The organism is Aliivibrio sp. S4MY1 (assembly GCF_028765545.1).
Lineage (GTDB): Bacteria > Pseudomonadota > Gammaproteobacteria > Enterobacterales > Vibrionaceae > Aliivibrio.
Genome location: NZ_JARACP010000001.1, coordinates 113,132 through 170,802 on the forward strand (window position 1 = coordinate 113,132; position 57,671 = coordinate 170,802).

General features: G+C 39.8%; 60 protein-coding genes and 1 other RNA gene (2 of these 61 running past the window's edge). 40 read left to right on the plus strand and 21 right to left on the minus strand.

What is annotated here, in order from left to right:
• Together PVK71_RS00575 and PVK71_RS00580 are read left to right on the plus strand one after the other, a co-directional pair.
• Positions 1-88, plus strand: partial view of a hypothetical protein gene (locus tag PVK71_RS00575; RefSeq protein ID WP_047863515.1) — the 3' portion only. 71 nt of this gene lie to the left of the window's left edge; the window shows 88 of its 159 coding nt (coding positions 72-159); its start codon lies beyond the left edge, outside the window; the stop codon is at positions 86-88.
• 1 nt (position 89) lies between these two features.
• Positions 90-440, plus strand: coding sequence for a hypothetical protein (locus PVK71_RS00580; protein WP_274417453.1), 351 nt, complete (start codon positions 90-92; stop codon positions 438-440).
• 146 nt (positions 441-586) lie between these two features.
• On the opposite strand, the gene PVK71_RS00585 is transcribed toward PVK71_RS00580, so the two are convergent.
• Positions 587-1,528 carry a phage portal protein gene (locus PVK71_RS00585; RefSeq protein ID WP_274417561.1) on the minus strand — a complete coding sequence of 314 codons (942 nt, stop codon included), beginning with the start codon at positions 1,526-1,528 and terminating at the stop codon, positions 587-589.
• Positions 1,529-1,569: 41 nt separating this feature from the next.
• A complete protein-coding gene (locus tag PVK71_RS00590) occupies positions 1,570-3,333 on the minus strand; it encodes a terminase large subunit domain-containing protein (RefSeq protein WP_443111700.1) in 1,764 nt (587 codons plus the stop codon).
• 134 nt (positions 3,334-3,467) lie between these two features.
• Here PVK71_RS00590 and PVK71_RS00595 point away from each other — a divergent pair, with 134 nt between their 5' ends.
• The 14 genes from PVK71_RS00595 to PVK71_RS00660 all read left to right on the plus strand — a co-directional run bounded on the left by PVK71_RS00595 (position 3,468) and on the right by PVK71_RS00660 (position 12,415).
• Positions 3,468-4,280 carry a GPO family capsid scaffolding protein gene (locus PVK71_RS00595; RefSeq protein WP_274417451.1) on the plus strand — a complete coding sequence of 271 codons (813 nt, stop codon included), beginning with the start codon at positions 3,468-3,470 and terminating at the stop codon, positions 4,278-4,280.
• Between the two features lie 61 nt (positions 4,281-4,341).
• Positions 4,342-5,376: a phage major capsid protein, P2 family gene (locus PVK71_RS00600; protein ID WP_274417450.1), complete on the plus strand. Its 1,035-nt coding sequence runs from the start codon at positions 4,342-4,344 to the stop codon at positions 5,374-5,376.
• Positions 5,377-5,487: 111 nt separating this feature from the next.
• A complete protein-coding gene (locus PVK71_RS00605) occupies positions 5,488-5,937 on the plus strand; it encodes a head completion/stabilization protein (protein ID WP_274417449.1) in 450 nt (149 codons plus the stop codon).
• Positions 5,937-6,410 carry a phage tail protein gene (locus tag PVK71_RS00610; RefSeq protein WP_274417448.1) on the plus strand — a complete coding sequence of 158 codons (474 nt, stop codon included), beginning with the start codon at positions 5,937-5,939 and terminating at the stop codon, positions 6,408-6,410. Before PVK71_RS00605 ends, PVK71_RS00610 begins: the two co-directional genes overlap by 1 nt.
• Positions 6,401-6,922 carry a phage virion morphogenesis protein gene (locus tag PVK71_RS00615; protein ID WP_274417447.1) on the plus strand — a complete coding sequence of 174 codons (522 nt, stop codon included), beginning with the start codon at positions 6,401-6,403 and terminating at the stop codon, positions 6,920-6,922. The genes PVK71_RS00610 and PVK71_RS00615 overlap by 10 nt, the downstream gene beginning before the upstream one ends.
• The gene (locus PVK71_RS00620) at positions 6,923-7,090 is read left to right on the plus strand and encodes a DUF2635 domain-containing protein (protein ID WP_274417446.1); all 168 of its coding nucleotides are present in this window, start codon (positions 6,923-6,925) and stop codon (positions 7,088-7,090) included.
• A complete protein-coding gene (locus PVK71_RS00625; protein ID WP_274417445.1) occupies positions 7,090-8,223 on the plus strand; it encodes a phage tail sheath subtilisin-like domain-containing protein in 1,134 nt (377 codons plus the stop codon). Before PVK71_RS00620 ends, PVK71_RS00625 begins: the two co-directional genes overlap by 1 nt.
• 25 nt (positions 8,224-8,248) lie before the next feature.
• Positions 8,249-8,614 carry a phage tail tube protein gene (locus PVK71_RS00630; protein WP_274417444.1) on the plus strand — a complete coding sequence of 122 codons (366 nt, stop codon included), beginning with the start codon at positions 8,249-8,251 and terminating at the stop codon, positions 8,612-8,614.
• A gap of 15 nt (positions 8,615-8,629) precedes the next feature.
• Complete coding sequence (gene gpM, locus PVK71_RS00635) at positions 8,630-9,337, plus strand: phage terminase small subunit (protein ID WP_274417443.1); 708 nt, start codon at positions 8,630-8,632, stop codon at positions 9,335-9,337.
• Positions 9,330-9,599, plus strand: coding sequence for a phage tail assembly protein (locus tag PVK71_RS00640; protein WP_274417442.1), 270 nt, complete (start codon positions 9,330-9,332; stop codon positions 9,597-9,599). Before gpM ends, PVK71_RS00640 begins: the two co-directional genes overlap by 8 nt.
• A gap of 35 nt (positions 9,600-9,634) precedes the next feature.
• Entirely contained in the window at positions 9,635-9,739 is a 105-nt protein-coding gene (locus tag PVK71_RS00645; RefSeq protein ID WP_269082211.1) for a GpE family phage tail protein, read from the plus strand.
• A 35-nt stretch (positions 9,740-9,774) separates the two neighbouring features.
• Entirely contained in the window at positions 9,775-11,661 is a 1,887-nt protein-coding gene (locus PVK71_RS00650; protein ID WP_274417441.1) for a hypothetical protein, read from the plus strand.
• A gap of 144 nt (positions 11,662-11,805) precedes the next feature.
• Positions 11,806-12,012 carry a hypothetical protein gene (locus PVK71_RS00655; RefSeq protein ID WP_274417440.1) on the plus strand — a complete coding sequence of 69 codons (207 nt, stop codon included), beginning with the start codon at positions 11,806-11,808 and terminating at the stop codon, positions 12,010-12,012.
• 43 nt (positions 12,013-12,055) lie between these two features.
• Entirely contained in the window at positions 12,056-12,415 is a 360-nt protein-coding gene (locus PVK71_RS00660; RefSeq protein ID WP_274417439.1) for an Aca2/YdiL-like domain-containing protein, read from the plus strand.
• Positions 12,416-12,549: 134 nt separating this feature from the next.
• Here PVK71_RS00660 and ssrA read toward each other — a convergent pair.
• Together ssrA and smpB are read right to left on the minus strand one after the other, a co-directional pair.
• Positions 12,550-12,916: a transfer-messenger RNA gene (gene ssrA / locus PVK71_RS00665) on the minus strand.
• 73 nt (positions 12,917-12,989) lie between these two features.
• Complete coding sequence (gene smpB / locus PVK71_RS00670) at positions 12,990-13,475, minus strand: SsrA-binding protein SmpB (protein ID WP_130047804.1); 486 nt, start codon at positions 13,473-13,475, stop codon at positions 12,990-12,992.
• 101 nt (positions 13,476-13,576) lie between these two features.
• Here smpB and PVK71_RS00675 point away from each other — a divergent pair, with 101 nt between their 5' ends.
• Entirely contained in the window at positions 13,577-14,014 is a 438-nt protein-coding gene (locus PVK71_RS00675) for an SRPBCC family protein (protein WP_274417438.1), read from the plus strand.
• Positions 14,001-14,312 (plus strand): RnfH family protein, encoded by a 312-nt coding sequence (locus PVK71_RS00680; protein ID WP_130045015.1) that lies wholly within the window; start codon positions 14,001-14,003, stop codon positions 14,310-14,312. The genes PVK71_RS00675 and PVK71_RS00680 overlap by 14 nt, the downstream gene beginning before the upstream one ends.
• A gap of 81 nt (positions 14,313-14,393) precedes the next feature.
• Here PVK71_RS00680 and bamE read toward each other — a convergent pair whose 3' ends face one another.
• The 3 genes from bamE to nadK all read right to left on the minus strand — a co-directional run bounded on the left by bamE (position 14,394) and on the right by nadK (position 17,658).
• Positions 14,394-14,750 carry an outer membrane protein assembly factor BamE gene (gene bamE / locus PVK71_RS00685; RefSeq protein ID WP_130087813.1) on the minus strand — a complete coding sequence of 119 codons (357 nt, stop codon included), beginning with the start codon at positions 14,748-14,750 and terminating at the stop codon, positions 14,394-14,396.
• Between the two features lie 229 nt (positions 14,751-14,979).
• Entirely contained in the window at positions 14,980-16,647 is a 1,668-nt protein-coding gene (gene recN / locus PVK71_RS00690) for a DNA repair protein RecN (RefSeq protein ID WP_274417436.1), read from the minus strand.
• Between the two features lie 126 nt (positions 16,648-16,773).
• The gene (nadK, locus tag PVK71_RS00695; protein WP_274417435.1) at positions 16,774-17,658 is read right to left on the minus strand and encodes an NAD(+) kinase; all 885 of its coding nucleotides are present in this window, start codon (positions 17,656-17,658) and stop codon (positions 16,774-16,776) included.
• Positions 17,659-17,834: 176 nt separating this feature from the next.
• Here nadK and grpE point away from each other — a divergent pair, with 176 nt between their 5' ends.
• The 4 genes from grpE to PVK71_RS00715 all read left to right on the plus strand — a co-directional run bounded on the left by grpE (position 17,835) and on the right by PVK71_RS00715 (position 23,308).
• Entirely contained in the window at positions 17,835-18,419 is a 585-nt protein-coding gene (gene grpE / locus PVK71_RS00700; RefSeq protein WP_130047809.1) for a nucleotide exchange factor GrpE, read from the plus strand.
• Positions 18,420-18,643: 224 nt separating this feature from the next.
• Positions 18,644-20,548, plus strand: coding sequence for a molecular chaperone DnaK (gene dnaK, locus PVK71_RS00705; protein WP_274417433.1), 1,905 nt, complete (start codon positions 18,644-18,646; stop codon positions 20,546-20,548).
• Positions 20,549-20,888: 340 nt separating this feature from the next.
• Positions 20,889-22,031, plus strand: a complete 1,143-nt coding sequence (gene dnaJ / locus PVK71_RS00710; RefSeq protein WP_274417432.1) for a molecular chaperone DnaJ — start codon at positions 20,889-20,891, stop codon at positions 22,029-22,031.
• A 182-nt stretch (positions 22,032-22,213) separates the two neighbouring features.
• Positions 22,214-23,308, plus strand: coding sequence for a DUF3541 domain-containing protein (locus PVK71_RS00715; protein ID WP_274417431.1), 1,095 nt, complete (start codon positions 22,214-22,216; stop codon positions 23,306-23,308).
• Positions 23,309-23,376: 68 nt separating this feature from the next.
• Here PVK71_RS00715 and PVK71_RS00720 read toward each other — a convergent pair whose 3' ends face one another.
• The 3 genes from PVK71_RS00720 to rdgC all read right to left on the minus strand — a co-directional run bounded on the left by PVK71_RS00720 (position 23,377) and on the right by rdgC (position 26,177).
• Positions 23,377-23,631 (minus strand): YfhL family 4Fe-4S dicluster ferredoxin, encoded by a 255-nt coding sequence (locus PVK71_RS00720; protein ID WP_063667569.1) that lies wholly within the window; start codon positions 23,629-23,631, stop codon positions 23,377-23,379.
• 3 nt (positions 23,632-23,634) lie between these two features.
• On the minus strand, positions 23,635-25,023 hold the full coding sequence (gene trhP / locus PVK71_RS00725; RefSeq protein ID WP_274417430.1) for a prephenate-dependent tRNA uridine(34) hydroxylase TrhP: 1,389 nt from the start codon (positions 25,021-25,023) through the stop codon (positions 23,635-23,637).
• Positions 25,024-25,265: 242 nt separating this feature from the next.
• Complete coding sequence (rdgC, locus tag PVK71_RS00730) at positions 25,266-26,177, minus strand: recombination-associated protein RdgC (protein WP_274417560.1); 912 nt, start codon at positions 26,175-26,177, stop codon at positions 25,266-25,268.
• 213 nt (positions 26,178-26,390) lie between these two features.
• Here rdgC and phoB point away from each other — a divergent pair, with 213 nt between their 5' ends.
• From phoB to PVK71_RS00770, 8 genes are all read left to right on the plus strand, one after another.
• Positions 26,391-27,083, plus strand: a complete 693-nt coding sequence (gene phoB, locus PVK71_RS00735) for a phosphate regulon transcriptional regulator PhoB (protein WP_130044007.1) — start codon at positions 26,391-26,393, stop codon at positions 27,081-27,083.
• Positions 27,084-27,118: 35 nt separating this feature from the next.
• Complete coding sequence (gene phoR / locus PVK71_RS00740; protein WP_274417429.1) at positions 27,119-28,417, plus strand: phosphate regulon sensor histidine kinase PhoR; 1,299 nt, start codon at positions 27,119-27,121, stop codon at positions 28,415-28,417.
• A gap of 7 nt (positions 28,418-28,424) precedes the next feature.
• Positions 28,425-29,414, plus strand: a complete 990-nt coding sequence (locus tag PVK71_RS00745) for a PstS family phosphate ABC transporter substrate-binding protein (protein WP_274417428.1) — start codon at positions 28,425-28,427, stop codon at positions 29,412-29,414.
• A 75-nt stretch (positions 29,415-29,489) separates the two neighbouring features.
• Positions 29,490-31,703 carry an ABC transporter permease subunit gene (locus PVK71_RS00750; protein ID WP_274417427.1) on the plus strand — a complete coding sequence of 738 codons (2,214 nt, stop codon included), beginning with the start codon at positions 29,490-29,492 and terminating at the stop codon, positions 31,701-31,703.
• Positions 31,704-31,728: 25 nt separating this feature from the next.
• Positions 31,729-33,252 (plus strand): phosphate ABC transporter permease PstA, encoded by a 1,524-nt coding sequence (gene pstA / locus PVK71_RS00755; protein ID WP_274417426.1) that lies wholly within the window; start codon positions 31,729-31,731, stop codon positions 33,250-33,252.
• 4 nt (positions 33,253-33,256) lie between these two features.
• On the plus strand, positions 33,257-34,075 hold the full coding sequence (gene pstB / locus PVK71_RS00760; RefSeq protein ID WP_274417425.1) for a phosphate ABC transporter ATP-binding protein PstB: 819 nt from the start codon (positions 33,257-33,259) through the stop codon (positions 34,073-34,075).
• A 39-nt stretch (positions 34,076-34,114) separates the two neighbouring features.
• Entirely contained in the window at positions 34,115-34,813 is a 699-nt protein-coding gene (phoU, locus tag PVK71_RS00765; RefSeq protein WP_274417424.1) for a phosphate signaling complex protein PhoU, read from the plus strand.
• Between the two features lie 162 nt (positions 34,814-34,975).
• Positions 34,976-35,536, plus strand: coding sequence for a VC2662 family protein (locus PVK71_RS00770; RefSeq protein ID WP_274417423.1), 561 nt, complete (start codon positions 34,976-34,978; stop codon positions 35,534-35,536).
• Between the two features lie 97 nt (positions 35,537-35,633).
• On the opposite strand, the gene PVK71_RS00775 is transcribed toward PVK71_RS00770, so the two are convergent.
• The 6 genes from PVK71_RS00775 to PVK71_RS00800 form a co-directional block, all read right to left on the minus strand.
• Positions 35,634-36,128, minus strand: a complete 495-nt coding sequence (locus PVK71_RS00775; protein ID WP_274417421.1) for a hypothetical protein — start codon at positions 36,126-36,128, stop codon at positions 35,634-35,636.
• Positions 36,129-36,445: 317 nt separating this feature from the next.
• Entirely contained in the window at positions 36,446-37,087 is a 642-nt protein-coding gene (locus tag PVK71_RS00780; protein ID WP_274417420.1) for a hypothetical protein, read from the minus strand.
• A gap of 82 nt (positions 37,088-37,169) precedes the next feature.
• Positions 37,170-38,282: a hypothetical protein gene (locus PVK71_RS00785; protein WP_274417419.1), complete on the minus strand. Its 1,113-nt coding sequence runs from the start codon at positions 38,280-38,282 to the stop codon at positions 37,170-37,172.
• 186 nt (positions 38,283-38,468) lie between these two features.
• Positions 38,469-39,392: a LysR family transcriptional regulator gene (locus PVK71_RS00790; protein WP_274417418.1), complete on the minus strand. Its 924-nt coding sequence runs from the start codon at positions 39,390-39,392 to the stop codon at positions 38,469-38,471.
• Between the two features lie 198 nt (positions 39,393-39,590).
• Entirely contained in the window at positions 39,591-40,517 is a 927-nt protein-coding gene (locus tag PVK71_RS00795; RefSeq protein WP_274417417.1) for a YadA C-terminal domain-containing protein, read from the minus strand.
• Between the two features lie 177 nt (positions 40,518-40,694).
• A complete protein-coding gene (locus tag PVK71_RS00800) occupies positions 40,695-41,633 on the minus strand; it encodes a LysR family transcriptional regulator (protein WP_274417416.1) in 939 nt (312 codons plus the stop codon).
• A 132-nt stretch (positions 41,634-41,765) separates the two neighbouring features.
• On the opposite strand from PVK71_RS00800, the gene PVK71_RS00805 reads away from it, so the two are divergent.
• Together PVK71_RS00805 and PVK71_RS00810 are read left to right on the plus strand one after the other, a co-directional pair.
• Positions 41,766-42,407, plus strand: a complete 642-nt coding sequence (locus tag PVK71_RS00805; protein WP_274417415.1) for an AcfA family outer membrane beta-barrel protein — start codon at positions 41,766-41,768, stop codon at positions 42,405-42,407.
• A 58-nt stretch (positions 42,408-42,465) separates the two neighbouring features.
• Positions 42,466-42,828 carry a YgiW/YdeI family stress tolerance OB fold protein gene (locus tag PVK71_RS00810; RefSeq protein WP_130047717.1) on the plus strand — a complete coding sequence of 121 codons (363 nt, stop codon included), beginning with the start codon at positions 42,466-42,468 and terminating at the stop codon, positions 42,826-42,828.
• An 86-nt stretch (positions 42,829-42,914) separates the two neighbouring features.
• On the opposite strand, the gene PVK71_RS00815 is transcribed toward PVK71_RS00810, so the two are convergent.
• Together PVK71_RS00815 and PVK71_RS00820 are read right to left on the minus strand one after the other, a co-directional pair.
• Positions 42,915-43,658: a copper homeostasis protein CutC gene (locus PVK71_RS00815; protein WP_274417413.1), complete on the minus strand. Its 744-nt coding sequence runs from the start codon at positions 43,656-43,658 to the stop codon at positions 42,915-42,917.
• A gap of 249 nt (positions 43,659-43,907) precedes the next feature.
• On the minus strand, positions 43,908-44,516 hold the full coding sequence (locus PVK71_RS00820) for a peroxiredoxin C (RefSeq protein ID WP_122034387.1): 609 nt from the start codon (positions 44,514-44,516) through the stop codon (positions 43,908-43,910).
• Positions 44,517-44,646: 130 nt separating this feature from the next.
• Between PVK71_RS00820 and PVK71_RS00825 the strand changes: the two genes are divergently transcribed.
• The 3 genes from PVK71_RS00825 to aceA all read left to right on the plus strand — a co-directional run bounded on the left by PVK71_RS00825 (position 44,647) and on the right by aceA (position 49,068).
• Positions 44,647-45,546 carry a hydrogen peroxide-inducible genes activator gene (locus tag PVK71_RS00825; RefSeq protein WP_274417412.1) on the plus strand — a complete coding sequence of 300 codons (900 nt, stop codon included), beginning with the start codon at positions 44,647-44,649 and terminating at the stop codon, positions 45,544-45,546.
• 574 nt (positions 45,547-46,120) lie between these two features.
• Positions 46,121-47,725 (plus strand): malate synthase A, encoded by a 1,605-nt coding sequence (gene aceB, locus PVK71_RS00830; protein WP_274417411.1) that lies wholly within the window; start codon positions 46,121-46,123, stop codon positions 47,723-47,725.
• A gap of 14 nt (positions 47,726-47,739) precedes the next feature.
• Entirely contained in the window at positions 47,740-49,068 is a 1,329-nt protein-coding gene (gene aceA, locus PVK71_RS00835; protein ID WP_274417410.1) for an isocitrate lyase, read from the plus strand.
• A 111-nt stretch (positions 49,069-49,179) separates the two neighbouring features.
• Here the strand turns inward: aceA and PVK71_RS00840 are convergent, their stop codons facing one another.
• The gene (locus PVK71_RS00840; RefSeq protein WP_130047713.1) at positions 49,180-49,623 is read right to left on the minus strand and encodes a CBS domain-containing protein; all 444 of its coding nucleotides are present in this window, start codon (positions 49,621-49,623) and stop codon (positions 49,180-49,182) included.
• 243 nt (positions 49,624-49,866) lie between these two features.
• Between PVK71_RS00840 and queA the strand changes: the two genes are divergently transcribed.
• The 5 genes from queA to secF all read left to right on the plus strand — a co-directional run bounded on the left by queA (position 49,867) and on the right by secF (position 55,545).
• Positions 49,867-50,919 (plus strand): tRNA preQ1(34) S-adenosylmethionine ribosyltransferase-isomerase QueA, encoded by a 1,053-nt coding sequence (gene queA / locus PVK71_RS00845; protein ID WP_130085976.1) that lies wholly within the window; start codon positions 49,867-49,869, stop codon positions 50,917-50,919.
• Between the two features lie 201 nt (positions 50,920-51,120).
• Positions 51,121-52,248 (plus strand): tRNA guanosine(34) transglycosylase Tgt, encoded by a 1,128-nt coding sequence (gene tgt, locus PVK71_RS00850; protein ID WP_130047711.1) that lies wholly within the window; start codon positions 51,121-51,123, stop codon positions 52,246-52,248.
• Positions 52,249-52,339: 91 nt separating this feature from the next.
• Positions 52,340-52,672, plus strand: coding sequence for a preprotein translocase subunit YajC (gene yajC, locus PVK71_RS00855; protein ID WP_130044029.1), 333 nt, complete (start codon positions 52,340-52,342; stop codon positions 52,670-52,672).
• Positions 52,673-52,725: 53 nt separating this feature from the next.
• Complete coding sequence (gene secD / locus PVK71_RS00860; protein WP_274417409.1) at positions 52,726-54,582, plus strand: protein translocase subunit SecD; 1,857 nt, start codon at positions 52,726-52,728, stop codon at positions 54,580-54,582.
• A 12-nt stretch (positions 54,583-54,594) separates the two neighbouring features.
• Positions 54,595-55,545 carry a protein translocase subunit SecF gene (gene secF, locus PVK71_RS00865; RefSeq protein WP_130044031.1) on the plus strand — a complete coding sequence of 317 codons (951 nt, stop codon included), beginning with the start codon at positions 54,595-54,597 and terminating at the stop codon, positions 55,543-55,545.
• Between the two features lie 89 nt (positions 55,546-55,634).
• On the opposite strand, the gene PVK71_RS00870 is transcribed toward secF, so the two are convergent.
• Entirely contained in the window at positions 55,635-56,015 is a 381-nt protein-coding gene (locus PVK71_RS00870) for a DUF3461 family protein (protein WP_274417408.1), read from the minus strand.
• 27 nt (positions 56,016-56,042) lie between these two features.
• A protein-coding gene (gene glnD / locus PVK71_RS00875) for a bifunctional uridylyltransferase/uridylyl-removing protein GlnD (protein WP_274417407.1) crosses the window boundary here: on the minus strand, positions 56,043-57,671 show its 3' portion. It continues 993 nt past the right edge of the window; 1,629 of the gene's 2,622 nt are visible here — the last part of the coding sequence; the start codon falls outside the window, past its right edge; its stop codon occupies positions 56,043-56,045.

Here is a 57,671-nt window from a genome sequence, read left to right on the forward strand (position 1 = left end):
CAGTGAATTCGCATTGGTGCAGTACGCCGCAATAACAGGTGTATTTGTGGGTTTCTGTAAATTTTATATGGACGCAGGGAAGCAATAACATGCAAGTTAAGTTAATCACAATTGTTATCTGTATATCTTTGGTCATCGCTGCAGTTTGGGGGGTGTATCGACAAGGACATGATAACGGCTTTCAGCTTGCCATGTTCCAAATGCAATCAAGAGAAACAGAGCTAACACGCAAGATAGTCGATGAAACAAATAAAGACATAGCTAAAGACAAAGTAATAGTTGAGCAGTATTTAAATAAGCAATATCAATTTGATAAAGAAGTGGCGCAATATGATTTCACATTTACGCATCAAGAAAGCGGTTCTTGTCAGTGCAATAACATTGATGATAACGAGTTGCTCGAATTGCAGCATATCATCAACACAGCAAATAAATATTAATCGTTCAATTGATAGCGCTTTAACTACACTTTGTGATCCGTTACCGTTACCAGCAACAATAGAAAAAACCGCTCATGCCAAATGGACAAGAGCGGTTATTATTCAATATCAAGAATGCAGAGCAAAGCATCGTTCTCTTGTTGAACTTATGCAGCGCTCTGATCTAACGCCACGTAATCATTAATTGAAATCACATCCGCATCAATAAAATCATTGAGTTCACAAACCGATTCTAAAAGCGGTACCAATTCATTCTTATAAAAAATACGGTCCACTTTATTTAAATCACCGCTTGAGCTGAATCCCTCACGAACAATGCTCATTAAATCTAATGGAATGCGATGACTAGCAAGTACGTCATTTGTCGTCATGCCTTTCACATCTTTAAATGCATCCTTGGCTTCAACTTGTCCGATTGGTGTCAGTTCTGGCGGTTTTCCATCTTTGCCCTTACCATTAATGTATAAATTTTTAAACGCTCCAATTCCTGCTTGTTGCTTTAATTTGTGTTCAATCTCTTTTTCTTGTTCGGCGGTTAAATTCGGATCATTCATGTAAAGCAAATAACCCGCATGTGCACCGTTGATGTAATACTTTCGGCGAAATAAGGTAGCATCTTCATTTAGCCAGATTGAACTTAGAGAGCCGATGTATTGCGGCATGCCGTATATCTCTTGGCAAATATCGTACTCTTTTAAGTGAAAAACCTGTCCTTGTTTATAATCAATGCGTCCCTCGTCATTGTAAGCATTTGGTTTATAGGTATACCGTCCAATAGTGGCTTGTGCTCGCATATAAAGCGCGGGTAAATGCTTTATTTTCACAACATCATTAAATGCATTTCGCACAATCAATAAATACGCATTACCAAACACCAAGTAATCATAAATAAAGCGTTTAAAATCACGCTTACTGATGATTGGAGATAATTTTGCAGTATATGAAGCCATGCAACTTTTTACATATAATGCAGAGCCGTGCATAGCATTTGCGCGTGTTGCTTTTGCAAGTGTTTCAAGTGGGATGGGTGGTTCATATAACCCATCAACAAGTGCGGTTTCCATGTAACTGAGAATATCACTCGTCATTACACTTTCAGGTACGTCAAAAGTTATCAAAATATACTCTCTTATAAGAATGAAACGGTGGTTGAGTCATCGCGTAAAATGTCGATAGGCTCCCAATGTAAAACGTGCATTGCTGCCCAGGCTAAATCAGCATGAGAGCCTACTTTGTTACGAGCAGACACAAATGTAATTTGATTGCTCATTTTTGTTGTATGTTGACGGATCATTAAGAAAGAATGCACCAAGTCATCCCACTCATTATCAAATTGAAGTCGGCCCGCATTAATAATTTCACGAGCCTTGTATGCCATCATTCGCTTCATTTCCGGAGAATAATCTAACGTAGTTAAGCCTGGATAAAATTTTCTTACTAACTCCGCAACAGCAGAGCCGACACCGCCCACATCAATGGCCAAATAAACGACATTGTATTTTTTGCAAATAGCTTCAATTGCAGCGGATTGATCTTCATAACTAGAGCCTTTTAAGCGAACACGTTCAATAAATCGGAACGCCCCCCCTTTAATAATTGGCTTAAGAGAAACAATTAAACCAGCATCATCTGCGCCTTCACCTTGTCCGCCCCCTCGCGGATCATATCCAACAAGTACTTCACGACGGCCAACCGGGTGAAGCGATTCGAAATCAACATCTTTCCAGTTATCTGTATCAGTCTTACAAGCAAGCAGTGATTTAATGCTAAAGAAAGACGAAGCATCATCTAAGAACACACAGCGAAGTAAGTTATTAAATACGGATTTGTCAGGATATTTACGGCGTAGTTTGTCCATATTGAAGAACGTAGCGCCGCCTTCAATCGCATCATCAATCGTAATAATTTGGCGGAATATGCCATCGCTGCCAAGTGAGCCTTTTTTCAATGCTTTGTGACTAATATCAATGCCAAGTGATTTGTCACCTGTCCATTTTGGGTAAGCTTCGTGAGCTGTCGTTGATGGCGTAGATAAATAAGTAGTGCGGTATTTGGATTGAATAGACATACCGCCAGCGTAATCATCTAATTCACCAAATTTAGGGATCCAAAACACTTCATCAAAATAAACGTGGCCGTTAAAGCCTTGGCTCGTTCTTGCGTTCGTAGATAAAAAGTAAAGCGTGGCACCATTGCTTAATTGCAGCTCATCTTTGCCTTTCAGTTCAACGTCACCAATCTCAAGCGCAAATTTGCGAATGTAGTTTTTAAATATTTCAGATTGCTTACGAGATGCAGACAAAAACACCTGGTTATCACCATTCATGATCGCATCTTCAAAGGCTTCAAAAGCAAAGTAATACGTCAAACCGATTTGGCGAGATTTCAAATAAAAACGGAACTCGTTTAATTCGTCATTGCATTTTTGAGCGTGAATGTCTTTTTGATACGCAAAGAATGTTTTCTCACGAAAATCAGCAAGCATCTCAGCAGTAATACAAGAAATATCATTTTTAACTTTATTGCTCGGTCTTCCGCGTTTCTCATCAACATAACCGCCATTTTGTTTTGGCGTGTTTCGGCGACGTTCAGCTGCGTCACGTTTGTATTTTTGTTCAAGTAACGTTTCAAGCTCTTTGAGCTGAGATTCATGCTTTTGGTCTACCCAGAGCAAATACGCAATTCGTTGTCGAAGCATCAACTCAACGGGCGCATCATCACGCATTTGTTTCCAACCAAATTTAGCAATCCATTGTTGAACCGTTCTTGGCGCAATATCCAACGCTTCGGCAATTTCAGCGGTTTTGTACTGGCGTAAGTAATACCCCAGAGCGCAAGTCTGCACTTGGGTGTAAATAGGTTTTTCAGGTGGAATTGGTGAGTTCATTTTCATCATTACAGTGTGCAATAACAAAAGAAATCCCTCAGTAAATCAGGATTCTATATACCGAATATAGAAACAGGATGAATATAAAAAGACGTGTATTTTCGCTAAATTAAAATCAGAAAATTTAGGAGATAAGCAGCATGTTTGCATCAGAGCCGATTTGCATCTTAACAGCAGGGCCGACAGTAGATGGCCGTAATATTGAGCAATCTGTCATTGACGATATTGCAGAGACGTATGACCCAAAACGCTATAACGCTCGAATTAATGAAGAACATTGGTCATGGAGTGAGAAGTTTGGTTCAGTCGTTTCTGTTGAAAAACGAGATGATCAGTTATTCGCAGTGTTAAAGCCAAATTCACTTTTGCTGAGCACAATTGAAAAAGGGCAGTTGCTTCATACCTCATGTGAAATTCAATCCAATTTTCAAGGGACGGGTAAAAGCTACTTGACCGGATTAGCATTAACTGATGATCCAGCATCCGTCGGCACGACTGAAATGCACTTGTCGGCAAAAGAAAAAGACAAAGATAAATCGTACTTCAGCAGTGGGGCGACCATTAGCAAAGATGATTTATCAAACAATATTGACGTAGACGTACAAGAAGACCGTAAATTCTTGTCGAGACTTAAACAACTTCTGAGCTTAGGTGAGCCGGATAAAACTCAATCATTAGAAGAGAGTGAAGACATGAACGAAGAATTAAAAGAATTACTGCAAGCACAAACTGCAGCGGTTACCGCATTGACAGCTCAGGTAACAAGTTTAGCAGCAACGCTTAACAAAGAAGAAAGTGCCCCTGTTGAAGAAGAAAATAATGAAACAGAGTTGGCAGAAAAAGTGGATGCGTTATCGACTAAGTTGGACGACGTGGTAACCAAGCTAAGCAACATCACTGACGAACCAAACCGAAACCTAGCGGGTGTCGATGGCGACACTGAGTATTTATAAATAGTCGTTTAGTGATCTTTCTCCTTCTCTTTTTATTCTAAAAAATAGTGGATTTTAAATAATGCAAAAGAAAACAAAATTAGCAGTAGAGGGTTATAAAAAAGCCGTTGCTGCATCAAATAACGTATCGGATGTAACGGAAAAATTTAATGTTACGCCCAATGGCGCTCAAAAAATCATTGCTCAAATTCGTGAGCGAAATTGGTTGCTGGGTAAAATTAATATTGTGCCAGTAAGCAACCAAAAAGGTGAAGCGATTGGCCTTGGCGTGACAGGAATGATTGCGAGCCGAACAAACACAAAAGCAGGCAAAGAGCGCCAAACAAAAGCGGTATACAACATGAAGCCGATGCCGTATTTGTGTGAAAAAGTGGATTTTGATTCGCACATTCGTTACGAACAGTTAGATGCGTTTGCGCACCTACCTAATTTTAATCAACTCATTAACTCGCAAACGCGAGAGCAAATCGACATGAATAAAGTGACGATTGGCTGGTACGGTGAATCTTGTGCAGAAGATACTGATGCCAAGGTAAATCCAAACGGTGAAGACGTATGTAAAGGTTGGTTACAAGCCATTCGTGACAACAATCCTGATGCAATGTTGACTCAAGGTGAAACCGCAAATGAAATTCGCATTGGTGAAGGCGGTGATTTTATTAATCTTGATTTGGCCGTGATGAACGTGAAGGGATTACTTGCTGATGAATGCGCAAATGCAAATGATTTAGTCGCCCTAATTGGTTCTGATCTTCTTGCATACGATAAAGCTAAATTTTATGCAGCACACGGCAACACACCGAGTGAGAAATCATTAATTGAAGACAAACAAGTGATCGGCACTTACGGCGGTTTACCTGCGTTCTGTCCGCCATCGTTCCCGCCAACGGGGATTTTTGTCACAAGCTTTAAGAACCTTTCGCTTTACATTCAAAAAGATTCAATTCGACGCTCTGTTGCAGTGAAGAATGATAAGCGTGATCAAATTGAAAACTTTGAATCAATGAACATGGCTTATGTTGTTGAGCAGTTAGCAAAAGCGGCAGCGCTTGAGTTTGATAACGTGAAATTATGGATTGATGGCGCGTGGGTATAACCACACTGATTCAATAAAAGTACACCCCCCATGCAGGCAAACACCGCTTTATCAAAAGAGTTTATGTTTTGCTATTAGCTAAGTGTTTAGCCTGCACCTAACGAGGTTCTTATGCAGTTTGTTGGAAATAAAGACGAAGAATATGCATCGGTGCTACCAAAGACAGATATCTATCCAGAACTAGCAATATCAGAGTTTCAGCGTGTGTTTCATTTTTTGAGCGATGAAACAGAAGCGGGAATTTTACACAATGCAACCGTTGCGAGAGTGACAGTAAATCGTGAGCTAATGGAAACCATCGCACCGTTTAAAACACTGGATGCGTTATCAATGGATCGGTTTGGTGAAACACAAACAGGAACGCTGTTATACAAACAAGCGGTATTTTCATTAGCTGCGAATGCCATTGTTAACAATCAATTAAGCATGAATGCAACAAAAGAAGCAGCAGACAGACAAGAGGCCATTCAAGCAAAAGCTGATCATGCATTAGTTCAATATCGTCGTGCGATTGATTTATTGCTGAACGGTAAAGAAACCTACTTTTTTGCGGTGGTGTAATGAAAGCGCTGCAAAGTTTAAGTGAGTTATTTGCCCATCATGTTACTGAACCTCAACACTTAAACGTGTGGGCAGAAGATGGCGAGTTGATATGTACCCAAGGCTTGATTGTTGATGGGTTTGATATTGCTTATACCGTTCTGGTTGATATCTATTCAGCAGAGATTCAACCGCATATTTTAATGATGCATCTGATCGCCTGGCTTAATAAATACGATGTGGCCCGTGAAGAAAAAGGGTTAGACCCTCCATCCTTTGCGACAGAACTGTTAGATAAAGGCAAGTGCGATATTAAGTTGCGAATTGATATCCAAGAGTCCTATTCACTCATTGAAAATGAAAAGGGCAGTTGGTTGCAAAATGGCATTCGATACGAGTGTGTCAGTCAATTTGAAGAGGCGGTGGTAGAAGAGGATTTACTATCACTTCAGTTCATCAATGGGCCCAAGGATTTACCGCCATCATGCAGTTAACTAGCCCAGAGCAATTAAGCCATGCAATTAACAACTTGCTGTTAACTGATGCAGAAGCATTTGAATTAAATCGACGATTGGCCAACCGTTCTCGACAGTTTTTTAGGCAGCAGATCCGACAGCAGCGTGATATTGATGGTAAAGCCTATAAGAAAAGAGCCAGACGAAAAATTACATTAGACAGCAAGACCAAAAAAGCGAAAGACAATAAAAACATGCTGCTTGGGTTTGGTCGCGCATTAAGAACCAGAGTAAGTAAAGATGACTTTGAAGTGGGTTTGGCTGGCGTAGTTGGCAATATGGCCAAAGTACACAATGAAGGTAAAAGCGTCTCTTTTACGACGAGAGTGAAAGGTTACTACAATTCAAACACCAGTCGATGGGAAGGCGGAACAGCCGTAAAACGCAACTATAAAATGCCAAAGCGAACCATTATCGGTTGGACACCATCGTTTGAGCGAGAGTTGCTTGCCATGGTGGCCGAACATTACAAAGCAAGCGTGGAGAGTTAAATGCTAACACTAAAGCCAGTAAAAGGATTGCTTGTCCGTGATCCTGAAACACGACAGCCATTAAAAAAGACAGGGGAAGAAAAGCCAAGAAACATCTATTGGTTACGCCGTCTAAAAGAAGGGTCAGTCGAAATTGTTAAAACAAAAAAAATAAAGGAAACCGAATAATGAGCATTAGTTTTAGCGAAGTTCCAAACAATGCATTAGTACCCGGTATCTATATTGAAATTGATAATAGCCTGGCAAACAGCGCAGAAGACCAACAGCTTGTTCTTGTGATTGGTAATGCGATTGCTGATGCGAAAGTGGCAGCAAATACCGTGGTACTTTGCATGAATGAAGATTCAGCTCGTGATCAGTTTGGTGAATCAGACATCACTAAAATGCTGAAATACTTCACTAAGCAAAACGAAAGCATGCCGATTTATGCGGTTAGCGTTGAAGGTTCGGATTTAGTTAGCGCTTTAGCTGCGTTGGGTGATAAGCAATATCATCACATTATCTGTTCATTAAACGACGATGCCAGTATTCGCCAGTTGGGTGAGTTTTTGGATAAACGTTATGAAGCGTTGCAAATGATCCCTGGTATTGCGTATTTAGCCAAAAAAGCCAATCACGCCGAGCTAGTGACATTTGGTTCAAAATCTAACTGCCCATTAATTGGTTTTATGTCAATCAATGATGTAGGTGATTCAGCGAATACCGAATTAAGTGAAGCAGAAGCATTGGCAGCATGGGCCGGACAAATTGCCCCATCGTTAGCTAATGATCCTTGTCGCCCATTGCAAACATTAAAGCTAAACGGTGTTTACTCTATTGCTGCAAATGAGTTCGACTGGGCAGAACGCAACTTATTGCTGCATGAAGGTATGGGAACTTACACCGTTTCATCCGCTCGTGAAGTCATGGTTGAGCGTCCAGTAACGGCATACACAGAAAACGCAGCAGGCGTGGCTGATAACAGTTATTTAGATCTAATGACACCAGCCACAGCAATGTATTTTCGACAAAAGCAACGTTCATTAATTCAAAGCAAATATGGTCGTCATAAATTAGCGAAAGACGTAACCAACTTTGCACCTGGGCAAGTCATTGCTACCCCAAGCATGATCAAGGGCGCACTGTTAACGCTTTATAAAGAATTAGAGTATCAAGGTATTGTTCAAGATTTTGAAGGCTATAAGAAATCGTTAATTGTTGAGTTAGATACAAACAATAAAAGCCGAATTAATTATCAGGACAGCCCTCAATTTATCAATGGTTTGATTATTACCGCAGGTAAGATTCAATTTAGAAAGTAACTCAATGAGTTTCTTGGAGTAAGTTATGAGTACAGTAATCACATCGCGTGGTTTTTTAGATGCCGGTTCATTAGGACGATTACCAACCAAAGAAGGCGCAACAATTAATTTTGGTGGTTTAAAGCGAGAGCCAGTAATGGGCGACTCTGGCGTGTTGGGGCATGGTGAAGTGTTTGATGGTGCCCCATTCATTAAAGTAACAATTGCTCACGCTAAAACGACGGATGAAGAGGCCATCCGAAATTTTACAGGTGAAAACCTCACGCTAAACACAAACAGCGGAAAAAGCTACACATTAATGAATGCGTGGGTTGGTGATCCGTTGGAGTTAAGTGTTAAAGATGGTCAGTTAGAAGTAACGTTTTACGGCTATGAATTAATATCTCAATAATAAAAATGGGGTGATATGTACACGTTATTATTGAAACGAAAGGCTCGAACGGCAAAGCAAGATATTCACCAAGTCCAATTAAATGAAATGGAACGAGTAGAAGCCGAATCGACACCAGCACAAAGAGCGCCGCTAGAAGAAAAGCCGTGGGATGAGATCCAGAATATTTTAAAAATGGATTTGGAATACTCAAGAACGCTCGCTGGTTCTAACGAAAAAGTGCCATTTAAAAAAGAACTCATAAAAAAATACACCCCACTGATAAACAAGTTGCTCAAGTCACATGGCAATAATCTGGAAGGGCTTGATGTAGTTTGGTGGTTTTATCAGTGGCAAGTGGATTGTGGTTTCTTATTGCAAATTCATGATGATTTTAAAGCGGCCATTTTGAATGGGTTAAATGCCCCTGCAAATTGGAAGTCAAATGGACAAACTGCGTATTGTGATATTGTTTTTAAATATTCAGAAGAAGCATATAAAGCCAAAAAAACGTTTAACACGGCGTTGTTAAGTGGTGCGGTTAACGATGTGCTGGAAGGCAAACTTGCTACTAATGCGCCACTAAAAGTGAAAATGTTTCGCCTCGCGGGTGATCTACTGTTTGATGCTGAAATGAACGAAGAAGCATTGGCATTGTATGAAGTCGTGATGGCCATTGATCCAAATAAAGGCGGACGTAAAATCCGAGTAAAAGAATTAAAAGAGGCGTTAGGGCATGAGTAATAAAATGTTCAAAGTAAAACTGGCAACACCGATGGAAGTTGATGGTAAAGAAGTATCAGAGTTAGAGCTTCGCAAACCGACAGCCGGTGATCTGCGTGGTTTGAATTTAGTCCAGGTATGTGAAATGCATTTTGATGCGGCATATATCTTACTTCCTCGTATCTCCGAATTAAATGAGCGAGATATTTTGAATATGGAGACTGAAAACTTCGCCCCATTAATGACGGAAATAGCCTCTTTTTTCGTGGATATGAAGCGCTAATTGAGCGGGTTGAAACGTATTACGCCGACCTAGCAGTGGTGTTTCATTGGCAGCCAAGTGAAATAGATAAACTCAGCTTAAGCGATTTAATTTTATTTCGAGAAGAAGCGCGAGTTCGACACCAACAAGAGAGCACTTAGCTCTCTTTTTTTATATCTACATTTTAGACAAAAATATGAAAATGAATTTATCGGTTGTAATGGATGTTGTAAACAAAACAACAAAGCCATTAAAAACCATGAGCAGTGATTCAGATTATTATGCGAAAAAAATCAAGTCGATTCAGCAAGCGCAATCGGATGATTCGGCCGCATTAACGATGATCGCATCATATCAACAAATACAAAAAGAGCTGGATAAAAACGCATTAGAGGGAGAAGCCGCAGCCGAAGCCTTACTTAAACTTAAACAGCAAATGGCGGAAACAGACGAGCCAAGTGCAGCACTAACCAATAAGCTAGTAAAGCAACAAGAGAAAGTGGATAAGCTTGCTGATAATCATAAGGCCTATGAAAATGCCCTTCATGACACCAGTAAGCGAATGCAAAAAACAGGGGTAGATGTTAGTAAGTTAGATAATGAGTTTGACCGCTTATCTAAAAGTCAGTTACATCACGCAAAGCGAATTGATGTTGTTAGCAAGCGATATGAACGATTACAAGCCACAATGTCACCGCTAAATCGTTTAAGTAAATCTATTAAGATGCCTAGTTTTGAAAAGAGCCAAGGCATGGCAGTTGGCAGTATTGCTATGATTGGTTCGTTAGCGGGGGTTGGTGCAGCAGTCACAGAAACTGCAGATAAGATAAATGAATTATCAAGTGCAGCAAGAGACATCAGCATGCCAGTGGGTGAGTTGCAAGCACTAAGGCTTCAAGCGAAAGGGGTTAATGCCGAAGCGGGTGATATGGATGCCGCATTAAAAGAAATGACATTGCGCTGGGGTGAGATGAAATCTTTTGGCTCAGGTTCAATGAATGATTACTTCAAAGATACTGGTAATCAAAAAGCGTATGAAGATTTAAAAAACGCAAAAAACTCAATGGAAGCCTATCAAGTATTAGTTCGTGAAATATCTGCAGAGAAAGATGTCGCAAAGCAAAACTTTATGGCTGATGAGTTCTTTGGTGGAGACAGTGAGAAAATGCTCACCGTTCTTAAATCAGGAACGGATGGGTTAGATAAAGCGAGGCAACAATTACAAGAAACAGGTGGGCCAGTTAGTGAAGAATCAACAAAGAGCGCTGCAGAGTTCACTTCAACAATAAAAACCATGGGGATTATTGTTGAGTCTTTAAAAATCCATGCGCTTACTCCTATCATGAAAGAGTTGTCAGTAATGTTTGGCACGCTGGCCACGAACATGAAAAACATAAAATGGAGAGATAAAGCGGTAGCAAAGTTGAGAGATACGGTAAAGGGCACTATCAATGCGTTTAAGTTTTTGGGTAACGTTATTCTGTTTGCATCTGAAAACTTTAAAGGGATATTGGCGACACTCGCCATAGTAAAAATTGCATTGATTGGAATTAATGCCGTCATAATGGCAAACCCAATCGGGATGATGGTGGCGGCAATTGGCGGTGCAGTAGTTGGTATAATTTATTTGTTAGATAAATTAGAACTTTTGGAACCGATATTTAATGTAGTTAGATCATGTATTGGCGGGGTGCTAGATGGTATCAAGTCTCTATTTAATATGTTACCGGATTCTCTTATTCCAGATGGTTGGAAAACATCAGCGGATGCTGCAGGGGCTGAGGTTGATAAAATCAAAGATAAGATGGCAAACCTGAAAGATAAAAATGCCAAGCTTGGGATCACAACCGATGAAACCGTGAATCAAACGACCACGAGTTCAGCAACGGCCCAGCAGCAAAGTTTATCAGGCAATATTATTCCAATGTCAAAAGCGGCACCGTTAACAAATCAAACCGTAAGAAGTCAATCAGAAGTCAGTTTAACTATCAAATCAGATAAGCCAGTAAGCGTGGATAAAGTAACAAGCGAAAAGGGCACGGATTTAAATTTGAATCTCGGCAATATGAGCATGAGTTATTAATGTTTAATGGGTATTCGGATTTAAGAGTGTATCGGTTGAGTTAAAATAATTTCAAATTAACGCTTGCAAATGGTCGCTATTGCGACCATAATATATTCAACGGTTCGGAACTGGTTCGAATCAACTCAAGAAAGTGAGATATATATGAAAACTGCATACATCATCAAAGAAGTTCAAAACATCAATTCAGAACGTGAGGGCACTCAAATCGAGACAAGTTCACTATCTCAAGCTAAACGTATTGCATCAAAAAATCAGCGTTTCCACGGTACTGTAATGCGTATTGAAGCAATTAATGGTTCGTGGTTAGCTTATAAAGAGGACGGCAAGCGCTGGGTTGATTGCCAGTAATTTTCTTGGGGCCAATAAGGCCCTTTTATTTTGGAGTTTTATTATGACAAATAACGAGCTAAAACAGCTTAGACGATTGTTGTTTCTTGAAGTGAGCGAGGCTGCTGCATTGATTGGAGAATGTGAACCTCGCACATGGCAACGATGGGAAAAGGGCGATAGAGCTATCCCTAATGATGTTTCTAGGGTAATCCAAATGCTCGCCCTTACTCGATTAGATCGATTGAAAGTAGAGTTTGATGAGGCCGATCCTAATTATAGATACTTTGAATCTTTTGATGAATATAAAATCTCTGGCGGTACGGGGAATGAGTTGAAATGGCGCTTAGCTCAGTCAGTTGCAACTGCTTTGCTTTGCGAAATAGAAGCCGACAAGTGGCGCGAAGAGGAAACTATAGATTGATAATCGAGGCATTAGGTTAGCTAATGCCTATTTTTGTTAATGCACACTCTTTGTGAATACCAATAAAACAGCCGCCATTTAACCGCCATTAAAACGAAAAACCCCTGTAACCTATTGATTACAGGGGTTTAAATTGGTGGAGCTGGGGGGATTTGAACCCCCGTCCGAAAACCGTTCACCGTTGGCGCTACATGTTTAGTCGATCTTTAATTTCACCGTAAAACTGCGAACCGACACGCTATCTTATGGCTAACCTGAATTATAATTCGAACTTCATCTCTCAGGTGGGAGAATCCATTCTAGTTCGTTTGGGTTTGATCCCCTGTTATTCCCCGTCTTACAAACGGAAGCTAGGGCAGGAGAGCTCTAAGCAGGTTATTAAGCTGCTAGTGCGTAGTTTTCGTCGTTTGCGACTATTTTTTTGCGGCTTTTTACGTGGCCAACCGCCCCACGACATGCTCCTCGGGTTTCAAAATTCCCGTCGAATCCTGAATCAGCCCCAAAGTTTTGTTACCTGATGATACTAACAGAAAAACAGCGTCTGTCTAGTTAGTATCAGTCTAACTGGTTGAAATTAACGCAAACTACTCTTCATAATTCGTGCTTTATCTCGATTCCAGTCTTTTTCTTTTGAATCTGTACGTTTATCGTGCAGTTTTTTACCTTTAGCTACGCCAACTTTGATTTTCGCCCAAGAGCGAACCCAGTACATTGTTGTTGCTACTAACGTCATACCTTCACGGTTTACACGACCAATAAGGTTATCGATTTCTTTGCGGCTCATTAGTAATTTACGAATACGAGTAGGATTCGCTACAACATGAGTTGATGCCGCTTGTAGTGGAGTGATGTTCATACCACTAATAAAAATTTCACCATCACGGACATAAACGTAACTTTCCGCGATATTTACTTTACCAGAACGAAGAGATTTAACTTCCCAGCCTTGGAGTTCGATTCCAGCTTCGATTTCATCATCAATGAAATATTCGTGGCGAGCTTGCTTGTTCATAGCAATGGTATTACTGCCCGCTTTATCTTTAGATTTTTTCTTTGCCATAATGCCCACATTATACGTTATTAGTTGAGAGTTGGGGAAGTAGTTTGGCTCTTAACATCAAGATGGTATGATGCTTACCTCTATAATGTAAAGGATAATTTATGCCACAGGTTAGCCGATCTGCATTAGTGCCGTTTAGCGCAAAGCAGATGTACGATTTAGTCAACGATGTTGCGTCATACCCTCAATTTTTACCAGGATGCTCAGGATCTAAAATCATAGAACAATCAGAGCATGCGATGGTGGCTTCTGTTGATGTCGCTAAAGCTGGGATAAAGAAAACATTTACGACAAAGAATACCTTGGTTGACTCAGAAGTGATCGGCATGAGCTTAGTAGATGGTCCTTTTAAGTCATTGACTGGCGGTTGGCACTTTATGGCGTTAGATGAAACGGCATGTAAAGTTGAATTGAAATTAGATTTTGAGTTCTCAAATGCGTTAGTTGCAGTGGCGTTTGGTAAAGTATTTCAAGAGCTAACGAATAATATGGTGAATTCATTTACTCAAAGAGCGAAGCAGGTTTATGTCAGTAATTAATGAGATGATCCACGTTGAAGTGGTTTACGCACTACCAACGGAGCAAGTGGTTTTTAAGCTTGCTGTAAAAGCAGAACAAACCGTAGAAGAGATCATTAGGCAATCTGGTGTATTAGAGCGTTATTCTGAGATCGATTTAAAAGTGAATAAAGTGGGTGTCTTTAGTCGTAATGTAAAATTGGACGCAACGATTAGAGATAAAGATCGCATTGAAATTTATCGTCCATTATTGGCTGATCCAAAAGAAATTCGTCGAAAAAGAGCGGAACAAGCAAAGAAAGCGGCGGCGAAAAAATAGTTTATTGACCCAATATAGATAACAAAAAACCGGAGATCGTTAAACGATGTCCGGTTTTTTTGTTTTTAACGTCTTAAAAAATTAGATTTTCTCGAAGAAGCTATCGCTCATAGGGAAATCACCGTCGATATTTGTCAGGTTTCCGTTATCGTCAAAATAAGCGATCATGTTTTTTTGAATCGCGTTTTCATGGCCATGAGTGAAGTGATAAATGTAATACCATGTGTTTGGGTAGCCTGATTCGACAAGCATTGGCGAGCCCATAACAAACTGCACTTGTTGTTTTGTCATTCCAAATCGCAGTTTGTCGACGGCTTCCTGCTCGACGTAATTACCTTGGGCAATATCGATTCGATATACCAATGGTTCTAATAGCGAGCAACCACCCAGAAGCCCAACAGCAAGGGGTAGAGCAATGATCCATTTTTTGAATTGCATAGTTCGTACAGCTTAGCCTTTAAAATAATTAAATAGATGATAAACAAGCTAGCCTAAGAAGTAAAAAGGTTAAGCGTGTTCTGAGTGTGTTTTGACCCTAAACTTTGAATCTAGTTGCATTGAACGTATGAATTTTATCAGTTAGCACTAATGAAAAAGCCAATATCAAATCATGATATTGGCTTTATTTTTGTGAACAAGGATGATCCGTCATGTTCTGCGATTAGTATTACGCGGCACTTAGCAGATCTTTCGCATTGGCTAAGGTATGAGAGGTAATTCTGGTTCCACCTAGTAGCCTTGCTAATTCTTTAATACGTTCTTCTGTGCTTAATGCTCGCATTTGAGTTTCCGTTTTACCTGAGTTGGTGTGCTTAGCAACAAACAGTTGATTGTGACCACAACCTGCAACTTGAGGTAAATGGGTAACACATAATACTTGGGTAGATTCACCTAAAGTACGTAGCATTTTCCCAACAACTGCTGCGGTTGGTCCGCTAATACCCACATCAACTTCATCGAAAATAAGACTTGGGGTATCCACTTTTTGAGCCGTGATCACTTGAATAGCTAATGAAATACGTGATAACTCACCACCAGAGGCTACTTTGGCAATAGGGTGTAATGGCTGCCCTGGGTTGGTTGAAACTTTAAAGCATAAGGTATCAATCCCAAGCGGTGAGATTTTACTTACAGCATCACTTTCAATTTGAATATCAAATACTGCTTTTTCCATGCTTAATGTTTGCATGCTTTCGGTAATTTTATTATTCAATTCTTTAGCATAACGCTGACGGCTTTTTGTTAGTTTATGCGCGGCTTCTAAGAAGTGTTGCTTCAGTTCTTCTACTTCTTGTTCGCGTTGTTCGCGTTTCTCATCAGAGCAATCAAGGCGATCATATTCAGCCAAAAGCTGTTGATGGTGTTCATATAATTCTTCAGCAAGTACGTGGTGTTTTTTAGCCATAGACATTACTCGGCTAAAACGCTCTTCTACAAAAGAGATTTGCTCGGGATCAACATCAATATTATCTAAATAGTTTTTGATCTCATGGTTGGCTTCTTCAACTTGGATCATTGCCTCATTAAGCATCTCTGATAATGGAGCAAGTTTAGGATCAAGTTGGCCTAATTGTTGGATATAATTATTTGCATATTGCAGTAACTGAAGCGCATTAACTTCATCGCTTTCGTATAGAACTGAAACTGCTTGCTGACAACAGTCAACCAATTCGCCAGAGTTAGAGAGTCGTGTATGATCTTCTTCGAGCTGGACGAATTCTTCTTCGCCTAATGCCAGTTCGTTTAGCTCTTTGATTTGGTATTCGATCAGTTGTTTTTGCGCTTCGTTTTGCTGACTGTGCTTGATCATTTGCTTTAATGCGTTGTCAGCTTGACGCCATGCTTGATAACGGCTGCGCGTTTTGTTTAATAGAGAGACGTGACCTGCATACTGATCCAACATATTTAATTGGTATTCAGGTTTCATTAGTTCGTGATGAGCGTGTTGACCATGAATGTTGATCAATAAATGGCCCAATGTTTTTAACTGTGTAGCAGGAACAGGGCTACCATTGATAAAGCCACGAGAGCGACCTTCTTTAGTGATGACACGGCGTAAAATACATTCATTACCGTCATAAAGTTCATTATCTTCTAACCATCGCTTAGCGTTAAGGTTGTTCTCTAATGTGAAAAGGACGGTAATCTCTGCCTTTTCTTCTCCTTGACGAACCATTGACGCTTCAGCGCGATCGCCTAAGCATAATCCAAGGGCGTCAATAGCAATAGATTTACCTGCACCAGTCTCACCTGTAATAGTGGTCATGCCCTTGGTTAAATCCAATTCTAACGATTTTACGATTGCGAAATGAGTAATTTTAATATGTGCCAACATAAGCCATTCTCTGCGAAATTCAAACACTAAAAACACTGTATAAAGAAACAGTATATACTGTTTCTTTATACAGTAAAGTGAATTTAAACTTTTTGTGAGTGGCTTATCTTTTATTAGTCGATAACACTAGAACAGTTTACTAGACCAACCTAGTTTATTTCTAAGTACATGATAGTAGCTATAATCTTTCGGATGAATGAGTTTTAGCTTATTTGGACTTTGATAAATATGGACCTCGTCTCCTGGACTTACAGGTAGAGATACCTGCCCATCACAGCTGACTTCAAGTGCACTGCGATTCTCAGGGGAGATGAAAAGTTTAATATGACGTCTTCCTTCAACCACCAGTGGGCGGCTTGAAAGTGTATGTGGGAACATAGGGACAATAGAGATAGCGTTTAAGTTTGGTGACAGAATTGGACCGCCACCAGAGAGTGAATAAGCGGTTGACCCTGTTGGTGTCGAAATAATTAGACCATCTGAACGCTGAGAGAAAGCAAAGCTATCATCAATATAGACTTCAAATTCGATCATATGTGCGACTTGACCTGGGTGAAGTACCACCTCATTAAAGGCGGAATTGTGACTCTTTATTTGGCCATGACGATGTACTTCCGCTTCGAGTAAGAAACGTTCTTCTTTAACGAATTCACCATTGAGAACTGCGGTTAATGGCTCTTCAAAATTATCAGGATCTAGATCGGTTAAGAAACCAAGGTTCCCACGATTTACACCAATGACAGATATGTCGAAACGAGATAACACTCGAGCAGCCCCAAGCATATTACCGTCACCACCAACAACAATAGCGAGATCCGCTTTTTCTCCTAAAACCAATAAATGTTTGAAGCATTCATCAGGAATATCGGGCAAAGCTTCACGTAGGCGATCATCTAATAATACTGAGTAATTTAGCTTAGTTAGCCAAGTATAGAGTGCTAAATGGGTTTTTATTGCACTTGGATCTCTTGGCTTACCAATAATGGCGATAACGTTAAAATGTGTTTTCATATCTATCATCCATCATGAAATGGGGAACAAATGTTACAATTCGTACTATTATGCTTGAATCGCTTTATTTAGTCCCCATAATAATGACAAAGTTTTAATTTGCGTATAGAGCGACGCCTTGGTTTGTATTAAGATCGCTTTATATAGCTAGTCATCAGCATTCTGGAGAAGCAGTAATGAGTAACGAAGAAAATAAAGTAAATGAAGAAGCAGTAGTGGAAGAGCATGTTGAAGCAGTAGGCTCAGAAGCCGATGTTGAGTGGAATGAAACGGCTGAAGAAAGCCAAGAAGCAAAAATTGCTGAATTAGAAGCAGCATTACTTGCTAGCCAAGCGCAGCTTAAAGAGCAGCAAGATGCAGTATTACGAGCTAAAGCAGAAGAGCAAAATGTACGTCGTCGTGCAGAAGGCGATATTGATAAGGCGCGTAAATTTGCTTTGAAAAAATTTGCTGGTGAATTGCTTCCTGTTATTGATAACTTAGAGCGTGCATTAGAAAGCGGTGATAAAGAAAGTGAAGCGGCTAAAGCACTGCTTGAGGGTGTGGAGCTAACTCTACAAACATTTATCTCTACCATTGAAAAATTTGGTCTAACGGTAATTAATCCTGTAGGTGAAGCGTTTAACCCAGAGCTTCATCAAGCGATAGGTATGCAAGCAAGCCCAGATCACGAATCAAACACTGTTATGATCGTGATGCAAAAAGGCTACACATTAAATGAACAAGTATTACGTCCAGCGATGGTAATGGTTGCTCAATAATTGCAGTTGTATTAAACAATCTAGCGATTAAATTATAGGCGGTGTCAGTGATGATGCCGCTTTTTTATTGTTTTGGAAAAAAAATACAGTTTTTTTTATTGTTTCCCTTGAATTGTGATTTAGCGCCCTTATTTATTACTCATAGAATGAATTATGGGATTCAGTCCCAACCTTTACTCAAGTTGTTTTGGGTGAGTTTAAATAGATAAATTGGAGATAACCTGATGGGTAAGATCATTGGTATTGACTTAGGTACAACTAACTCTTGTGTTGCTGTTTTAGATGGCGATACGCCACGTATTTTAGAGAATGCAGAGGGTGAACGTACAACGGCATCGGTAATTGCATACACAGATGGCGAAACTCTTGTAGGTCAGCCAGCTAAGCGTCAAGCGATTACTAACCCACAAAACACATTATTTGCGATTAAACGTTTGATCGGTCGTCGTTTTGAAGACGAAGAAGTTCAACGTGATATCGAAATCATGCCGTACAAAATCGTTAAAGCTGACAACGGTGATGCTTGGGTTGAAGCGCAAGGCCAAAAAATGGCTGCTCCTCAAGTTTCTGCTGAAATTCTTAAGAAAATGAAGAAAACAGCGGAAGACTTCCTAGGCGAAGAAGTGACTGGCGCAGTAGTTACTGTACCTGCTTATTTTAACGATGCTCAACGTCAAGCAACGAAAGATGCTGGTCGTATCGCAGGTCTTGATGTTAAACGTATCATCAACGAACCAACAGCAGCAGCATTAGCTTACGGTCTAGACAAAAAAGGCGGCGATCGCACTATCGCTGTATACGACCTTGGTGGTGGTACATTCGATATTTCTATCATTGAAATCGATAACGTTGATGGCGAGCAAACGTTCGAAGTGCTTGCGACAAACGGCGACACTCACCTAGGTGGTGAAGATTTCGATAACCGCATGATCAACTACTTAGTAGATGAGTTCAAAAAAGAGCAAGGTATCGATCTTAAAACTGATCCTCTTGCTATGCAACGTGTTAAAGAAGCAGCAGAAAAAGCGAAGATTGAACTGTCTTCAGCTCAACAAACTGACGTAAACCTTCCTTACGTTACTGCTGATGCGACTGGTCCTAAGCACATGAACGTTAAAGTGACTCGTGCAAAACTAGAATCTCTAGTTGAAGACCTAGTAATTCGTACACTTGAACCACTAAAAGTAGCTCTAGCAGATGCTGATTTATCAGTAAGCGAAATCACTGACGTAATCCTAGTTGGTGGTCAAACACGTATGCCTATGGTTCAAGCTAAAGTAGCTGAATTCTTCGGTAAAGAAGCACGTCGTGACGTGAACCCTGATGAAGCAGTAGCAATGGGTGCTGCAGTTCAAGGTGGTGTATTAGCAGGTGACGTTAAAGACGTTCTACTACTAGACGTTACTCCTCTGTCTTTCGGTATCGAAACGATGGGTGGCGTAATGACTAAGCTAATCGAGAAGAACACAACAATCCCAACAAAAGCGGATCAAACGTTCTCTACTGCTGAAGACAACCAAAGTGCGGTAACTATCCACGTACTTCAAGGTGAGCGTAAGCAAGCAAGTTACAACAAATCTCTAGGTCAATTTAACCTAGAAGGTATCCAAGCAGCACCACGTGGCATGCCACAAATCGAAGTAACATTCGACCTAGATGCTGATGGTATCCTAAATGTATCTGCAAAAGATAAATCGACTGGTAAAGAGCAGAAGATCACAATCCAAGCTTCAGGTGGTCTAACAGACGAAGAAATCGAAGCAATGGTACAAGAAGCTGAAGCAAACAAAGACGCGGACAAAAAGTTCGAAGAATTAGTAACAGCACGTAACCAAGCGGATCAAATGATCCACGGTACGAAAAAACAAATCGAAGAAGCAGGCGATGCACTTCCAGCTGACGAGAAAACAAAAATCGAAACAGCAATTACAGCGCTAGAAGAAGTTAAGTCTGGCAATGATAAAGAAGCAATCGATGCGAAAACTCAAGAGCTAATGCAAGCAGCACAAAAGCTAATGGAAATCGCTCAACAGAAAGCTCAAGCACAACAAGGTGCTGACGCAGGTGAGCAACCTAAGCAAGAAGATGATGTAGTAGACGCTGAGTTCGAAGAAGTAAAAGACAAGTAATTTCTTGTCGCTAGAAGGGTTAATTCCTGCGTTAAAAGTACTCATTTGCGTTCGCGCTTTTGTTTGCTAAGAAATGGCGTGCTTTCTCCTTGGACTTAACACTTCTAGCTTAAAGAAATCATTGCCTTAGTCATTTAAGAAAAGAGCAAAAGCCTTATATCTTGAATGCTTCGAATGAAAAAATATATTGCGGGCGTTGGAGTTTTCTCTACCGCCCGCAAATTTGTAATTAGGTCAATCTAGATAATCACTTTCGGTTTGTGCTGATCCTAATTATCTAGATTGAACTCATACTGATGGTGTCACTGCCGGCAGTATCAAAAGAATTGGTGACCAGAGCATGTCTAAACGTGATTTTTATGAAGTATTGGGTGTAAGCCGTGATGCTTCAGAGCGTGATATTAAGAAAGCCTATAAACGTCTAGCGATGAAATTCCACCCTGACCGTAATCAGGGCGATGAAACAGCGCCAGAAAAGTTTAAAGAAGTAAAAGTAGCGTATGAGATCTTAACGGATGCTCAAAAACGTTCAGCTTATGATCAATACGGTCATGCAGCCTTTGAGCAAGGTGGCATGGGCGGTGGCGGCTTCGGTGGCGGTCAAGGTGACTTTGGCGATATCTTTGGCGATGTGTTTGGTGACATCTTTGGTGGCGGTCGTCGTGGCGGTGGTCAACAACGTGCACAACGCGGTTCAGATTTACGTTACAACATGGAACTTACGCTAGAAGAAGCGGTTCGTGGTTGTGATAAAGAGATTGAAGTACCAACATTAGTGTCTTGTGAACCATGTGAAGGTACTGGCGCTAAGAAAGGCACTTCTTCATCAACGTGTAGCACTTGTCATGGTCATGGCCAAGTTCAAATGCGTCAAGGTTTCTTTGCTGTACAGCAGGCTTGTCCTACTTGTCATGGTAAAGGCAAGATCATTAAAGACCCATGTAACTCTTGTCATGGTGAAGGTCGCGTTCAAAAAACGAAAACACTTAATGTTAAGATCCCATCAGGTGTTGATACTGGCGATCGCATTCGTTTATCTGGCGAAGGTGAAGCGGGAGAGCACGGTGCTCCAGCAGGCGATCTATACGTACAAGTGCACGTAAAAGAGCACAATATCTTTGAGCGTGACGGCAACAACTTATACTGTGAAGTGCCAGTAAGCTTTACGATGGCAGCATTAGGTGGCGAAGTTGAAGTTCCTACTCTTGATGGTCGTGTAAGCCTAAAAGTGCCACTAGAAACACAGACGGGCCGTATGTTCCGTATGCGTGGTAAAGGTGTGAAAGGCGTTCGTACGCACAGTACAGGTGACTTAATTGTTAAACTGATTGTTGAAACTCCAGTTAAACTGACTAAGCGTCAAAAAGAGCTGCTTCAAGAATTCCAAGAATCTTTTGATGGGAAAGATGCGAAAAAGCACAACCCGAAATCTGAAGGCTTCTTATCAGGTGTAAAAAACTTTTTTGATGATTTAACTAAATAAGTTTAGCCATCAATAAATAAATCGAAACCTAATGATATTAATTTTATATCATTAGGTTTTTTTTATGCCAAAAAAAAATAATAAAGTACGGTTTATTTACACTTTTTTGACCATTACTTATACTTCTCGTTTATTATGTAACCAATTATGTTTTTAGCTTCTTAATAGATGAGAGAGTCGACATGGTGTTATTTAAACGGACGTTATCGCTATTTATTGTTTTACTGCTTAGTTTAACTACTGCTAATGCAGAAATTATGCAAGGTGGAAAAACAGTACCAAGCTTCAAGCAGGATGCGGCGTCTATTCGTCATACTTATGAAACCCAACTCTATACTCTATCGGCATTTAAAGCTGGTCACTATGGTTTACGAATGTATCGTCAAACGATGGACCCTAAATATTCAGCGGCGGTTTGGTCTGATATGGCGCGAGTGGCAAGTAGACTTAATCAATTCTCTTCGGAAGTTCATACGCCCGAACAAATAGATATCTATTCTCAAAAGCGATTAAGTAGCTATGTTGATGACACTGACATTCGTAGTACTTTACGTTACCAAGCGACAAAAAATATGCCTGAGTATTTCTATCTTGGTGTGGATTTACTTGGCTCAATGGCTCGTGCTAATGAATATGGTTTAAAGCATCGTAACGATAAACAGTTGCGAGAAATTATCCGTCGTTATGATTTTAAAAAATACGCGACTGATGAAGCGATGATTAAAGCGTGGGCAGCTCAGCTAGCGAACCAAGTTTATTGGTTACGTCAATTAGGTGAGCAGGATGTGGTTGATGAGTTTGTTGAAGCATTCAAATTAGCCTACCCAGATAATAAAGATGCAGCGCTTTCTAAGCAGCAGTATGGTAATAAAATCTATGGCTTAACGCATATTTTATTAGCCGACTCTCAATATTATCAATACCCCCTAAAAGAGTCTGATCATCAATGGATATACGACTACCTGCGTAATAATATCGATACTATCTTAAAGAGAACAAAAGAAGACATTATTTCAGAAGTAGGAATTACGTTCTTATTAGCAGGGTTAGAGGATGACCCTGTAGTCTATAAAACACAAAAACACATTCAAAACGCCATTAACCGTGAGAAGAACATGGTGCCATCAACATCAAACAGCACGGATTTAACTGAAGGTGAGCACCGTAATGTATTAGCGATTATGCTACTTAATTGGCAAACGCCACATGCAGCACCGACAATTCAAAATGAACCAAAGGTATTTAAAAGTAAGCCGTATGGTCTTGTGACAAAATAAAAAAACACCCAGAGATAGTGATATCGCTGGGTGTTTTTATTTCAATTAGTTCAAATGATTAGCTGTTATTACGCTAGACCTTGGATCTTAACGAATTTCTCTAGTAACTCTTCATCTGTTTCTACGTTGTTTGGATCTGAAATAACGCAGTTACTGATAGGGCAAACTGACTGACACGTTGGCGCATCGTAATGGCCTTTACATTCAGTACAAAGATCTGGGTTAATTTCATAGATCTCATCACCCATACTGATCGCTTCATTTGGGCATTCAGGTTCACACATGTCACAGTTAATGCATTTCTTATTGATCAATAACGCCATTACTTACTTGCCGTGTGGGTTACGAGTATCTTCACCCGTGTGTAAGTTACGCATTAGTAGACCGTATTCTAGATCAACGTTTGCAGGAACAGGAATGAATACAAAGTGACCGTTGCCTTTTGCTTCATCAACTGCTTCACTCTTACGGTTTTCCATCACATCTAGAGTCAGAGTCAGGTTACCTTGTGGTGTCATGATCTCAACAGAGTCGCCCACTAGGAATTTATTCTTAACATCAACTTCCGCTAAATCACCGCGACGTTTGCCTGTAAACTCACCAACAAATTGTTGAGAATCAGAGATAGAGTAGCCGTAATCGTAGTTTTGGTATGCATCGTGTGTGTGACGACGTAGGAAACCTTCTGTGTAACCACGGTGAGCTAGGCTTTCTAGCGTACCCATTAGGCTTTCATCAAATGGTTTACCGGCAACGGCATCATCAATCGCTTTACGATATACTTGTGCAGTACGTGCACAGTAGTAGAAAGACTTAGTACGGCCTTCGATTTTAAGTGAGTGAACACCCATCTTAGTTAGTCGTTCTACGTGTTGGATAGCACGAAGATCTTTAGAGTTCATGATGTAAGTACCATGTTCGTCTTCAAATGCTGCCATTTTTTCTTCAGGGCGGTGTGCTTCAGAAAGAAGAACCACTTCGTCAGTAGGTTTGCCTAGACCTAATGTGTTATCTGGACGCTCGTTTTGAACCTCCACATCTTGGATCTCAACACCTGTAGGGTTAGCTTCAACGATTTGGCCGTTTTCGTCTTCTTTTGCTTCTTCCGCTTTGTATTCCCAACGACATGCATTAGTACATGTACCTTGGTTAGGGTCACGCTTGTTCATGTAGCCAGATAACAAGCAGCGACCAGAGTACGCCATGCATAATGCGCCGTGTACAAAAATTTCTAGTTCTGTATCAGGACAGTGCTCACGGATCTCTTCAATTTCTTCTAGTGATAATTCACGAGATAAGATCACTCGTTCAACACCTTGAGTTGCCCAGAATTTCACTGTTGCCCAGTTAACCGCATTGGCTTGAACTGACAGGTGAATAACTACTTCAGGGAAAGCTTCACGAACCATCATGATTAAACCAGGATCTGACATGATTAATGCGTCAGGACCCATCGCAACGATTGGCGCTAAATCACGAATGAAGGTTTTTAGCTTTGAGTTGTGTGGTTGAATATTACATACCACATACAGCTTTTTACCTTGTGCGTGCGCTTCGTTAATACCGATCTGTAGGTTTTCGTGGTTGAATTCATTGTTACGAACACGAAGGCTGTAACGTGGCTGGCCTGCATAAACGGCATCTGCACCGTAGGCAAACGCGTAACGCATATTTTTAAGGCTGCCCGCAGGCGAAAGTAGTTCTGGCTTAAACATGATTGCTTCCCAATGTTGTATTCTGATCTCAGGTCAGGTCATATCACGTGGATATGAAGGAGGCCGGATTTTACATGGAAAGTGAGAGAAGTGCTAGGGTTGAGGACGGGGATTTGTATTTAAACAAGAGTCATAGGCATAGAGACTATACGCTACGCTAACTAGAAACTATAAGAGCAGACAGCGTATTGCTTTTATAGTTTCTAGACGCGAAGCGTTTATAGTTAGCGAAGCGTATCGTCTTATTCTTTCTCTTCAATGCCACCAAGTGCTTTGAAAAGATCAGGCAATAGTGCATCAAGCTCAGAACTCATTAGCGAGAAATCTGCATCAAAACGTGCTGCTTTATCTTCAAAACCAATGTCTTCGTTTTGATCTTTAATTTCGTCGCTGAATTTTAAACGTTTTAGCGATAAGTCATCCGCAAGAATAAACTCTAAACGTTCTTGCCAAGTCAGTGCTAACTTAGTTACCACTTTGTTCGCATCAATATGAGCGTGAATTTCATCACACACTAATTCTTGCTGCTTACAACGGATCACACCGCCATCTTCTAAAATTGCTTTTAGTTCGGCTTCTTCCCCCATCTCAAAACCTTGAGGAGTTGTGCCTGTTTTAACCCACTCAGTTAATGCATTTTCAATAGGTTGCGTTGAAGTAAGAGGAACAACAGGTAAGCTGCCAATAGATTTACGAAGCAACGCTAATACGTCTTCCGCTTTTTTGTAGCTGCCCGCATCAACAATAATAAAACCTGATTCAGGCAAGATTAATGCGTAAGTTTGTTGGTGCTTGCTGAAAGCGCGTGGAAGAAGATCAATCACGATGTCATCTTTGATAGAGTCTTTCTCTTTTTTCTTAAGAGGGCGGCCTTGCTCTAGTTCCATCGCATCAATTTTTGCGTTCATTGATTCTTTAATCACTGACGCGGGTAACATTTTTTCTTCTTTCTTGGCACAGATAAGAATATTTTTACTTGCTACGTGAGTCAGCATATCACCATGACGGCCCATTGCAGTTACCCAGCCAAACTTTTGCATATCTTGGCTACCGCAAGGTGTGAAACGGAAATCGTTCAGTTGTTTTTCAAGTTGCTCAGGATTGAGATCAACTTCTTTAGTAAAACGATAAATTAAACAATTTTTAAACCACATCATGCTGCTGAATTCCTGTCTTTTTTAAGTGCGCTTATGATAGGAGATTTTGTTGAATATTGCTTGTATAGATTTCAGGATCTTAGATAAATGACACTGAGATAGAATTTCATTGATGAGAATATGAACTTTTCTTTTCAATAGTCACAAAAGTGTCATAATTAGCTTTAATAATAGCGTTATAAATTTTGTTGGCTAATTTAGGTAAAAAGAATGTCTAGAAGGATACTTGTAGTAGAAGATGAAGCGCCAATCCGTGAGATGCTGTGTTTTGTATTAGAGCAAAAGGGATATGAGCCAATAGAAGCAGAAGATTATGACACAGCACTTGGCTTACTCTGCGAACCTTACCCTGATTTAATTTTGTTAGATTGGATGTTGCCAGGTGGCTCAGGCATCAATTTAATCAAGCACCTTAAGCGCGATGAATTTACGAAAAAAATCCCAGTAGTCATGCTAACAGCTCGCGGCGAAGAAGAAGATAAAGTTCGCGGTCTTGAAGTGGGCGCAGATGATTACATTACAAAACCATTTTCACCAAAAGAATTAATGGCGCGATTAAAGGCTGTTATTCGTCGAGTATCCCCAACCTCTGTTGAAGAGTTGATTGATGTTCAAGGGTTAAAATTAGACCCAGTATCACACCGTGTTACAGCCAATGATAAAGCATTAGATATGGGGCCGACAGAATTTAAAATGCTGCACTTCTTTATGACTCATCAAGAGCGTGTATACAGCCGCGAACAACTATTGAATAATGTTTGGGGTACGAATGTATATGTAGAAGATCGTACCGTTGATGTTCATATTCGTCGTTTACGCAAGGCATTAGAAATGGAAGGGCATGATCGCTTAGTGCAAACCGTTCGTGGAGCGGGTTATCGTTTCTCTGTTCAAACGTCTTAATTCTTAAATATAAATAGAAGCAAAAGGTAAAATACATGGTTGAACGTCTCTCATGGAAAAAGCTCGTTGGAGAACTGGCGTTTTTTTACGTACCTTGGGTGATTGTTGGGTATTTATTTGATGCGCTATGGCCACTATTATTCCTTGCTTCATTTATTTTATTAATTTGGCATTTACATAATCAAATTAAAATGTCGCGCTGGCTGCATGAGGGAAGAAAAGCAACACCACCGTCAGCTTCAGGGAGTTGGGAGCCGATTTTTGATGAGACTTATCGTTTACAAAAACGTCATAAAAAACGTCGTAAAGAGCTGTCTGCGTTAATTCGTCGCTTTCGACAAGGGGCGGAAGCACTGCCTGATGCTGTAGTGGTATTTCGTCACGAAGGTAATATCGTATGGTGTAATAGCCTAGCTCAATCGCTGCTGGGATTCCGTTGGCCTGACGATTCAGGGCATCCTATTACCAACTTAATTAGAACCCCTGATTTTGTTCAATATTTAATAGATCAACAGTTTGATATTCCATTAGATATGCCATCACCAATTAACACGGATAAGACACTTGAGATACGTATTGTGCCGTATAGTGAGGGTGAATTTTTAATGGTGGTTCGTGATGTGACACAAGTTAAACAATTAGAAGGCATGCGCCGTAACTTTTTTGCTAACGTTTCTCATGAACTACGTACACCAATGACGGTACTTCGTGGTTATTTAGAAATGTCGGAAGACCCAGATATGTTGGTTGGCCCAATGTGGAACCGAGCACATGGGGTGATGACTGAGCAATTATCACGCATGGAAGGCTTGGTTGAACAATTACTGACGCTTTCAAAAATTGAAGCCGCAGCGACTTCTCAGCTAGAAGATCATGTTGATGTGCCTTCTATGTTAGATATTTTAGAAAAAGAAGCCATCGCATTAAGTGGTGAGCGTAATCACAATATTCGTTTTGATGTCGATCCTCGCCTTAAAGTATTAGGGGATGAAGATCAGTTACGCAGTGCGATTTCAAACTTGGTTTATAACGCGGTAAAACATACGACTGATGGTGCAGATATTATTGTTGAGTGGCAGGCAACCAACCTAGGGGCTAAATTAAGCGTAAAGGATGGTGGGCAAGGAATTGAACCGCAGCACATTCCTCGATTAACAGAGCGTTTTTATCGCGTAGATAAGGCTCGTTCAAGGGATACTGGTGGTAGTGGGCTTGGACTTGCAATTGTAAAACATGCACTTAGTCATCATGACTCACAATTAGAAATACAGAGCCAACTGGGTAAAGGAAGTACTTTCTCGTTTGTTCTCCCTAAAAAATTGATTTTAAAGTAATGGAATAATGAAGAAGACGCACTATAAACAGCAGCGATGGTTTAGGGCATTGATCCCCGTGGGATTACTTTGGCTGGGATTTATATCAAATGCGTTTTCTTACGATGGAAAGTTAGCTCCTTATGAAAGAGTTGCTGGAATTTCTGGTAACTTATCCTCAATCGGCTCAGATACGTTAGCGAATATGATGACCTTATGGGCTGAAGATTTTCAACGTATTTATCCTAATGTGAATATTCAAATTCAAGCATCAGGATCGTCAACGGCACCACCAGCATTAATTGAAAGTACGGCTCAATTTGGTCCTATGAGTCGGCGGATGCGGCAAAGTGAAAAAGCTGCATTTGAACGCCAATTTGGTTACCCACCAACTGAAATCCGAGTTGCTATTGATGCGCTCGGAATTTTTGTCCATCAAGATAACCCAATAAAAGGACTTAACTTTAGTCAGCTCGATGCTATTTTTTCGGCAACATTACGATGTGGTTCTGTAAAACCCATTAATCGTTGGCAAGATTTAGGTGTAAACAGTAGTTGGTCTAAACACCGAATTCAATTATTTGGTCGAAATTCAGTCTCTGGTACTTATGGTTACTTTAAAAAGAACGCCTTATGTAACGGTGACTTTAAAGTGAATGTCAACGAACAACCGGGGTCAGCATCCGTGGTTCAAGGTGTTTCTGCATCATTAAATGGCATTGGTTATTCTGGTGTTGGTTATCACATGTCGGGTGTGAAGTTGTTGCCAATTACAAGGGAAGGGACGAACTATATTGAACCAAGTACTGACAATATTATTAGTGGTCAATACCCTTTAGCTCGTTTTTTATATATTTACATCAATAAGTCACCAACAGCCAAACTGCAGCCTTTAGAAACCGAATTTATTCGTTATATGTTGTCATTAGAAGGGCAGAAAAGAGTTGAGCAGGATGGTTATATCGCATTATCGGAACGTTTTGTCTTACAAGAGCTTTCTAAATTAGATCTCCATTAAGTTGTCATTATAGTGTCATTCCTATACTGAAAAATACGTAAACAATCATTTAATAAATACAGAGGTTATCTCATCATGGCATACGCCAAACCTAATCAGATTATCCGAGACAGGCAACGCTATGTTGTCGATCTGATTATGCGTATTTGGGTGAAATCCAGTGGCATAGGGATCATCGCAGCTCTTATGCTTATCTGTTTTTATTTATTGGCGGTTATTGCGCCTATTTTTACTTCTGTAACGGTTGAACCTCTATCTCAATATTCAGCATCATATGATAATGCTACCCTTGCTATTGGCTCTGATGAGCAAGGAAAAATGGCCTACCGAATTGATGATAAAGGTCGAGTTCAGTTTATTGTTCTTCTTAATAAGAAGCAGGTCAGTGAAACACAAATCATCACGAATCCAACGGCTTTTGCTGCCACCATTGAAAGCCAAGATTGGTTCGCTTTTGGGGATGCAAAGGGTCAAGTTCAGTTCGCTCAAATTGGCTTTCAAACTAATTATAAACAAGGACTTCGCCAACTTATTCCTTATGTTGAAAGCTTTACTCCATTTCCTCTGATTCAAATTGATGAACAAAAGAAGGAGCTTACGCAAGTTGCGCTTAGCTTAACGGCAACCGAAGGGGTTGTTTTAGCACAAACTAAAGATAAGCGATTGTTAGGGGTTGAACTTGATAGTGTGATTAACCAAATGACAGGGGAGTCCATTTGGAAGGCAATCCCGATTGAGTTTGAAGGGGATGCTCTAGATAAGACGAAAAAATTATTATCCATGGTGATCACTCCAAATAATGATTTTTTGTATTTTTTATATCAACATGAGCTACAAGTTTGGACATTAAAAGATCATAAAGCCAATTTACGAGAGCGTATTGCATTAAAAGAGTCTGCACAGAAACTGACGTTATTATCTGGCGCTCATTCAGTTTTGGTCCAATTTGACAATGGTAGCTTATCTCAGTGGTTTGATACGATTAAGGATGAAAAACGTCAATTAACCTTAATTAGAACCTTTAATGTAGATGCCCCGATCAAGCAATTAGCACCAGAGGTTTACCGCAAAGGCGTGACTATTATTGATGCTAAAGGCAATGTATCTTTAGTTCACACGACAACAGAAAAAGCGCTGTATAGCCAGCATCTGTTTAATGAAGAAGTATTGGCGGCAACTCAGCCTCCCAATGCAGAGAAGCTTATTGTATTAACTCAAAAAGGGTGGCAATGCTTTGAGGTAACCAACCCGCACCCTGAAGTCAGTGTTCAATCGGTATTTGGAAAAATATGGTATGAAGGCTATCCAGAGCCTGCGTATATTTGGCAATCGACAGCGGCGAACGATGATTTTGAATCTAAATTCAGTTTAATGCCATTGGCTTTTGGAACCTTAAAAGCGGCTTTTTATGCGCTTATTTTCGCAGGGCCAATAGCCATTGGTAGTGCCATTTATACCGCTTACTTTATGTCTTCTAATGTTCGCCGATATGTAAAACCGACGATTGAGATAATGGAAGCACTGCCGACGGTGATCATTGGTTTATTAGCTGGTATTTGGTTAGCGCCTATTGTTGAGAATAACCTCGTTGCTGTATTTAGCTTATTTGTACTCTTCCCATTAAGTATGATTATTATTGCGTTCATTTGGCACATATTACCTGCGCATATCATGCGAAAGCTCCCGCGAGGACAGCATGCAATATTATTGATCCCGGCCTTGATAGGCGTTGGGTATCTGACTTTTCAATATGGGTACGTTATCGAAAATTGGTTGTTTAATGGTGATTTACGTAGTTACCTTGGTGATAACGGCGTGGGTTACGACCAGCGCAATGCTTTAGTTGTAGGGATTGCCATGGGAGCCGCGATTATTCCGACGATTTATACTATTGCTGAAGACGCGATTTTCTCAGTACCAAAACACTTATCTGAAGGCTCATTAGCATTAGGGGCAACGCAATGGCAAACATTAACCAAAGTGGTGTTGCTAACGGCGAGTCCGGGTATTTTTTCTGCGGTAATGATGGGATTAGGACGGGCAGTTGGTGAAACTATGATCGTACTAATGGCGACCGGAAATACCCCGATTATGGATGGTAATATTTTAGAGGGAATGAGAACTCTTGCCGCAAATATTGCGATTGAAATGCCAGAATCTGAAATGGGAAGTACCCACTTTAGAATGCTTTTCTTGGCTGCATTTTTACTGTTTGTGTTTACTTTTTTTGTGAACTCTTTGGCTGAATGGATACGCCAAGGGTTACGTGAAAAGTACCGTAGTTTATAGGTTTGATCTTAATGAAGGTAAATAAATGAAGCATTGGATTAAATCAGGTTCACCTTGGATATGGCTAACGGCGGGTTCAGTGAGCATTAGTATGATTGCCGTGCTTGGTATTCTGCTATTAATTGGTTGGAAGGGCTTATCTTATTTTTGGCCTACGGCATTACAAGAGTGGCATACAACAGACGGACAAGTAATTATCGGGCAGTTGTATGATGTTGAAAAGTTTCATGAGAAAAGCACAGAACATCAAAAGCGTTTAATTATAAAAGTTGGGAACCGAGATATTAATGGATTCGATTTTATTAATATTAATCAGGATAAGATCCAATCGGTTACCAAACCTAAAGATCTTGTTGTGGTCGATCGGCTCCAGCATGGTAAATATTTTGGCACTATTATTAAAACATCGAATGGCCTTGAGCTTAACCGACAACAGGTAGAGTCATGGGTTCGAAGTGAAAAAGCGAAAATTGATTTATTAGAACAAGAGCAATATAAGCTTTATCGTCAACTTGATACATTACCAAGTTTAGCTTTATCTAGTAGTGAGCGTAAGCAACAAGAAAATGCGCTCAATGAACAAGCAAAAAGAATTTCAAATCAATTGAGTTACAGCTATTTAACGTTAAAAGACAGTCAGGGAAATAGCTATAAATTACGCAGTGATAATGTGGTTGATATCTGGTTTCCTAATGCGATGTCACTGCAAGAAAAAATAGGGCATTGGTTTGATGAGTTGTATGACTTTGTTTCTGATAGTCCGCGAGAAGCAAACTCGGAAGGCGGTGTTTTCCCTGCTATTTTTGGCACTATTTTATTAGTTCTTCTTATGTCTATTATTGTGATGCCATTAGGGGTTATTGCCGCGATTTATCTTCATGAATATGCGAAACCAAATATGCTAACTAGGTTAGTTCGGATAGCGGTCATAAACCTTGCTGGTGTGCCATCTATTGTTTATGGTGTATTTGGTTTAGGTTTCTTTGTTTATGTGGTGGGCGGAACGCTCGATCAGTTGTTCTATTCTAATAAGTTGCCGACCCCTACATTTGGAACGCCTGGTTTATTATGGTCAGCATTAACCTTAGCTATTTTAACATTACCCGTCGTCATTGTTGCAACCGAGGAAGGGCTTAGTCGTATTCCAAACTCAGTACGTCATGGCTCCTTAGCGTTAGGGGCGACTCAATTTGAAACGTTATGGAAAATTGTTTTGCCTATGGCAAGCCCTGCGATCATGACGGGATTAATTTTAGCGGTAGCAAGAGCTGCGGGAGAAGTCGCGCCTCTTATGTTAGTTGGTGTAGTAAAACTGGCTCCTTCTTTGCCTGTCGATAACGTTGCGCCCTATTTACACTTAGATAGAAAATTTATGCACCTTGGTTATCATATTTATGATGTTGGTTTTCAGAGCCCCAATGTTGAAGCGGCAAGACCTATTGTGTATGCAACGGCCTTTTTATTAGTCACTGTTATCATTGGATTAAATTTAACGGCTATCGCGATTCGTAATAATTTACGAGAGAAATATAGAACATTGGAGTTATAACTGTATGTATTCATTATCACCGGATCTCTCTTTTCTATCGCCAATAGACGTAAATAATTTATCAGATGAAAATACCGCCATAGATATTAATAACCTTAGTTTAAATTATGGGAAAACGTCAGCATTATCGAATATTGAAATGCGTATTCCTAAGGGGCAGGTAACGGCATTTATTGGGCCGTCTGGTTGTGGTAAATCAACATTATTGCGATGCATTAACCGCATGAACGACTTGGTTGATAACTGTAAAATTAAAGGGTCAATCAAGCTTTTTGGTGATGATATTTATCAACCTAATACTGATATCCCTTCGCTGCGTCGCCGTGTAGGAATGGTATTCCAAAGACCAAATCCGTTTCCTAAATCAATTTATGAGAATGTGGTTTACGGTTTACGTTTACAAGGGATTAAAGAAGCGCGAGTATTAGATGAAGCGGTGGAAGATGCGTTGAAAGCTGCGGCATTATGGGATGAAGTTAAACACCGATTACATGAGAATGCCTTTGGGTTATCAGGCGGTCAGCAGCAACGTTTAGTTATCGCTAGAGCAATTGCTATTGAGCCAGAAGTATTATTACTCGATGAGCCAACGTCAGCATTGGATCCTATTTCTACTCTGACGATTGAAGAGCTTATCTATGAGCTAAAAAGTAAATATACCGTTGTTATTGTGACGCATAATATGCAACAAGCGGCACGAGTGAGTGATCACACCGCTTTTATCAATCAAGGTAAATTGGTTGAATACGGTAATACAAATACGATTTTCACATCACCAGTACATAAGCAAACAGAAGACTACATTACAGGCCGTTATGGATAACTATCCTACGATAGGCCAATAATAAAATAAGGACATACCATGCAACTTGGTCGACATATTTCAGGCCAATTTAACACAGAGCTTGAAGCCATTAGAACTCATGTATTAACCATGGGTGGGATGGTGGAGCAGCAGCTTACCTATGCATTAGAGGCATTGCACAACCACGATGTCGATTTAGCCAAACGAGTAATGCATGAAGATCATAAAGTAAATGCTATGGAAGTTGCAATCGATGAAGCGTGCACTCGCATTATTGCTAAGCGACAGCCCACTGCCAGTGATCTGCGTTTGGTTATGGCGATAATCAAAACCATTACCGATTTAGAGCGTATTGGTGATGTTGCTTCTCAAATAGCAAAAGTATCACTAGAAAATTTCTCGAATAAACACCAGTCGTTATTGGTCTCTCTTGAGTCTCTAGGTCGTCAATCCGTTAAAATGATGCATTCAGTATTGGATGCTTATGCTCGAATGGATGTAAAAGCAGCGACTGAAGCGTATAAGTTTGATGATAAAATAGACGCAGAATACAATGCTGTTATTCGTCAGTTAATGAACTATATGATGGAAGATCCAAGCTCGATTCCAAGCGTGATGAAAGTGATGTGGGCTGCTCGTGCCATTGAACGAGTAGGCGATCGTTGCCAGAATATTTGTGAGTACATTATTTATTTCGTTAAAGGTAAAGATGTGCGCCATATTGGTGATCAAAATATAGATGATGTGATCAAGTAAGGATTTGGCTTAAAAATAATAATCATAGTGTTACTTTTTGAACTATGCTGTATTTATCAGAACTAATGCGTATATTATGAACTGTCGTACTTATTATGCGATGAATGATACAAAAATAGATTCAGTTAATAATCATAAATTACAGTAATAAAGGAATATATTATGAAGAAGATTTTAGTTGGTACTTGCGCGGCGTTATCTATGGTTTCATCATTCGCTATGGCGGATAGTACACCTGTGATGTTTTCATCATTGAATGGATTTAACGCACCAGCAGCAAGTGAAGTAAAAGGCGTTCGTTTGGCGGCTCTTCATGGTAAAACTGGCGATGTAACAGGTGTCGATTTTGCGATTGGTATGTCAGAAAGTGATAATCTAACCGGTGTTAACTTCCCGCTATTTATTGGTGCAAACAAAGTTAATGGTAACATGACAGGTGCATCTTTTGGTCTGTTTAACTGGCATATGGGTGATGATTTAGGTGCTAACTTAGGTTTTGTAAATATCACGAATAATGTTAAAGGTGCAAACGTATCTGCAGTGAACTACTCTGAAGGTTACACCATGGTTGATGTTGGTGTTGCTAACCTTTCAAATGATTCACACGTTCAAGTCGGTTTTTTCAACATGACATCTGACATAAAAGGTGTTCAGGTTGGTTTGATTAACTGTGCTGAAAATGGTTTCCTACCTTGTTTCCCAATCGTAAACTTTGCGATGTAATTTGATACAATTCAATATTAAATAAAAATGGCGCTGTTTTATTATAAAGCAGCGCCATTTTTGTATCTGGTCATTTACATATTTGAATTGGTATCACTTAAAAAGTGAATGTCATGCCAATATTGAAGTTCGTTGATAAATCATAAGGAATATAAGTGTCGCTCATCGGGAAGTAATTCAAGTCAACTCCAGCTCTTAGCCCTAAGTGGTCCGTTGCTTGGAAAACATAAGATGCGCCAATGCTTGAACCTAATGCGCTTTCTTTTGTAGTTTCACCACTTTTAGTTTTCTTACCATCATAATCGGCAAGACCGATCTCAAGCTGCATACCATGCATTTTTGATGCGCCAAACATCTGTTGAACACCAAAACGATACGAATCGATAGTTTCATCATACATTGAGCTGCTATAAACCGTACGCCCGTAGCTAATAAAAGCCGCATCAAAGCCAAGTGCGTCAGTAACACCTGCTTGAATACCAAAGCCGCCGTAAGGACCGATTTTAATTTCAGGGGAAAGGTGGAAGTCATTAGCAAAAGTATTAGCGCTAAATAAGGTTGCGATAGCAAGAACTAGGTGTGATTTTTTCATCTGGATACTCTCTCATAATGGTTTAAAAAAGCATCCGTGCTTTGTTTTATCTTTAATTGTTTTGATGGAGCTATAGTAAGAAATCCTTGCATACATCACTAATCACTAGTGTTTATCTTAATCATAACTAAAGCTTATTAATGAGGAGGAAGAAGTGTGAGTAATAAAAATAAAAAGCCCCTGCACCAAGTTACCTATGCAGGGGAGAGAGTTACCAAAGGGTAATTATTTATCTTGTATCATTGATTTTATAGATATAAATAAAACGATTAGAGGGAGTGAAAGCATAATTAAGAAAGTCATAAATCCCCAACGTTTTAAAAGCGTAAATTGAACCCAACTTCATAACTATTTTCTGTTCTGGTTCTATCACTAGGGCTTACTCGTGATTCACCAAAGGTGTATTTCACATAAGGCTCTACCCATTTAGGCTTTAGGGTAAGGGTGACATCCTGGCTGTTGTAATAGCTTTTTGAGCCAGTCAGTTCACGGTCATGAGTAAATGAATAGCTAAAACTACTCCACTCATTAATTGTGTAGCTAGCACCGAGTGTATTTTTCCATTCTCGGTTTGTTGTTGTATTTAATAAATCTGAAAAAACAGATTCACGCCACTCATGAGAAGTGTTTACGAAAATCATAATGTCTTGAGTTAATGCCGTGCCTGTAAATAGGCCTGCATTATAAATATCAATGAAATCAGCTCGTCCATAGCTAACGAAAGCTTCAGTATAAAACTGCCCAAGCATAACGCCATAGCCAGAACCTATTTCTAAATAACCGGTTGAATCGATATCTGCTGTGAAGCTAATTTCTTCTGTAGCTTGAAGGTTGGCAGTAACGGTTCCTATCCATTCATCATTATTTTGAGAAAGTTGAACGCTTAAATCTGGCTCATGGTATTTCGCAGAAACAAATAAAGAAGTAATTAGAGATAACAATAAAATCGGAAGGCGCATAATTAAGTACTCAGTAGTAAAAATAAAAAAGGAGTCACTGTATAGCGACTCCTTTGCTTTATTTATCAAACGCTAGCCAATCTTATGAGCGTGGAGCTCTGTCCTTGATAGCTTGCTTAATTTGCTGACGCTGCTCCTGAGATAGAGATTTAGCTTTATCTTTGACTGAATCAATTTGGTCTTGAGTGATTGTTTTTGCTCCCTCAACATCTATTTGACCTAATGTATTCTTACGACCTTGAACAATCGTTACGCCATGCTCTGTTTTTACTAAAGAATAAGTTAGCCCGTAGTTAAACTCTTTAGTTGCTGTTACACCTACAACATTACCATCTGGGTTTGTAATCACTGTACCCATCATTGTGTCTTGAACTCTGTAACCTGAATCTCCAACAACCATGTCATTACCAATAATTATATGGCCACGTTTATTTACTGTGATCTCGATAGAATCGCCAATGTTTCCATGATCAATGATACCGTCACGGATTGGGTTTTCAGGTGTTGGTTGAAGCCCCCAACCACCATCAACATTTGTTTTGGAAATATTTAATCCAGTCGATTTATTCCAAGAATAGGTATTACCATCATGTCCTTGAATAACAACAACGGATGGATTTCCGTGAGCATCTTTTTCGTGATAAGCCAAAGATCCAATAGACTCTCCTTGAGTATTACGAACATCACCATTGACTACATAAGCTACCGTTTGATTATTTACGGTTAACATTGTTTGGCCATTAATTTCAACTAATTCAATATATTTTGCTTCATCACCACCCCATACTGGGATTTCAATTGGATTTTCTTGTTGTGGTGGGTTATTGATAACTAAACCACCAGATTTGGTCCATGTGATGTCTGCGCCATTTGCTGTTTTACCAACAAAAGCAATTGGTTGGCCATTTTCATCTTTTTGAACGATGTCTACCGTACCAACAATGTCGCCATTTGAGTTGTAAACTGTGCTGTCTTTAACATAGCCAACACTTTGGCCTTCAACAATGATGTTTGTTTGACCTTGTACTTCAACAAAAGTCACTTCTTTTGCCCCTTCGTCACCCCATAATGGTAATTCGATAGGGTTCTCTAGGTCAATTTGAGGTGAAGTATCATTACTACCTGATGAGCCAGAAGAAGAACAGCCAGCTAGGAATGATGCGGCAACTAAAGATGCAATTAATTTAAGTTTCATATTGGTTTCTCTCTTAATGTAATGGTTGGCGATATCGCCATAATTTTTGAAAGCGTCTTTGCTTGTTTGTGGCGTTCCTAGCCGATGAGAGAAGTATATGAAATGCTCAAAAAAACCTCTAATCCCTTAAAAGAATAGAGGCTTTAACCTTGAGTTATTAATGACTCAAGTGAATAGGGCTAATAACTAGGAGTTATCAATGAGTAATGATTGAAGAATGTTTTTTAACCATAGCATGGTTGGGTTATTACGATTTTTATGGTGATAATAAGCACAGACTTTAGGGTTAATGTCTTGATTATCAAAAAGAATTTTAAGGCTTCGTAATTGGTGGTTATGTTCTATTTCTAAAAATTTAGATGCAGGGAATAGCATGTCTGAGTTATTAACGACATCAATAACGGCTGATGGTAATTCTGATCTAAAGCCAATATTTACCTCTAGTCCCTTAATTTTAAGGATTTTTTCAGCTAAGGATTGATGAGAATTCCAATCAACGGCAATGACTGTTGCTAATTCAAAATGAAAACCATCTTTTACTTCAATCCCGTTACCTTTATAGGGATGGTCTTTTCGTACATAGCCAGTAAATTGGTCTTGAGCTATAGGCTTTTGGATTAATTCTTTAGGGGCATGACTAATTTCATAATTAGCCCCTAATTGAACTTCGTTATTGATAATGTCTGTCATTGTTGACTTAGACCAGTTTAATAATTGTACTTGAACATTTGGCGCTTCAGCTCTGATCGCTTGAAATAAGCTATTTGCAATTGCACTTAAAAGAAAAGGAGATAAAGCGATTTTAATTACGCCATCGAGCTCTTGTGGATTAAACTCATTACTTTCATTTAGTGTGGAAGAAAGATCATCTAGTATTGGTGATATGCTTTCTGCTAATTGATTAGCATACTCAGTTGCTCGAAGGCCATGATGGGTTTTTACAAATAGTTCATCACCAAAGTGATCACGTAAACGTTGCAGAGCTTTACTGATTGCAGGTTGAGAGACAAATAAGCGTTCAGAGGCCTTACGCATATTTCGTTCTTGATGCAGAATAATAAAAGTCCTTAAAAGATTAAGGTCTAAATTAGAAAACAAGTCTTTAGCCATGATATCACTCCTTTGAATACTATTTCATTGGAGCAGAGAATTGCATTATGGTAAAGAAAAAAAGCCTCTGGATGAGAGACAGAGGCAAGGGCTATCATAAGATAACACGTCAAAGACAGAATATTGTGTAGTTAAAAATAAGGTCAAATTATAGATAGAATAAAGTGCCCTACCAATCCTTGGTGGGGCGAGAGTTATTTATTTAAAGCTGTATTGAACACCAACGCCGCCAGCAACATCCGATGATGAGTAGCTACCTGATGATTCATAATGGAAAGTACCAGAAACACTTAATTGCTCATTGATACCGTAAGCACCACCTAACGCTAATGCCTCTTTAGAACCTGAGAAACCGACACCAGCACCGATTGCAAACTCACCACTAGTTACAAATGGACGCGCATTGGCAACAGCGTGTAAGCCTGCTCGTACACCATCAATCTTTTCATCTTGTTCATTAAAACGACGATTGTTTTCTTCTGCCATTGCTTTAAATTCATTTTCTAATGAAGTAATACGCTCACCATCAGTGACATGCGGGATCCCCCATTCTGGCGTATCACCAAAATCAGGTGTTGGTCGTTGAGGCGTATTGTCATCAATAGGTGGCTGAGTTGGTTCTTGTGGTTGTGGACGTTCAGGTGAATTATCCTCAACTGGTGGTTGAGTTGGCGGCATTGGTTTACCGTAATCAGGAGATGCATCATCTGGCTGAGGACGGTCAACAGGTTTGTCTGGGTTAATTCCCCAATCAGGTGAATGGTCTGGTGTTGGTCGCTCTGGAGTATTATCTACAGGAGGCTGAGTTGGTGGCATTGGTTTACCATAATCAGGAGATGCGTCATCTGGCTGAGGACGGTCAACTGGTTTGTCAGGATTAATTCCCCAATGAGGTGTATCTCCAAAATCAGGAGTTGGACGTTCAGGTGAGTTATCCGCAACTGGTGGTTGAGTTGGACCTAATCCCCAGTCGGGCGTGTTCCCGAAATCAGGTTGTGGTCGTTCTGATACAGATGGTACAGAGTTGTCAATTCCTGGAAGTTCTGCTGAGTTCTGAATGGTTTCAGCCATAACAGAAGAAGAAAAGATGGCTGTTAGGGATAATGCTAAGATAGATTTTTTCATTTTATAACTCTCAATATTAATCATAAGTTAGATCAGTAATGAGCATCCTTGCTTACCGATAAATCTGTTTCCGTTTGATGGAATGAATAATATTGAGATAGGCGATTACTTTCTAATCACCTGTAATTATATTAGTTATAAGTATTGCTTATTTATTCGATTTATTTTCAGTCTTGATTATAAATTTTCTTTAATGTTTGCTTCTGATAATAAATCTGTAATCAATTGATTTATCCAATGGTGTAGGGCATTTTTTTTATGCCTTTGATGGTAGTAACTATAAATAGGATAGTTTAATGGAATATCATCAAAACAGAGGTCAATACGTCTTAAGCCTGAATATTGATGTATAGGAAAAAGTGAGGTAGAAGGGAAGTACATATCCGTATGCTGAACCACATCTATTAATGCCATTGGAAGTTCTGAGCGAAATCCTATTTTGTGTTCAATATCCATATTGGTTAGAACTTCACTCGCTAAGCTTTTATTATCGTTCCAGCCCGGGATGATTAATGATGCAAGTTCATAGCCTTCAAAGTCATAAGGTGTAGCTATAGTTTTCTTTATTGGGTGATCATTCCTAATGATTACGCAACCTGTTATTGTCATTAGTTTTTTTGAAAGTAATTCTTTTGGAACCTTGTCATATTCGTAATTGATTGCCATATCTAGCTTACCTTTGGCAAGATCATCAAAGGTTGACTCTGACCAATTGACAAGTTGTAGATCGACATTGGGAGCCTTTTCTTTTATTTCATGAAATAACGCGCCAGATAAGCAGGTTAACACTTGAGGCGCTAGAGCTATTTTTAGCATTTTATTTAAATTTGCGGGCTGAAATTCTTGAGAGGCATTTAATACTGAAGATAAGCCATCTAAATAAGGCTGGATATTTTCAGCTAACTCTTCAGCAAAAGGGGTTGGTTTAAGACCATGACGAACCTTAATGAATAGCTCATCATTAAAATGGTTACGCAGTTTTTGTAGCGCTTGGCTGATTGCCGGTTGTGAGACAAATAAGCGTTCAGAAGCTTTGCGCATATTTAACTCTTGAGAAAGAATTAAAAAGGTTCTCAATAAATTTAAATCTAATGTAGTGAACAGATCTTTTGCCATAGTGAATTATTTCCTTATAAATTTAAAATTATTTAATCACTCTTCACGCTTCCTTCACGATCTATCCTCTATAGTACCTACATAACGAATTAAGACCAAGCTTAACCCCATAACTATAGGATTGAATTTATAATGAAAAAGTATGTATTTTTACTAATGACTGCAACTTCAACAGCAACGGTTGCTGCTCCATACGTTGGTTTAGAATATGGCGTAACAAATATGAGTCATGATTACTCAACAACTTTTTCACAAGATAAAGTGACACTCACTCCTGATGATTCAAGTTCAGCCTTTGGTGGTTTTGTTGGCTATCGTTTTAATGATTTTGGTCTAGAATTAGGTTATAAGAAATTTGAGAGTGATGGCTCTCGTAGCCAAATGTTAGTATCAGATAAAGCTGGCTATACAAAAGAACGTGAATGGGATGCCGATTTAGATGCAACTCAATTTACTTTTAAACCAGTGTATTTCTACCATATTAATGAAAAGCTACAGTTAAAAACGGGCTTAGGTTTAACGATTACAAAATACAACTTTGATTCATCCGCTTACACTGAATATGAAAATGATCTTACAGATCATGAATATGTTGAAAAAGGTAGTTATACTCCTGGGGCATCAAAATCAGAAACAGCACTAGGCGGTATCGCAAGCGTAGGTATTGAATACATGGTGATCCCAAACCTAGCTTTAGGTGCTTCAGCAAGTTATCAAGCGGATAGCGTAGCTAATTCAACCTCGTTCATGTTGAGTTCAGCTTACTACTTTTAATATAGCGTTACTTAGTATTGTTACTTAGTATTTAATTATAAATTTCGGACACAATAAAATGAAAAAAATTATCTTAGCAAGCGCATTAGTATTAGCATCTTCAACAGCATTTGCTGCACAAAACGCCCCTGTTACTGGTGGATTCAATGGTCCTAGCTCTGTTTCTGTAAGTACTGTTCGTTCAGCGTTAGATTCAGCTGATGATGCAGCGGTAGTATTGACTGGTTACATTACGTCATCACTGGGTAATGAAGAATACCAATTTAAAGATGCTACTGGTGAAATTAGAATTGAGATTGATAATAAAGACTGGAACGGTATCGAAGCAACACCAGAAACGAAATTAGTTATTCATGGTGAAGTAGATAAAGAGTGGACAGAGACGATGATCGACGTTAACTCTGTTCAATTAGCAAAATAATACTAACCCCAGTAATAAATCGTTATTTTATAGTGAAAATGCCAGAGTGATTAACTCTGGCATTTTTGTCATTAGAGTAAAGCGTATTAACTAATTTGTTGTCTTACAGCATCAATTTTTTTAGAGTCCGTCACAGGGACAATAAAATCATCTAAATCCCCTGCGCCCATTTTTACACTATCCAATACTAATTTCATTTTACTTGGACGAGTTGATTTACCAGATAAATGAATTTCAGTTACACCGGTCTTTTCTATAATTTCTTTTGCATTAGCAGCGGTGACACCTGCGCCTGCTAATATTTCAAATCGCCCATTTGCTAATTTAACCATTTCAGTCAAAACGTTAATACCATCGTAGGCATTAGCCGCAAGACCTGAGGTCAGAATACGTTCACAGCCAAGCTCTGCAATGTTTTCAATCGCTTTTTTATAATTAGAACATTGATCAACAGCGCGATGGAAGGTCACACCTAAATCATTGTCATTAGCTATTTTCATTAGCCGTGCAGATAATGGCATATCAATATCGCCATTGGCTTTTAATACCCCAAAGACAACCCCCTGTAAGCCAGCTAATTTTGCAGCATGAATATCTTCTATCATTGCAGAGATATCATCGTTGTCATATAGGAAGTCGCCTTGTCGAGGGCGGATCATGGCATAAACCGGAATAGGAGAGATCGCAGCTGCTTTTTTCATGAAACCAAAACTTGGAGTAAGCCCACCTAATGCAAGAGATGAACATAATTCAATACGATCAGCGCCGCCATTAATAGCATTATGCAGTGATTCTAAGTTATCGATACAGACTTCAATTTTAATAGACATGATGTGTAGAAAGAATAATTGGGAATAGAGTAGTTTAAGGGATATTCAGCCTTAGATGTGTGAAGAGATCGTCAGAATTGAGTTCTAAGAAGAAAGAAAAAAGCCCCGAAGATAACTTCAGGGCTTTTAGTATTAGGCAAACTTTCTGATTTTAGGCTACTGCGTTTATACGCTTTTAATATTCTAGCCACATGCACCGTTGAGCTTAGGTGCAGTCGAGTATTTGATGTAAATACTCTAGGTTAGCAATTACTTGCTTAGGTCGTCAGCGTGTTCAGATAGGAATGCTGCAACGCCTTTTGGAGATGCGTCCATACCTGCTTTACCTTCTTCCCATTGTGCTGGACAAACTTCACCGTTCTTCTCGTGGAAGTTTAGTGCGTCAACCATACGTAGCATTTCGTCGATGTTACGACCTAGTGGAAGATCGTTAACTACTTGGTGACGAACAAGACCGTCAGCATCGATTAGGAAAGAACCACGGAAAGCAACGCCAGCTTCTGGGTGCTCAACATCGTATGCTTTACAGATTTCGTGCTTAACGTCAGCAACTAGTGGGTACTTAACTTGACCAATACCGCCATCTTCGATAGCAGTGTTACGCCATGCGTTGTGAGAGAATTGAGAATCGATAGAGATACCGATTACTTCTGCGCCTTTAGCTTGGAAGTCAGCTAGACGGTTGTCAAAAGCGATTAGCTCTGAAGGACAAACGAAAGTGAAGTCTAGAGGGTAGAAAAATACTACCGCTTTCTTACCTTTAGTGAATTCTTTGAAGTTGAAGTTATCAACGATTTCGCCATTACCTAGAACAGCTGCAGCAGTAAAGTCTGGTGCTTGACGACCTACTAGTACCATTTTTGAATCTCCTAAAAATTTGATTTCCCAAACTTCGTGTTTGGCATTGCGTTTCAACAGGACAAACTATAGTACAAAAGGTATGATTGAAAAAAGCGAATTAAATAGATTAATGTAATCGAGAAAAACGATGAACAAATGGCCATCATTAAAACAGTTACACTACTTTATTACTCTGCATGAGACTCGCCATTTTGGTGACGCAGCAGAAAAGTGTTTTGTCAGCCAATCAACATTAAGTAAAGGAATACAAAACCTTGAAGAATTAATTGGTTGCCCTTTATATGAACGAGATAAAAAGACACTCGTGTTTACCCCTATCGGTGAAAAAGTAGTAGAGCAAGGACGAGAACTATTAGCTAAAGGCCAAGATTTAATTGAGCTAGGGTCACTTTGCCAAGGTGATGCGATGCAAGGGCAGCTTCGAGTCGGTTGTATCCCTACAATTGCGCCTTTTTTGTTGTGCGATCTAGTTCAAGAAGTGAATCAAACTTACCCACAACTGACTTTATTACTAAGAGAAGACACTACAACCAATTTATTAGCGGCGTTGAGACAAGGTCAATTGGATGTTCTTATTCTTGCTTTGCCTGTTGATATCGGTGGGATGGAGAGCCTAATTGTAGGGCATGATCCGTTTAAGATGGTCATCAGTAAAGATCAAGCACGTTCAATTTCCACTCCGATTCATTATGATGATCTCCCGGATGAATACGTCTTCTTATTAGAAAAAGAGCACTGTTTAACTGATCATGCTGTCTCTGCATGTAAGCTGACGAAAAAAGAAAAAATCAATCCATTTACGGCAACCAGTCTGCATACTTTGGTTCAGATGGTTGCAAATGGATTAGGTACTACCTTTATTCCTCAAATGGCGATTAAACATGGTTTATTAGATAATCAAAATCTTGTTGTGGTTGAGCCACCGGGTCAAGAAGCATCGCGAGCTATTGGCTTAGTTTGGCGCCCAAGCTCTTCTCGTTTACAGGCTTTTCATCAGCTAGCTGATATTGTTAAGCATATTTTATAGTTTTATTTTTGTATTTAAGGCACTTATTTATTGATTTAAATAGGTGCCTTTCTACTTTTGAATGATAGAGAAATTAGTGACCGGATTCTCACTTTTTTATATTCCTTATCAAACAGATCTGACCAGTTTATTTCTTCTCTTCTTGTTGTATATCGCCACTTTCTTTTTACTCTTCTCTAAATAAGATCGAGTGTAATCAATTTTTTATGCTATCCCGCTGTTTTATTTGTGAAATTAAAATTGTGAATTTTACATGTTCAATTTTACAAGTTTAATTTGTGTAATTTTACTACGTAAATAGTAGATCATTACTTGCTGGTGATGTTGTTAAATTGTAAAAATTAAACTTTGACAATTCTCTTTATAGAGCATTTACTCATAACTCAACTTTCTGATTTATGTCGACATCTTATTGAAATTTAAAGGCTGCATTAGCCTTTAGTAGGGGTTGTAATTCATTCGCTCTTTCGAGAATGTAATAGACGTAAACAGCAAGAACGATAAATAGGATGAAACATGAATACTGATTCGTAGTGTTTTAGTTACAAATGTAATTTTGCCGGAGGCGCAGACCATGACAGATACCATAACGACGAAAGAACAAGAATTATCCATTATTGGACCGAGTCTTCCTCAAGTTGATGAAGTATTAAGTGCAGGAGCTATTCGCTTTCTTACCCATCTTGTCGAAAAGTTTGCCCATCGAGTTCCTGAGCTTTTAGAAACCCGCAAAGTAAGACAGCGAAAAATAGACGCAGGACAACTGCCCGATTTTTTAATGGAAACACGTTCAATCCGAGAATCTAAATGGAGTATTCAAGGTATTCCAAGTGATCTTCAAGACCGACGTGTTGAGATCACAGGCCCAACAGACAGAAAGATGGTAATTAATGCATTGAATGCAAATGTAAAAGTATTCATGGCTGATTTTGAAGATTCATTAGCACCGTCATGGGAGGCGGTACTTAATGGTCAAATTAATCTTCGAGATGCAATGAACGGTACTATTCAATACACCAACCCTCAAACTCAAAAAGTGTATCAGCTAAAACAAAATCCTGCGGTATTAATTTGTCGTGTACGTGGTCTGCATCTTCCTGAAAAGCACGTACAGTTTAATGGTGTTGCTATTCCCGGAGCTTTGTTTGATTTCGCGCTTTATTTCTATCACAACTACCAGACGTCATTAAAAAAAGGCAGTGGTCCGTACTTTTATCTTCCTAAACTACAAGCCTACCAAGAAGCGGCGTGGTGGAGTGATGTATTTACCTTTGCTGAGCGTGAGTTTGGTTTAAAGCAAGGTACGATTAAGGCGACAGTACTGATTGAAACCTTACCTGCTGTGTTTGAAATGGATGAGATCCTATATAGCTTAAAAGAACATATTGTTGGTCTAAATTGTGGTCGTTGGGATTACATTTTTAGTTACATCAAAACATTAAAAAACCATCCGGATCGCGTGCTACCTGATCGCCAAGTGGTGACCATGGAAAAACCGTTTTTAAATGCCTATTCACGATTACTGATCAGAACGTGTCACCGAAGAGGGGCATTTGCGATGGGAGGAATGGCCGCTTTTATTCCATCGAAAGATCCGGTAAAAAATGATTGGGTGTTAAATAAAATTCAAACCGATAAATCACTGGAAGCCAATAATGGACACGACGGTACTTGGGTTGCTCATCCTGGGCTAGCTGATACTGCAAGAGCGGAATTTGACAAGGTTTTAGACTCGCGGATCAACCAGTTGGATATTAGCCGAGAGAATGACAATCTCATTACCGCAGAAGAATTATTAGCACCTTGTGAAGGAGAGAGAACAGAAGAGGGAATGCGTCATAACATTCGCGTAGCGGTTCAATATATAGAAGCGTGGATCACTGGAAATGGCTGTGTCCCTATTTATGGATTAATGGAAGATGCTGCAACGGCAGAAATATCACGAACGTCTATTTGGCAATGGATACAACATGGGAAAACCTTAGATACTGGCGCTGTTGTAACGGCTGATTTGTTTAGAACCATGTTATTAGAAGAGATGAAAGTTATTGAACAAGAATTGGGAACAGAACGCTTTGATTCTGGCCAATTTACTCAAGCAGCAAAACTGATGGAGCAATTGACCACCAGTGATCAACTAACTGACTTTTTAACACTACCTGGCTATGAATACTTATAAGAGAGGGAACTATTATGACGACATTTAAACCGCAAACTCGCCAACAACAAATTGATGCATTAGAAAAAGACTGGGCAGAAAATCCACGTTGGGATGGAGTAACTCGTCCCTATACCGCTGAAGAAGTTATTAATCTTCGAGGATCTTTTGCACCAGAAAATACAATTGCACAAAAAGGGGCAGACAGGCTATGGGAGCTGGTGAATGGTTCATCAAAAAAAGGGTATGTAAATTGTCTTGGCGCACTAACGGGTGGACAAGCAGTCCAACAAGCGAAGGCGGGAATTGAAGCTATTTATTTGTCAGGTTGGCAAGTAGCAGCGGATAACAACACCGCATCGACTATGTACCCAGACCAATCGCTATACCCGGTAGATTCGGTTCCCTCGGTAGTGAAACGTATTAATAATGCCTTCCGTCGTGCGGATCAAATTCAATGGTCAACAGGAACAACACCTGAAGAGGGAATTGATTATTTTCTTCCGATTGTTGCCGATGCAGAAGCCGGTTTTGGTGGTGTACTTAATGGCTATGAACTGATGCGTAATATGATTGAATCAGGTGCAGCTGGGGTTCACTTTGAAGATCAATTAGCGTCAGTAAAAAAATGTGGTCACATGGGAGGCAAAGTATTAGTGCCAACTCAAGAAGCGGTACAAAAACTGGTTGCAGCACGACTTGCTGCCGATGTAGCAGGCACAACGACGTTAGTTATAGCAAGAACCGATGCCAATGCTGCAGATTTGCTAACCTCAGATTGTGATCCATATGATCAAGAGTTCATCGAAGGGGAGCGTTCGGCTGAAGGTTTCTATAAAGTAACCGCAGGTATTGACCAAGCTATCTCTCGTGGCCTCGCATATTCTCCTTATGCTGATTTGGTATGGTGTGAAACTGCAACGCCATGTTTAGAAGAAGCTCGTAAATTTGCTGAAGCCATTCATGCTAAATACCCAGATCAGCTATTGGCGTATAACTGTTCACCATCGTTTAACTGGGAGAAAAATCTGGATTCAGAAACTATTGCTAAGTTCCAACAAGAGTTGGCTGATATGGGCTACAAATACCAATTTATCACACTAGCGGGTATTCATAATATGTGGTTCAACATGTTTGAGTTGGCACATTCTTATGCTCAGGGTGAGGGCATGCGCCATTATGTTGAGATGGTGCAGCGTAAAGAGTTTGAAGCCGCAGATAAGGGCTATACTTTTGTTGCACACCAACAAGAAGTTGGTACAGGCTACTTTGATAAGATGACTAATACCATTCAAGGCGGCAATTCATCGGTAACCGCACTAACCGGTTCAACAGAAGAAGAGCAGTTTAAAACCAATGCATAATACTTAATTATATTGGCCTAGCTAATCTTATATTCACATAATAAAAAGAGTTGTTTTATCTCGTTTTAGGGAGAATGGAGTCTCCCTTTCTTTTTGTCTTGAATGTATGATTTATTCGTCATCTTCAATTGGTTCAACTTCTTCTTGCAGTTCCAATAAGTTAATAGCAATCGTAACAAAATCAGAATCAGTAATTATTCCCACCAATTTCCCATGATTGACCACGGGTAAACATCCCACCTTGTGTTTTTGCATAAACAAAGCCGCTGACTTTAAGCCACCGTGCGGAGAAATACTCATTACATTTTCATGCATAATACTATTTAGAGGGATATCAAGCACAGAAAACTCTTCTAGTGTTGGTTTCTCTAAACAAGAAGATTGCGCAGACAATAGATCTCGTTGAGTAACTAGACCAATTAATGCTTGGTCTGTATCTACAATAGGTATATGCCTAATACAATGTTCGTCCATGAGTGCTTTAGCATCTTCTAAAGAGTTGGAGCGAAGCAATGTATGAGGGTGAGTCGTCATCATGTCTTTAACGGTAAACATAGTGTGCTCCTGCTATCAATAAGTCCTATAGTAAATATAGTGCGAGATGAAAGAGAAAAGTGAGAGCTAAGTTGATTTTTGAAGAGATAAAAAGATTGATATGACTTTCTCTGTTTAATGTCAATTTCATTAGTTAAAGTACATATTTATTGAAAAATTGAGAGGTATATTGCTTCATCTCTTGCTATTGCTCTGGGCGTGAATATACTATTCTGTCTGCCATTTTTGATGAAGAAGTAAACCATGCAAGTATCCGATTTTCACTTTGAATTACCCGATGAACTTATTGCTCGCTACCCTCAACCAGAGCGTACGGCAAGTCGCCTATTACACCTAAATGGTAATAGCGGTGAATTAATTGATGGTCAGTTTACTGATGTGCTTGATTTAGTACAGAGTGGTGATCTTGTTGTATTTAACAACACTCGTGTTATTCCAGCTCGTATGTTTGGTGTTAAAGCATCAGGTGGCAAGCTAGAAGTATTAGTTGAACGAGTGCTTGATGAGCATTCAGTATTGGCTCATGTTCGTTGTTCTAAATCACCAAAGCCGGGTAATCAACTATGGTTGGGTGAAAACCAAGAATACGAAGCGGAAATGGTCGCTCGTCACGATACGCTATTTGAAATTCGCTTTACTTCTGAAAAGAAAGTATTAGATATTTTGGATGAAATTGGCCACATGCCATTACCTCCTTATATTGACCGTCCAGATGAAGACGCAGATAAAGAACGTTATCAAACGGTTTACAATGAAAAACCGGGGGCAGTTGCCGCTCCAACAGCAGGTTTACACTTTGATACAGAGATTTTAGAAAAAATGAAAGCAAAAGGCGTAGAATTTGCCTACGTTACGCTTCATGTTGGTGCAGGAACATTCCAGCCTGTACGTGTCGATAATATCTTAGAACATCACATGCATTCTGAATATGCAGAAGTCTCTCAAGAAGTGGTTGATGCGATTAAAGCAACTAAAGCTCGTGGTGGACGTGTTGTTTCTGTTGGAACGACTTCGGTTCGCTCATTAGAAAGTGCGGCGCAACATGCATTAAAGCAAGGCACAGAGCTAGCACCATTTTTTGATGATACTGAAATTTTTATCTACCCAGGCTATGAATTTCAAGTTGTTGACGCTTTAGTAACAAACTTTCACTTACCAGAGTCTACACTTATCATGCTTGTGAGTGCATTTGCAGGGTATGAAAATACAATGAAAGCTTACGATCAAGCCGTGAATAATCAATATCGTTTCTTTAGTTACGGTGATGCGATGTTTATTACGAAGAAAACCGCGTAATAAAGAGTCGATGGCTGTATTAAAGCCAGTAATATACTAGATTTAAATTTCACTCACGGAGCCAGTGAAAGTAGGAAAACAGGACGTTTTCGACCATATAAACTGCATTATTTGGTTTTATGGAGGTGTGGCATTAATGTTTTATTAATGTCGCAAATTAAACAAGTTGTCAGATTGTTTCTCTGGCTTATTGGAGGTTTCGTGAAGTACGAACTACTCAAAAAACAAGGCCGCGCACGTCGTGGTCAATTACAATTTGACCGTGGTACGGTTGAAACACCAGCATTCATGCCTGTAGGTACTTACGGTACTGTTAAAGGGATGACTCCGGAAGAAGTGAAAGGTACTGGTGCTGAGATCTTACTGGGTAATACGTTCCATTTATGGTTACGCCCTGGTCAAGAGATCATGAAACTGCACGGTGATTTACATGACTTTATGAATTGGAAAGGCCCAATCTTAACGGATTCAGGTGGTTTCCAAGTATTCAGTCTTGGTAAAACACGTAAGATCACTGAAGAAGGTGTACATTTCCGTAGCCCTGTAAACGGTGATAAGGTCTTTATGGATGCTGAGAAATCAATGCAAATCCAATACGATCTTGGTTCTGACGTAGTTATGATTTTTGATGAATGTACTCCGTACCCAGCAACGCATGACGAAGCGCGTATCTCAATGGAGCGTTCTATTCGTTGGGCTGACCGTAGCCGTAATGAATTTGATCGTCAAGAAAACCCGAATGCACTGTTTGGTATTGTTCAAGGTGGTGTATACGAAGATCTGCGTGATGTGTCTGTTGAAGCGTTAACTAAGATTGGTTTTGATGGTTATGCTGTTGGTGGTCTAGCAGTAGGTGAACCAAAAGAAGACATGCACCGCATTTTAGAGCATACATGTCCACAATTACCTGAAGATAAGCCACGATACCTAATGGGTGTTGGTAAACCAGAAGACTTGGTTGAAGGCGTTCGTCGCGGTATTGATATGTTTGACTGCGTTATGCCAACTCGAAATGCACGTAATGGTCACCTATTTGTGACTGGCGGTGTGATCAAGATCCGTAATGCGAAACATAAAACAGATACAACACCATTAGATCCTGAGTGTGATTGTTATACTTGTCAGAATTACAGCAAGTCTTACTTACATCACCTAGATCGTTGTAATGAAATTTTAGGTGCTCGTTTAAATACGATCCATAACTTACGTTATTACCAACGTATTATGGCGAGCATTCGTAAGGCTTTGGAAGAAGAGCGCTTTGAGCAGTTCGTAGAAGAATTCTACGCACGTCGCGATCGTGAAGTTCCGCCATTAAAAGACCTTTAAAAACAGAGTTATCACCCATATATCTATTAGATATGTGTATGGTCACATTTTAGAAACTGGAAATTAAAATTAGATACGAGGACGTTATTAAATGAGTTTTTTCATCTCTCAAGCTCACGCAGCTGGTGAAGCACCACAAGGCGGTGGTATGCAAATGTTTATCATGCTTGGTATGTTTGCAGTTATCTTCTACTTTATGATTTATCGCCCACAAGCGAAACGTCAAAAAGAGCATAAGAACTTAATGTCTTCTATGGGCAAAGGCGATGAAGTTCTTACTGCGGGTGGTTTAGTGGGTAAAATCACTAAAGTATCTGAAGAAAATGATTACATCGTAATTGAGCTTAACGCAAATAACGAAGTAACGATTAAGAAAGACTTTGTTTCAGCTGTGCTGCCAAAGGGCACTCTGAAATCACTATAAAAATTGTACCCTCTAACTTCGGTTAGGGGGTATTTTTCGTTAAGGACATCGCTGTGCTAAACCGTTTCCCTTTATGGAAGTATTTGATGGTAGTTTCAGTACTACTTATCTCAGCTCTCTATGCACTTCCAAACCTTTATGGTGAAGATCCAGCAGTTCAAATCACGGGTAGTCGTGGTACCGAGGTTCAAACCTCAACGCTGGATGTTGTTGCTGAAAATTTAAAAAATAATGACATTGCGTATAAGTCTATTGCATTCGAAAATGGCAGTGTTCTTGTTCGCTTTAACGATACTGATTCCCAAATCAGTGCTCGAGATATTATCAATGAATCGTTAGGTAAAGATTACATTGTTGCATTAAATCTTGCACCGCTTACTCCTGACTGGTTGACATCTATTGGTGCTGCACCAATGAAGCTAGGTCTAGATTTACGTGGTGGTGTTCACTTCTTAATGGAAGTCGACATGGATGCGGCAATGACTAAGCTAATTGGTCAACAAGAAGAATCTTTCCGTACTGATCTTCGTGAAGCTAAGATCCGTTACCGTGCTATTCGTGATTCTGGAAAAGATGCGATTGAAGTCGTACTTCGTGATCAAGAGCAATTAGCTGAAGCTAAAAAAGTGTTGTCTGATGTTCATCGTGATATGACCTTTGTAGAATCTGAATCAAATGGTCAATTCAAATTAACAGCAAGATTTACAGAGCAGCGCCTACAAGAAATTCGTAACTATGCGGTTGAGCAAAACATTACGATTATTCGTAACCGTGTGAACGAATTAGGTGTTGCTGAACCGCTTGTTCAACGTCAAGGCGCAAGCCGTATCGTAGTTGAGCTACCGGGTGTACAAGATACAGCGCGAGCAAAAGAAATTTTAGGTGCAACAGCGACGCTTGAGTTCCGTGAAGTGGATGATAGAGCGGATCTTGCTGCGGCTGCAAATGGTCGAGCGCCAGCAGGTAGTGAGATCAAAGAAGATCGTAATGGTCGCCCAGTTGTTCTTAAAAAACGCATTATTCTTGGTGGTGAAAGCATTACAGATGCAAGTTCAAGCGCTGATGAGTATGGCCGTCCTCAAGTAAACATCTCACTAGACAGTGAAGGTGGCAGCAAGATGACAGCGTTCTCTCGTAAAAATATCGGTAAGCTAATGGCGACGGTATTTACAGAGTATAAAGACAGTGGCCGTCGTACGCCTGAAGGTCGCGTTATTCTTTCTAAAACAGAAGAAGTGATTAACCAAGCAACGATTCAATCAGCACTTGGCCGTAGCTTCCGTATTACCGGTATCGACTCTCAAGCTGAAGCTCATAACCTAGCACTTCTACTTCGTGCTGGTGCTCTGATTGCACCTATCTCGATTGTTGAAGAACGTACGATTGGTCCATCAATGGGTCAACAGAATATCGATATGGGTATTCAGGCGTGTATTTGGGGTATGGTTGCAGTAATGATCTTTACTTTGGTTTATTACCGCGGTTTTGGTCTTGTTGCGAACTTAGCCTTAATGGCAAACTTAGTCTTAATCATTGGTGTTATGTCGATGATCCCTGGTGCGACGATGACGCTTCCTGGTATTGCCGGTATCGTATTAACGGTAGGTATGGCAGTCGATGCTAACGTACTTATTTTCGAGCGTATTCGAGAAGAGCTGCGTGATGGGCGTAATCCACAACAAGCGATTCACCAAGGTTATGCGAATGCCTTCAGTACGATTGCCGATGCGAACATCACAACGTTAATTACGGCTATTATCTTGTTTGCTGTAGGTACTGGCGCAATTAAAGGTTTTGCTGTTACGTTATCTATTGGTATTTTAACGTCAATGTTTACTGCGATTGTTGGTACTCGTTGTGTGATTAACTTAGTTTACGGCGGTAAGCGCGTAGACAAGCTGTCGATCTAAGGACTCATTATTATGTTTCAATTAATGAAAGCAGAGAAAACGATCGACTTCATGCGTTGGTCTAAAGCTGCCTTTCTTTTCTCAATGTTGATGATTGTTGCTTCTATCGCAACATTATCGACAAAGTGGTTAAACTGGGGCTTAGACTTCACGGGTGGAACTCTGATTGAAGTGGGCTTTGAGCAGCCAGCACAACTACCAGATATCCGTAGTGCGTTAGAAGCGAAAGGTTTTGGTGATGCAACGGTTCAAAACTTTGGTACTGCACGTGATGTAATCGTTCGTCTTCAACCTCGTGAAAACGTAAAAGGCGAAGAGCTAGGCAACCAAATCATCAGTGCGATTAAAGAAGGCACTGGTGAGCAAGTAGAGATGCGTCGTATTGAGTTTGTTGGCCCAAATGTGGGTGATGAACTGACAGAGGCGGGCGGTTTAGCTATTCTCGTTTCTTTGTTATGTATTTTGGCTTATGTTTCGATGCGTTTCCAATGGCGTTTAGCTGCTGGTGCGGTATTGGCATTAGCACATGATATTATCATTACGTTAGGTATTTTCTCTTTCTTACAAATTGAAGTTGATTTAACGATTATCGCGGCACTATTAACGGTGGTGGGTTATTCCTTGAATGATACCATTGTTGTGTTTGACCGTATTCGTGAAAACTTCTTGAAAATGCGTAAGGGTGATTCTAACGACATTATTAATGATGCGATTACACAAACATTAAGCCGTACATTAATTACATCAGCAACGACGCTATTTGTAGTTATTGCATTGTTCACTCAGGGCGGTGCGATGATCCATGGCTTTGCGCTTGCATTGCTATTAGGTATCACGATCGGTACCTACTCTTCTATCTATGTAGCATCAGCATTGGCTCTGAAATTAGGCATCACTCGTGAGCACCTAATGCCAACACCTGTTGATAAAGAAGGTGAGGAAGAATTTGAGCAAATGCCGTAAAGGATTTGTTTAATATTCGACTTATAAAAAATGGACCTTCATCGGTCCATTTTTTTTGAAACGTCTTCCTATTTAATTAATAGAATAACTTACAGTTTATCTAAATCGCGCTCGATTTCTTCAATCTTGCTTGCAACGACTTTTTCTAAATGACGAAGGTCTTTCAATATTTTCTTTTTCACATCCGCAGCGGTTTCTTTTTCTGGGCGAGTAATTTTATTTAATTCATCGATAATAAGCGTTAGGTTACGATTAATCTCAGTGGTTTCTTTATAGCGGTGAGTCCCGCCATCAACAAGAACATTTTTTACTTGGCGTGGGTATTTAAATTTTACGCTTTTTGCAAAGAGTTCGCCTTTTTGCTTACCAAAGTAAATTTTTAATACGTCTTTTTGTGCTTCTTGTCGTAGAGAGTAACGCTCTATTTTTTCAGGATCTGATATTCCAAGGTTCATTAAATGTGGGTACATGGCTAACTCCATTATTATTTTTAGATATTAATTTATCAGAGTATCAACATTTTCAATTAATGCTGCTTTTAGTTCCGCTTGCTTTTCATCATCTAGTCGTCCGCCAAGATCTGAGGTTAATATAAATAAATCTTCAGCTCTCTCACCAATGGTTGTGATTTTTGCAGCATGAAGATTAATGCCAAGCTGAGCGAAGGTGGCGCCGACGGTAGCGAGTAATCCAGGTGTATCTAATGCAACAAATTCCATCAATGTTCGCTTTCCTGTTCTTGTAGGTAAAAACTCCATACGTGTTTTTACCGTAAAGTGTTGTAGCTGACGTGGTGGGCGACGTGTTTTGATGTGAGTTTCTTGGGTTTCAAGTTCAACGGCATACAGTTGAGCAATTAATCGTTGTTGTCTTTCTTCATCTATAGGGTCATCGTTTTGATCTAAAACCATGAAGGTATCAAGTGCGTAACCATCTTTACTCGACATGATTTGAGCATCATAGATAGTAATACTGCGTCTATCCAATTCCGCTGCAACCGTTGCAAATAGATGAGCTTTATCTTTGCTGTAGATAAATATTTCAGTGCCACCGCGAGTTGGATTCTTACTAATGAGGATGAGAGACTTCTCTTGATCTGAATGATTAAGAAGGTTACTTGCATGCCATGTAATTTGTTGATGCGTGTGACGTAAAAAATAATCTGCTTTAAAGCGACGCCATAAATCTTCAATTTGCCATTGAGTAAACCCTTCAGCTCTAAGCTGAGCTGAAGCCATATGTTGATTGTGGCGAATACGATCGCGTAGATCTGGCGGGTTTTCTAATCCTCGACGTAGTGCCCTTTGAGTTGCATTGTATAAATCAGCAATCAGAGAGCGTTTCCAACTGTTCCAAAGATCAGGATTAGTAGCACAAATATCGGCAACGGTTAGGCAAACTAAATAGTCGAGACGCTCTTCATCTCGAACTTGTTTGGCAAACTCGGTAATCACATCAGGATCATAAATATCACGGCGCTGTGCTGTGACAGACATTAATAAATGGCTCTTCACCAACCAAGAGACCAAGTTTGCTTCGGGTTTTGAAAAACCATGAATAATACAAAACTCGTAAGCATCGACAGCGCCTAATTCTGAGTGATCTCCCCCACGTCCTTTGGCTATATCGTGAAAGATAGCAGCGATGATTAATAGTTCTTTTTTAATCATCTTTGGGTAGACTTCGCAGCAAATAGGGTGCTTTTCTCGGTTTTTTGGGTTTGAAAATTTATTAATGTGCTTTAGTAAGCGAATACTATGTTCATCTACGGTGTAGGCATGAAATAAATCAAACTGCATTTGTCCAACAATGTGACTCCATTGAGGTAAATAAGCAGAGATAACACCTAATTTATGCATTGAGCTAAAGGCATTATGGAGTGCATTAGGGTGCTGAGTTAATTGTAAAAATTTTTCACGGGCTTCTGGAATATCACATAAAAAACGATTTAAACGACGTCGAGCTGTGCGTAATTGTCGCATTGTTGGAGGGGAAACGCCTTCAATACTAGAATCGCTGGCCATTAATAAGAACATATCCAAAATGGTATCAGGACGAGCTTGGAATAACGCGGGCTTTCTTGCTTCAATAAGACGACCGCGACGTTGAAAATCATTATTGATAAT

Coding starts and splice junctions, on each gene's coding strand:
- PVK71_RS00580 (WP_274417453.1), top strand. CDS start 90: ATGCAAGTTAAGTTAATCACAATTGTTATCTGTATATCTTTGGTCATC.
- PVK71_RS00585 (WP_274417561.1), bottom strand. CDS start 1,528: ATGACGAGTGATATTCTCAGTTACATGGAAACCGCACTTGTTGATGGG.
- PVK71_RS00590 (WP_443111700.1), bottom strand. CDS start 3,333: ATGAAAATGAACTCACCAATTCCACCTGAAAAACCTATTTACACCCAA.
- PVK71_RS00595 (WP_274417451.1), top strand. CDS start 3,468: ATGTTTGCATCAGAGCCGATTTGCATCTTAACAGCAGGGCCGACAGTA.
- PVK71_RS00600 (WP_274417450.1), top strand. CDS start 4,342: ATGCAAAAGAAAACAAAATTAGCAGTAGAGGGTTATAAAAAAGCCGTT.
- PVK71_RS00605 (WP_274417449.1), top strand. CDS start 5,488: ATGCAGTTTGTTGGAAATAAAGACGAAGAATATGCATCGGTGCTACCA.
- PVK71_RS00610 (WP_274417448.1), top strand. CDS start 5,937: ATGAAAGCGCTGCAAAGTTTAAGTGAGTTATTTGCCCATCATGTTACT.
- PVK71_RS00615 (WP_274417447.1), top strand. CDS start 6,401: ATGCAGTTAACTAGCCCAGAGCAATTAAGCCATGCAATTAACAACTTG.
- PVK71_RS00620 (WP_274417446.1), top strand. CDS start 6,923: ATGCTAACACTAAAGCCAGTAAAAGGATTGCTTGTCCGTGATCCTGAA.
- PVK71_RS00625 (WP_274417445.1), top strand. CDS start 7,090: ATGAGCATTAGTTTTAGCGAAGTTCCAAACAATGCATTAGTACCCGGT.
- PVK71_RS00630 (WP_274417444.1), top strand. CDS start 8,249: ATGAGTACAGTAATCACATCGCGTGGTTTTTTAGATGCCGGTTCATTA.
- gpM (WP_274417443.1), top strand. CDS start 8,630: ATGTACACGTTATTATTGAAACGAAAGGCTCGAACGGCAAAGCAAGAT.
- PVK71_RS00640 (WP_274417442.1), top strand. CDS start 9,330: ATGAGTAATAAAATGTTCAAAGTAAAACTGGCAACACCGATGGAAGTT.
- PVK71_RS00650 (WP_274417441.1), top strand. CDS start 9,775: ATGAAAATGAATTTATCGGTTGTAATGGATGTTGTAAACAAAACAACA.
- PVK71_RS00655 (WP_274417440.1), top strand. CDS start 11,806: ATGAAAACTGCATACATCATCAAAGAAGTTCAAAACATCAATTCAGAA.
- PVK71_RS00660 (WP_274417439.1), top strand. CDS start 12,056: ATGACAAATAACGAGCTAAAACAGCTTAGACGATTGTTGTTTCTTGAA.
- smpB (WP_130047804.1), bottom strand. CDS start 13,475: ATGGCAAAGAAAAAATCTAAAGATAAAGCGGGCAGTAATACCATTGCT.
- PVK71_RS00675 (WP_274417438.1), top strand. CDS start 13,577: ATGCCACAGGTTAGCCGATCTGCATTAGTGCCGTTTAGCGCAAAGCAG.
- PVK71_RS00680 (WP_130045015.1), top strand. CDS start 14,001: ATGTCAGTAATTAATGAGATGATCCACGTTGAAGTGGTTTACGCACTA.
- bamE (WP_130087813.1), bottom strand. CDS start 14,750: ATGCAATTCAAAAAATGGATCATTGCTCTACCCCTTGCTGTTGGGCTT.
- recN (WP_274417436.1), bottom strand. CDS start 16,647: ATGTTGGCACATATTAAAATTACTCATTTCGCAATCGTAAAATCGTTA.
- nadK (WP_274417435.1), bottom strand. CDS start 17,658: ATGAAAACACATTTTAACGTTATCGCCATTATTGGTAAGCCAAGAGAT.
- grpE (WP_130047809.1), top strand. CDS start 17,835: ATGAGTAACGAAGAAAATAAAGTAAATGAAGAAGCAGTAGTGGAAGAG.
- dnaK (WP_274417433.1), top strand. CDS start 18,644: ATGGGTAAGATCATTGGTATTGACTTAGGTACAACTAACTCTTGTGTT.
- dnaJ (WP_274417432.1), top strand. CDS start 20,889: ATGTCTAAACGTGATTTTTATGAAGTATTGGGTGTAAGCCGTGATGCT.
- PVK71_RS00715 (WP_274417431.1), top strand. CDS start 22,214: ATGGTGTTATTTAAACGGACGTTATCGCTATTTATTGTTTTACTGCTT.
- PVK71_RS00720 (WP_063667569.1), bottom strand. CDS start 23,631: ATGGCGTTATTGATCAATAAGAAATGCATTAACTGTGACATGTGTGAA.
- trhP (WP_274417430.1), bottom strand. CDS start 25,023: ATGTTTAAGCCAGAACTACTTTCGCCTGCGGGCAGCCTTAAAAATATG.
- rdgC (WP_274417560.1), bottom strand. CDS start 26,177: ATGTGGTTTAAAAATTGTTTAATTTATCGTTTTACTAAAGAAGTTGAT.
- phoB (WP_130044007.1), top strand. CDS start 26,391: ATGTCTAGAAGGATACTTGTAGTAGAAGATGAAGCGCCAATCCGTGAG.
- phoR (WP_274417429.1), top strand. CDS start 27,119: ATGGTTGAACGTCTCTCATGGAAAAAGCTCGTTGGAGAACTGGCGTTT.
- PVK71_RS00745 (WP_274417428.1), top strand. CDS start 28,425: ATGAAGAAGACGCACTATAAACAGCAGCGATGGTTTAGGGCATTGATC.
- PVK71_RS00750 (WP_274417427.1), top strand. CDS start 29,490: ATGGCATACGCCAAACCTAATCAGATTATCCGAGACAGGCAACGCTAT.
- pstA (WP_274417426.1), top strand. CDS start 31,729: ATGAAGCATTGGATTAAATCAGGTTCACCTTGGATATGGCTAACGGCG.
- pstB (WP_274417425.1), top strand. CDS start 33,257: ATGTATTCATTATCACCGGATCTCTCTTTTCTATCGCCAATAGACGTA.
- phoU (WP_274417424.1), top strand. CDS start 34,115: ATGCAACTTGGTCGACATATTTCAGGCCAATTTAACACAGAGCTTGAA.
- PVK71_RS00770 (WP_274417423.1), top strand. CDS start 34,976: ATGAAGAAGATTTTAGTTGGTACTTGCGCGGCGTTATCTATGGTTTCA.
- PVK71_RS00775 (WP_274417421.1), bottom strand. CDS start 36,128: ATGAAAAAATCACACCTAGTTCTTGCTATCGCAACCTTATTTAGCGCT.
- PVK71_RS00780 (WP_274417420.1), bottom strand. CDS start 37,087: ATGCGCCTTCCGATTTTATTGTTATCTCTAATTACTTCTTTATTTGTT.
- PVK71_RS00785 (WP_274417419.1), bottom strand. CDS start 38,282: ATGAAACTTAAATTAATTGCATCTTTAGTTGCCGCATCATTCCTAGCT.
- PVK71_RS00790 (WP_274417418.1), bottom strand. CDS start 39,392: ATGGCTAAAGACTTGTTTTCTAATTTAGACCTTAATCTTTTAAGGACT.
- PVK71_RS00795 (WP_274417417.1), bottom strand. CDS start 40,517: ATGAAAAAATCTATCTTAGCATTATCCCTAACAGCCATCTTTTCTTCT.
- PVK71_RS00800 (WP_274417416.1), bottom strand. CDS start 41,633: ATGGCAAAAGATCTGTTCACTACATTAGATTTAAATTTATTGAGAACC.
- PVK71_RS00805 (WP_274417415.1), top strand. CDS start 41,766: ATGAAAAAGTATGTATTTTTACTAATGACTGCAACTTCAACAGCAACG.
- PVK71_RS00810 (WP_130047717.1), top strand. CDS start 42,466: ATGAAAAAAATTATCTTAGCAAGCGCATTAGTATTAGCATCTTCAACA.
- PVK71_RS00815 (WP_274417413.1), bottom strand. CDS start 43,658: ATGTCTATTAAAATTGAAGTCTGTATCGATAACTTAGAATCACTGCAT.
- PVK71_RS00820 (WP_122034387.1), bottom strand. CDS start 44,516: ATGGTACTAGTAGGTCGTCAAGCACCAGACTTTACTGCTGCAGCTGTT.
- PVK71_RS00825 (WP_274417412.1), top strand. CDS start 44,647: ATGAACAAATGGCCATCATTAAAACAGTTACACTACTTTATTACTCTG.
- aceB (WP_274417411.1), top strand. CDS start 46,121: ATGACAGATACCATAACGACGAAAGAACAAGAATTATCCATTATTGGA.
- aceA (WP_274417410.1), top strand. CDS start 47,740: ATGACGACATTTAAACCGCAAACTCGCCAACAACAAATTGATGCATTA.
- PVK71_RS00840 (WP_130047713.1), bottom strand. CDS start 49,623: ATGTTTACCGTTAAAGACATGATGACGACTCACCCTCATACATTGCTT.
- queA (WP_130085976.1), top strand. CDS start 49,867: ATGCAAGTATCCGATTTTCACTTTGAATTACCCGATGAACTTATTGCT.
- yajC (WP_130044029.1), top strand. CDS start 52,340: ATGAGTTTTTTCATCTCTCAAGCTCACGCAGCTGGTGAAGCACCACAA.
- secF (WP_130044031.1), top strand. CDS start 54,595: ATGTTTCAATTAATGAAAGCAGAGAAAACGATCGACTTCATGCGTTGG.
- PVK71_RS00870 (WP_274417408.1), bottom strand. CDS start 56,015: ATGTACCCACATTTAATGAACCTTGGAATATCAGATCCTGAAAAAATA.